Annotated in this window: 51 protein-coding genes and 3 pseudogenes (2 of these 54 only partly in view); 31 read left to right on the top strand and 23 right to left on the bottom strand. The window is 71.3% G+C overall.

Features of this window, described 5'->3' with window-relative positions; all coding sequences use genetic code 11:
- The 3 genes in view from PBV52_RS47415 to PBV52_RS47405 are tightly spaced (at most 32 nt apart) and all read left to right on the top strand, a layout consistent with a single transcriptional unit that may run on beyond the window.
- Positions 1-427: the final stretch of a nicotinate phosphoribosyltransferase gene (locus PBV52_RS47415; protein ID WP_274248078.1), read on the top strand. Its footprint begins 983 nt before the window's first position; the window shows 427 of its 1,410 coding nt (coding positions 984-1,410); its start codon lies off the left edge, out of view; its stop codon occupies positions 425-427.
- Between the two features lie 11 nt (positions 428-438).
- The gene (locus PBV52_RS47410) at positions 439-726 is read left to right on the top strand and encodes a DUF1876 domain-containing protein (RefSeq protein WP_274248077.1); all 288 of its coding nucleotides are present in this window, start codon (positions 439-441) and stop codon (positions 724-726) included.
- A 32-nt stretch (positions 727-758) separates the two neighbouring features.
- A complete protein-coding gene (locus PBV52_RS47405; protein WP_274248075.1) occupies positions 759-1,223 on the top strand; it encodes an Hsp20/alpha crystallin family protein in 465 nt (154 codons plus the stop codon).
- A 141-nt stretch (positions 1,224-1,364) separates the two neighbouring features.
- On the opposite strand, the gene PBV52_RS47400 is transcribed toward PBV52_RS47405, so the two are convergent.
- On the bottom strand, positions 1,365-2,036 hold the full coding sequence (locus tag PBV52_RS47400; RefSeq protein WP_274248073.1) for a CBS domain-containing protein: 672 nt from the start codon (positions 2,034-2,036) through the stop codon (positions 1,365-1,367).
- Positions 2,037-2,153: 117 nt separating this feature from the next.
- Here PBV52_RS47400 and PBV52_RS47395 point away from each other — a divergent pair, with 117 nt between their 5' ends.
- Both PBV52_RS47395 and PBV52_RS47390 read left to right on the top strand, forming a co-directional pair.
- Positions 2,154-3,077 carry a DUF1918 domain-containing protein gene (locus PBV52_RS47395; protein ID WP_274248071.1) on the top strand — a complete coding sequence of 308 codons (924 nt, stop codon included), beginning with the start codon at positions 2,154-2,156 and terminating at the stop codon, positions 3,075-3,077.
- Positions 3,078-3,216: 139 nt separating this feature from the next.
- The gene (locus PBV52_RS47390) at positions 3,217-4,140 is read left to right on the top strand and encodes a nitroreductase family protein (protein WP_274249979.1); all 924 of its coding nucleotides are present in this window, start codon (positions 3,217-3,219) and stop codon (positions 4,138-4,140) included.
- 23 nt (positions 4,141-4,163) lie between these two features.
- Here the strand turns inward: PBV52_RS47390 and PBV52_RS47385 are convergent, their stop codons facing one another.
- Positions 4,164-4,841, bottom strand: coding sequence for a CBS domain-containing protein (locus PBV52_RS47385; RefSeq protein ID WP_274248070.1), 678 nt, complete (start codon positions 4,839-4,841; stop codon positions 4,164-4,166).
- Between the two features lie 197 nt (positions 4,842-5,038).
- On the opposite strand from PBV52_RS47385, the gene PBV52_RS47380 reads away from it, so the two are divergent.
- From PBV52_RS47380 to PBV52_RS47365, 4 genes are all read left to right on the top strand, one after another.
- Positions 5,039-5,941 (top strand): universal stress protein, encoded by a 903-nt coding sequence (locus PBV52_RS47380; protein ID WP_274248068.1) that lies wholly within the window; start codon positions 5,039-5,041, stop codon positions 5,939-5,941.
- A 58-nt stretch (positions 5,942-5,999) separates the two neighbouring features.
- Positions 6,000-8,399 carry a glycoside hydrolase family 65 protein gene (locus tag PBV52_RS47375; protein ID WP_274248066.1) on the top strand — a complete coding sequence of 800 codons (2,400 nt, stop codon included), beginning with the start codon at positions 6,000-6,002 and terminating at the stop codon, positions 8,397-8,399.
- Positions 8,400-8,512: 113 nt separating this feature from the next.
- Complete coding sequence (locus tag PBV52_RS47370) at positions 8,513-9,391, top strand: potassium channel family protein (protein ID WP_274248063.1); 879 nt, start codon at positions 8,513-8,515, stop codon at positions 9,389-9,391.
- Positions 9,392-9,622: 231 nt separating this feature from the next.
- Positions 9,623-10,042 carry a CBS domain-containing protein gene (locus tag PBV52_RS47365; protein ID WP_274248060.1) on the top strand — a complete coding sequence of 140 codons (420 nt, stop codon included), beginning with the start codon at positions 9,623-9,625 and terminating at the stop codon, positions 10,040-10,042.
- A gap of 13 nt (positions 10,043-10,055) precedes the next feature.
- Here PBV52_RS47365 and fdhF read toward each other — a convergent pair whose 3' ends face one another.
- Both fdhF and PBV52_RS47355 read right to left on the bottom strand, forming a co-directional pair.
- Positions 10,056-12,737 (bottom strand): formate dehydrogenase subunit alpha, encoded by a 2,682-nt coding sequence (fdhF, locus tag PBV52_RS47360; protein WP_274248058.1) that lies wholly within the window; start codon positions 12,735-12,737, stop codon positions 10,056-10,058.
- On the bottom strand, positions 12,734-14,419 hold the full coding sequence (locus PBV52_RS47355; RefSeq protein ID WP_274248056.1) for an NAD(P)H-dependent oxidoreductase subunit E: 1,686 nt from the start codon (positions 14,417-14,419) through the stop codon (positions 12,734-12,736). The genes fdhF and PBV52_RS47355 overlap by 4 nt, the downstream gene beginning before the upstream one ends.
- Before the next feature lie 107 nt (positions 14,420-14,526).
- Here PBV52_RS47355 and PBV52_RS47350 point away from each other — a divergent pair.
- Positions 14,527-15,028 (top strand): annotated as a pseudogene (locus PBV52_RS47350) (universal stress protein); the annotation flags it as partial.
- Positions 15,029-15,098: 70 nt separating this feature from the next.
- Here the strand turns inward: PBV52_RS47350 and PBV52_RS47345 are convergent.
- On the bottom strand, positions 15,099-16,460 hold the full coding sequence (locus tag PBV52_RS47345) for a wax ester/triacylglycerol synthase family O-acyltransferase (protein ID WP_274248054.1): 1,362 nt from the start codon (positions 16,458-16,460) through the stop codon (positions 15,099-15,101).
- A gap of 246 nt (positions 16,461-16,706) precedes the next feature.
- On the opposite strand from PBV52_RS47345, the gene PBV52_RS47340 reads away from it, so the two are divergent.
- Complete coding sequence (locus PBV52_RS47340; protein ID WP_274248052.1) at positions 16,707-17,387, top strand: hypothetical protein; 681 nt, start codon at positions 16,707-16,709, stop codon at positions 17,385-17,387.
- Between the two features lie 89 nt (positions 17,388-17,476).
- Positions 17,477-18,160: a hypothetical protein gene (locus PBV52_RS47335; RefSeq protein ID WP_274248051.1), complete on the top strand. Its 684-nt coding sequence runs from the start codon at positions 17,477-17,479 to the stop codon at positions 18,158-18,160.
- Positions 18,161-18,470: 310 nt separating this feature from the next.
- On the opposite strand, the gene PBV52_RS47330 is transcribed toward PBV52_RS47335, so the two are convergent.
- Entirely contained in the window at positions 18,471-18,776 is a 306-nt protein-coding gene (locus tag PBV52_RS47330) for a hypothetical protein (RefSeq protein ID WP_274248049.1), read from the bottom strand.
- A gap of 708 nt (positions 18,777-19,484) precedes the next feature.
- On the opposite strand from PBV52_RS47330, the gene dhaK reads away from it, so the two are divergent.
- Genes dhaK through PBV52_RS47315 form a run of 3 tightly spaced genes read left to right on the top strand, consistent with a single transcriptional unit; the run spans position 19,485 to position 21,565 of the window.
- Entirely contained in the window at positions 19,485-20,477 is a 993-nt protein-coding gene (gene dhaK, locus PBV52_RS47325; protein ID WP_274248047.1) for a dihydroxyacetone kinase subunit DhaK, read from the top strand.
- A gap of 46 nt (positions 20,478-20,523) precedes the next feature.
- Positions 20,524-21,123 carry a dihydroxyacetone kinase subunit DhaL gene (gene dhaL / locus PBV52_RS47320; protein WP_274248045.1) on the top strand — a complete coding sequence of 200 codons (600 nt, stop codon included), beginning with the start codon at positions 20,524-20,526 and terminating at the stop codon, positions 21,121-21,123.
- Positions 21,124-21,145: 22 nt separating this feature from the next.
- Positions 21,146-21,565: a PTS-dependent dihydroxyacetone kinase phosphotransferase subunit DhaM gene (locus tag PBV52_RS47315; RefSeq protein WP_274249978.1), complete on the top strand. Its 420-nt coding sequence runs from the start codon at positions 21,146-21,148 to the stop codon at positions 21,563-21,565.
- A 240-nt stretch (positions 21,566-21,805) separates the two neighbouring features.
- Here the strand turns inward: PBV52_RS47315 and PBV52_RS47310 are convergent, their stop codons facing one another.
- Positions 21,806-22,456: a TetR/AcrR family transcriptional regulator gene (locus tag PBV52_RS47310; protein ID WP_274248044.1), complete on the bottom strand. Its 651-nt coding sequence runs from the start codon at positions 22,454-22,456 to the stop codon at positions 21,806-21,808.
- 152 nt (positions 22,457-22,608) lie between these two features.
- Between PBV52_RS47310 and PBV52_RS47305 the strand changes: the two genes are divergently transcribed.
- A complete protein-coding gene (locus tag PBV52_RS47305) occupies positions 22,609-23,370 on the top strand; it encodes an SDR family NAD(P)-dependent oxidoreductase (protein ID WP_274248042.1) in 762 nt (253 codons plus the stop codon).
- Here the strand turns inward: PBV52_RS47305 and PBV52_RS47300 are convergent.
- Positions 23,324-24,091: a glycoside hydrolase family 75 protein gene (locus PBV52_RS47300; RefSeq protein WP_274248041.1), complete on the bottom strand. Its 768-nt coding sequence runs from the start codon at positions 24,089-24,091 to the stop codon at positions 23,324-23,326. The genes PBV52_RS47305 and PBV52_RS47300 overlap by 47 nt on opposite strands.
- A 406-nt stretch (positions 24,092-24,497) precedes the next feature.
- On the opposite strand from PBV52_RS47300, the gene PBV52_RS47295 reads away from it, so the two are divergent.
- Together PBV52_RS47295 and PBV52_RS47290 are read left to right on the top strand one after the other, a co-directional pair.
- A complete protein-coding gene (locus PBV52_RS47295; RefSeq protein ID WP_274248039.1) occupies positions 24,498-25,475 on the top strand; it encodes a fibronectin type III domain-containing protein in 978 nt (325 codons plus the stop codon).
- Between the two features lie 166 nt (positions 25,476-25,641).
- A complete protein-coding gene (locus tag PBV52_RS47290) occupies positions 25,642-26,172 on the top strand; it encodes a hypothetical protein (RefSeq protein WP_274248037.1) in 531 nt (176 codons plus the stop codon).
- A gap of 66 nt (positions 26,173-26,238) precedes the next feature.
- Here PBV52_RS47290 and PBV52_RS47285 read toward each other — a convergent pair whose 3' ends face one another.
- Both PBV52_RS47285 and PBV52_RS47280 read right to left on the bottom strand, forming a co-directional pair.
- Positions 26,239-26,790, bottom strand: a complete 552-nt coding sequence (locus tag PBV52_RS47285) for a PadR family transcriptional regulator (RefSeq protein WP_274248035.1) — start codon at positions 26,788-26,790, stop codon at positions 26,239-26,241.
- A 53-nt stretch (positions 26,791-26,843) separates the two neighbouring features.
- Complete coding sequence (locus tag PBV52_RS47280) at positions 26,844-28,859, bottom strand: NADPH-dependent 2,4-dienoyl-CoA reductase (protein WP_274248033.1); 2,016 nt, start codon at positions 28,857-28,859, stop codon at positions 26,844-26,846.
- Positions 28,860-28,978: 119 nt separating this feature from the next.
- Between PBV52_RS47280 and PBV52_RS47275 the strand changes: the two genes are divergently transcribed.
- Complete coding sequence (locus tag PBV52_RS47275; RefSeq protein ID WP_274248032.1) at positions 28,979-30,139, top strand: M20 family metallopeptidase; 1,161 nt, start codon at positions 28,979-28,981, stop codon at positions 30,137-30,139.
- Positions 30,140-30,163: 24 nt separating this feature from the next.
- Here the strand turns inward: PBV52_RS47275 and PBV52_RS47270 are convergent, their stop codons facing one another.
- A complete protein-coding gene (locus PBV52_RS47270) occupies positions 30,164-30,538 on the bottom strand; it encodes a hypothetical protein (protein ID WP_274248030.1) in 375 nt (124 codons plus the stop codon).
- Positions 30,539-30,671: 133 nt separating this feature from the next.
- Entirely contained in the window at positions 30,672-31,544 is an 873-nt protein-coding gene (locus PBV52_RS47265) for a hypothetical protein (protein ID WP_274248028.1), read from the bottom strand.
- Positions 31,545-31,813: 269 nt separating this feature from the next.
- On the opposite strand from PBV52_RS47265, the gene PBV52_RS47260 reads away from it, so the two are divergent.
- Positions 31,814-33,892 (top strand): SpoIIE family protein phosphatase, encoded by a 2,079-nt coding sequence (locus tag PBV52_RS47260; RefSeq protein WP_274248026.1) that lies wholly within the window; start codon positions 31,814-31,816, stop codon positions 33,890-33,892.
- 197 nt (positions 33,893-34,089) lie between these two features.
- Here the strand turns inward: PBV52_RS47260 and PBV52_RS47255 are convergent, their stop codons facing one another.
- The gene (locus tag PBV52_RS47255; protein WP_274248024.1) at positions 34,090-34,896 is read right to left on the bottom strand and encodes a putative protein N(5)-glutamine methyltransferase; all 807 of its coding nucleotides are present in this window, start codon (positions 34,894-34,896) and stop codon (positions 34,090-34,092) included.
- Between the two features lie 292 nt (positions 34,897-35,188).
- On the opposite strand from PBV52_RS47255, the gene PBV52_RS47250 reads away from it, so the two are divergent.
- The 3 genes from PBV52_RS47250 (at position 35,189) to PBV52_RS47240 (ending at position 37,234) form a co-directional block, all read left to right on the top strand.
- Complete coding sequence (locus tag PBV52_RS47250; protein ID WP_274248022.1) at positions 35,189-35,794, top strand: sulfite oxidase-like oxidoreductase; 606 nt, start codon at positions 35,189-35,191, stop codon at positions 35,792-35,794.
- A gap of 22 nt (positions 35,795-35,816) precedes the next feature.
- Positions 35,817-36,572 (top strand): ferredoxin reductase, encoded by a 756-nt coding sequence (locus PBV52_RS47245; RefSeq protein WP_274249977.1) that lies wholly within the window; start codon positions 35,817-35,819, stop codon positions 36,570-36,572.
- A gap of 77 nt (positions 36,573-36,649) precedes the next feature.
- Positions 36,650-37,234 carry a hypothetical protein gene (locus PBV52_RS47240; RefSeq protein WP_274248020.1) on the top strand — a complete coding sequence of 195 codons (585 nt, stop codon included), beginning with the start codon at positions 36,650-36,652 and terminating at the stop codon, positions 37,232-37,234.
- Positions 37,235-37,326: 92 nt separating this feature from the next.
- On the opposite strand, the gene PBV52_RS47235 is transcribed toward PBV52_RS47240, so the two are convergent.
- The gene (locus PBV52_RS47235) at positions 37,327-38,706 is read right to left on the bottom strand and encodes an 8-oxoguanine deaminase (protein ID WP_274248018.1); all 1,380 of its coding nucleotides are present in this window, start codon (positions 38,704-38,706) and stop codon (positions 37,327-37,329) included.
- A gap of 103 nt (positions 38,707-38,809) precedes the next feature.
- Here PBV52_RS47235 and PBV52_RS47230 point away from each other — a divergent pair, with 103 nt between their 5' ends.
- The 4 genes from PBV52_RS47230 (at position 38,810) to PBV52_RS47215 (ending at position 42,358) form a co-directional block, all read left to right on the top strand.
- Entirely contained in the window at positions 38,810-39,778 is a 969-nt protein-coding gene (locus PBV52_RS47230) for an acetylxylan esterase (RefSeq protein WP_274248016.1), read from the top strand.
- 10 nt (positions 39,779-39,788) lie between these two features.
- A complete protein-coding gene (locus PBV52_RS47225) occupies positions 39,789-40,193 on the top strand; it encodes a nuclear transport factor 2 family protein (RefSeq protein WP_274248015.1) in 405 nt (134 codons plus the stop codon).
- Between the two features lie 124 nt (positions 40,194-40,317).
- Positions 40,318-41,484 (top strand): serine hydrolase, encoded by a 1,167-nt coding sequence (locus PBV52_RS47220; RefSeq protein ID WP_274248013.1) that lies wholly within the window; start codon positions 40,318-40,320, stop codon positions 41,482-41,484.
- A gap of 130 nt (positions 41,485-41,614) precedes the next feature.
- A complete protein-coding gene (locus PBV52_RS47215) occupies positions 41,615-42,358 on the top strand; it encodes a GntR family transcriptional regulator (RefSeq protein WP_274248011.1) in 744 nt (247 codons plus the stop codon).
- Here the strand turns inward: PBV52_RS47215 and PBV52_RS47210 are convergent.
- Complete coding sequence (locus PBV52_RS47210) at positions 42,336-43,094, bottom strand: class I SAM-dependent methyltransferase (RefSeq protein WP_274248009.1); 759 nt, start codon at positions 43,092-43,094, stop codon at positions 42,336-42,338. The genes PBV52_RS47215 and PBV52_RS47210 overlap by 23 nt on opposite strands.
- A 5-nt stretch (positions 43,095-43,099) precedes the next feature.
- Positions 43,100-43,657 carry a PadR family transcriptional regulator gene (locus PBV52_RS47205; RefSeq protein WP_274248007.1) on the bottom strand — a complete coding sequence of 186 codons (558 nt, stop codon included), beginning with the start codon at positions 43,655-43,657 and terminating at the stop codon, positions 43,100-43,102.
- A gap of 70 nt (positions 43,658-43,727) precedes the next feature.
- On the opposite strand from PBV52_RS47205, the gene PBV52_RS47200 reads away from it, so the two are divergent.
- Positions 43,728-44,126 (top strand): nuclear transport factor 2 family protein, encoded by a 399-nt coding sequence (locus PBV52_RS47200; protein ID WP_274248006.1) that lies wholly within the window; start codon positions 43,728-43,730, stop codon positions 44,124-44,126.
- A gap of 396 nt (positions 44,127-44,522) precedes the next feature.
- Here PBV52_RS47200 and PBV52_RS47195 read toward each other — a convergent pair.
- Positions 44,523-44,687, bottom strand: a pseudogene (locus PBV52_RS47195) (RNA polymerase subunit sigma-24); the annotation flags it as partial.
- 32 nt (positions 44,688-44,719) lie between these two features.
- Between PBV52_RS47195 and PBV52_RS47190 the strand changes: the two are divergent.
- The 3 genes and pseudogenes from PBV52_RS47190 to PBV52_RS47180 form a co-directional block, all read left to right on the top strand.
- Positions 44,720-45,547, top strand: coding sequence for a bifunctional 2-polyprenyl-6-hydroxyphenol methylase/3-demethylubiquinol 3-O-methyltransferase UbiG (locus PBV52_RS47190; RefSeq protein ID WP_274248004.1), 828 nt, complete (start codon positions 44,720-44,722; stop codon positions 45,545-45,547).
- Between the two features lie 244 nt (positions 45,548-45,791).
- The gene (gene rho / locus PBV52_RS47185) at positions 45,792-46,928 is read left to right on the top strand and encodes a transcription termination factor Rho (RefSeq protein WP_274248002.1); all 1,137 of its coding nucleotides are present in this window, start codon (positions 45,792-45,794) and stop codon (positions 46,926-46,928) included.
- Positions 46,929-47,021: 93 nt separating this feature from the next.
- Positions 47,022-47,858 (top strand): annotated as a pseudogene (locus PBV52_RS47180) (D-alanyl-D-alanine carboxypeptidase family protein); the annotation flags it as partial.
- An 80-nt stretch (positions 47,859-47,938) separates the two neighbouring features.
- Here PBV52_RS47180 and PBV52_RS51510 read toward each other — a convergent pair.
- From PBV52_RS51510 to PBV52_RS47150, 6 genes are all read right to left on the bottom strand, one after another.
- Positions 47,939-49,303, bottom strand: a complete 1,365-nt coding sequence (locus PBV52_RS51510; RefSeq protein WP_306801478.1) for a glycosyltransferase family 87 protein — start codon at positions 49,301-49,303, stop codon at positions 47,939-47,941.
- The gene (gene mptB / locus PBV52_RS47170; protein WP_274247999.1) at positions 49,300-50,694 is read right to left on the bottom strand and encodes a polyprenol phosphomannose-dependent alpha 1,6 mannosyltransferase MptB; all 1,395 of its coding nucleotides are present in this window, start codon (positions 50,692-50,694) and stop codon (positions 49,300-49,302) included. The genes PBV52_RS51510 and mptB overlap by 4 nt, the downstream gene beginning before the upstream one ends.
- A 156-nt stretch (positions 50,695-50,850) precedes the next feature.
- Entirely contained in the window at positions 50,851-51,792 is a 942-nt protein-coding gene (locus PBV52_RS47165; protein WP_274247997.1) for a glutaminase, read from the bottom strand.
- A gap of 47 nt (positions 51,793-51,839) precedes the next feature.
- Positions 51,840-53,249, bottom strand: a complete 1,410-nt coding sequence (gene aspA / locus PBV52_RS47160) for an aspartate ammonia-lyase (protein WP_274247995.1) — start codon at positions 53,247-53,249, stop codon at positions 51,840-51,842.
- A 135-nt stretch (positions 53,250-53,384) separates the two neighbouring features.
- Entirely contained in the window at positions 53,385-54,401 is a 1,017-nt protein-coding gene (locus tag PBV52_RS47155) for an asparaginase (RefSeq protein ID WP_274249976.1), read from the bottom strand.
- 50 nt (positions 54,402-54,451) lie between these two features.
- Positions 54,452-55,582 carry the 3' portion of an amino acid permease gene (locus tag PBV52_RS47150; protein WP_274247993.1) on the bottom strand. The gene runs 309 nt beyond the window's last position, so 1,131 of the gene's 1,440 nt are visible here — the last part of the coding sequence; the start codon falls outside the window, past its right edge — the gene reads right to left on this strand; its stop codon occupies positions 54,452-54,454.

Here is a 55,582-nt window from a genome sequence, read left to right as displayed (position 1 = left end):
CTACAAAATGGTGGAGTACGACGGCCGACCAGTGATGAAGCTCTCCTCCGCGAAGGTCACGGCACCTGGCCCCAAACAGGTGTTCCGCCGCCCGGGCTACGCCGACGTGATCGGTCTGGCCGACGAGCAGCCGCCTACCGACGGCAGGCCCCTGCTGGAGACGGTGATGCGGGGCGGGCAGCGCACCGGCGACAGGCCCACGCTCGACCAGTGCCGGGCGAGGTTCGCCGCCGACCTGGATGGACTGCCGTCGGCGGCCCGTCGGATCCGCTGGCCAGGGGCGCCTCGCGCGGCGGTGTCCGAGCGGCTGAGCGCGCTCACCGCCCGGGTCCGACGCCGCATCGAGGAGGGGACGTCGGCCCCCGCCGCACAGCCCCCGGACGTGGAGCGAACCGCATCCGGATCACATCGGTCCATACCGAGGTGAGGAGGAAAGCGATGCCGCACACAGTGGAATGGAAGGTTCATCTCCACCTCTTCGAGGACGACGAGGGGACGACGAAAGCACACGTGGTGCTGGACACCGGCACCACGACGCTCACCGGCCACGGGTCCGCACACCGCAATCCGGCGGACATGAACGTGCCCGAGATCGGCGACGAGCTGGCAGCGAGCAGGGCCATGAACGACCTCGCTCAGCGGCTGCTGAACGTCGCCGAGGGCGACATCGAAGACGTGGGAGCGTCCCGGCCCAGCCCCCGTCAGGTCGCTGGATGGCCCATGTGAGCCCCGGGACCGGAATGCAAGGAGGATCAGCCATGACACATCCCGTACGACGCAGCAGGGGCACGCATCCCATGTGGGACCCCTTCCGTGAGATCGAGGATCTCCGCACCCGCATGGACCACCTCATGCATGCGACCTTCCCCATCGCCGGCTTCCCCGAGTTCGGCACCGCCGAGGCATGGGCGCCGCTGGCCGACGTCGAGGACACCGAGGACGCCTACCTGGTGGAACTGGAGCTTCCCGGTGTGGACAAGGACCAGATCACCGTGGAGGTCGTCGAAGGCGAACTGGATATCCACGGTGAGATCAAGGAAAAGGAACGCACCGGGGTGGTCCGCAGGCACACCCGCCACATCGGACAGTTCGACTACCACACCACCCTGCCGCCGAACGCCGACACCGAGCACGTCAGCGCGGATCTGACCAACGGAGTGCTCACGGTGCGCGTCCCCAAGACCGAGAGGGGGAAGTCGCAGCGCGTCGAGATCACCGGCTGAGCCGGAGGCCTGGCCGCCACCCTGGTTCGTTCGGGGTTCGGCAGGCCGACGCCCGTTTCCATGAAGGGCCGGCGGGTCCGTCGCCGCCGGCCCTCGCACAACCACGGTCCCGCGGGCCCCTCAGCCCGCGTGGACAGCCCCTCAGGTGGCGGGCGAACGTCCGGCGTCGTCCGTCTCGTAGGCGATGTGCTCGGAGAGCGATACCACGCCGTCGACGCTCCGGCACAGCCGCTCGACGATGGGGATCAGGCTCCTGAACTCGACGGAGCCACGGAGGCTGACCTGGCCCTCGTGCACCTCGACGGTCACTTCCGAGGGATCGAGGCCCATCGTCCGGCGCAGCACGTCCTCGGCGATCTCGTCGCGGATGGCGTCGTCACGGCGCAGGAAGATCCGCAGCAGGTCGCCGCGGCTGACGATGCCCAGGAGCCGGTCCGTCTCGTCCACCACGGGCAGCCGCTTGACATGGTGGGTCTCCATCAGACGAGCCGCCTCCACCACGTTCCACTCCGGACGTGCGCAGACCGCCGGAGCTGACATGAGTTCCTCGGCGCGAGCCCCCTCGGCCTTGGCCCGCTCCCACGCCTCCAGGTGCGGAACCGGGGTCCGACCGGAAGGGTCTTCCTGATCTGCGGTTTTGCGCAGCAGGTCGGCCTCGGACACCACGCCGACGGGATGGTCCCGATCGTCCACCACGGGTACGGCGGTGACGTCGTTCTCCGTCAGCAGCCGGACGATCTCTTTGAACGGCATGTCACGCCGTGCCCGGACGACGTCCCGGGTCATGAGCTCCGCGACCGTTCGGTGGTGCATGTTGCCTCCCGGATACGGGCCGCCCGCCTCGCGGATACGGGGCTTTCGGCCCCATGCGGCGGCGTGTCGAGCGTGGCACGTTGGATACAGCACCATTCTGCGGAGAGGGCGGCGATCATGCGAGCTCACCTCGGCGACCAACTCGTCATCGAAAGCCCGGCAACCGGCGCCACTCGGCGCGACGGGGAGATCGTCGGGCTCCACCACGAGGACGGAACACCTCCCTATGACGTGCGCTGGTCGGACACGGACGAAGTAACGCTCGTGTTCCCGGGCCCCGACGCGCACATCCACCATGTCGAGCACGGAGCGCCCGGCACCGCCCACGAGCCTTCCCGGCCGTACACGGGTGAGGCGGAGACCGCGTCCGCAGCGACCCCGCCGCCGGGGACACCCAACCCCGGTGACATCGGCAGGCGCGTGGCCGTCGAACGTCGGCGACAGCGGCTCAGCCGGGGGGAAACCGCCCGCCGCGCACGAATGTCGCCCGAGTATCTGGCATACCTGGAGGAACAGCCCGCCGACCCGAGTGTGGCGACTCTCATCAGGCTGGCCGACGCGCTCGGCATCAGTGTCACCGCCCTGCGTGGGGGAGGCATCGATCTCCCGCCCGGCCAAGGCCACGCGCTGCTGCACCCGCAGCTCCGGGACCTCAGCCCGGGAGAATGCCGCACTCTGCTGTCCACACACGGGGTGGGACGCATCGCGGTGTCGACGTCCGACGGACGCCCGGCGGTCGTCCCGGTCAACTACGAGGTCATCGACGACACGATCGTGTTCCGGACCTCGCCCGACTCCGTGCCCTCGGCTGGCGTGGGAACGGATGTCGCCTTCGAGGTCGACCACGTCGACGAGGCTATGAGCCAGGGCTGGAGCGTGCTCGCGGTCGGCCCGGCAAGCGTTGTAACGGAGCCCGATGCGGTGCGCCGGCTCTCCGAACACGCCCACACCTCGCCATGGGCGGGCGGCGAACGCGCGATGTGGGTGTCGATCCGGCCTGCGAGCCTCACAGGCCGTCGCATCACACCGGCCGATCGGTAGGCGGCCAGGGGCAGTGGCCTGGTCCCGGCGTGCCGCCGACTCGCGAGGGGAGGCTCCGGTGAGCCGACAAGTGACCCAACACCCACCATCCGACGAGCGGGTGGCGGCCCTGGTCCACGACGCTGCGGCCGCCCCGTCGATGCACAACGCGCAGCCCTGGCGCTTCCGTTACTTCAAGGGCACGGGCACGTTCGAGCTGCGTGCCGACTTCGACCGCGCCATGCCGCACTCCGACCCCGACACCCGCGCCCTTCATCTCGGCTGCGGCGCTGCCCTGTTGAACCTGAGGGTGGCCGTGGTCCACGAGGGCCGGCACCCGGAAACCCGGCTGCTGCCCGACCCCACCGACCGGGCTCTGCTCGCGAGCGTGCAGTTGACCGGCCCCGCAGGCGACGAGAGCGACCTCGGCGCGCTGTACCCGGCGATCCATCAACGGCACAGCAGCCGCTACCCGTTCGAGGAGACGAAGATCCCCGATGCCCTGCGGGAAGCGCTCAGCGCGGCCGCTCGCGATGAGGGAGCAACCCTGTCGTTCCCCACTTCATGGCATCTGCAGGATGTGCTGGAACTGGTCCAGGAAGCCGAGGCACGCAACATCACCGACCCCGGCAGCGCACAGGACCTGGCGCAGTGGACCCAGATCGATGCCTCCTCTGTGAACACCGCCGACGACGGGGTCCCGCAGTACGCCTTCGGTCCGCGCAAGCGCGGGGGCAGGGCCCCCATGCGCGATTTCGCCGGCCCCCGGCAGGTGGCGGGACGGGACGCCGCGGACTTCGAGCAGAACCCTCAACTGGCCCTCCTCAGCACGGCCCACGACCACCCGGAGGACTGGCTCCTCGCCGGCCAGGCCATGGAACGCGTCCTGCTGCTGGCCACCCTCAGGGGGCTGTCCAGTTCCTTCGTCACCCAGCCCCTCGAATGGACGGACCTGCGCTGGCCGCTACGCGACCCGGTGACCGGGACGGGCTACCAGCAGTTGCTGCTGCGTCTGGGGTACGGGCCCAAAGGCCCCAGCACGCCGCGCCGCCCCGTGACGGAAATACTCGACATCCAGCCCTGACCCAGCCCAACCACGTGCTCAGGTCACGGCGCGGTCTCCGGCCGGTCCGGGGCGGTGTCCGCCCCGCTGAGCCGCGATTCGACATCCACCACGCCCTCCACGGCGCGGACGAGGCGCTCGGCGACCCAGACCAGCGAGGTGTCCTGGACGCGTCCGCGAAGGGTGACCACCCCGTCGTCCACGGACACGTGGATGGTGTGACTGAGCGCGGGGAACAGGTAGGACACCACGGTACGGCGGACTTCCTCCTCGATGTCCTCGTCCGACCGCAGGAAGACCTTCAGCAGGTCGGCACGGCTGACGATGCCCTGCAGCCGGTCCTCGTCGTCGACCACGGGCAACCGTTTGAGGTGCTTCACGGCCATGATCCGGGCTGCCTGGGCCAGGGTGACATCGGGGTGGACCGTGACCGCCGGAGTACTCATGAGTTCCTCAGCGGTCACCGCACCCGCCTTGGCGAGATCGGACAGACGCTGGATCTGCTCGGAGCGGGGTAGGTCGCGGTCCCGGAACTCCTCCTTGGGCAGCAGGTCGGCCTCGGAGACCACACCGATGACCCGCCCGTCGCCCTCCAGGACCGGTACGGCACTGACCTTCCACTGCCCCATCGCCCGCACGATCTCCTTGAACTGCGCGTCGCGTCCGACGGCCACCACGGGCAGGGTCATCACATCTCTCACGATGTGCGGAGTGTCAGGCATGTCCTGGTTCCTTCAGAGGCGCGCCGGAGGGGTGGTTCGGCTCTACGCCTCCAGCATCACCGCGACCCGCCGTACCGCAATCCGGCCGAGCGCCGCCCGATGCGATAGCCGGTCTGTATGTCGCGGTGGACCGCGGCCGGTGCGACGGTAGTGACAGGGGGTCTCTCAGCAGCCGGACGGACAAGGCGGTGGCGGCGATGGAACTCCCCCTGGTCGTGGGCATCGACGGATCGGACCCCAGTCTGCTGGCGATCGACTGGGCAGTGGACGAGGCGGCACGCCATGGGCTGCCGCTGCGCTTGCTCTACGCCTCCCTCTGGGAGCGTTACGAGGGAAGCCGCCCGTCCCTCAGCGCCGATCGTCCTGCTGAGGAGGTCATGGTGGAGCACATCATCGCCTCCTGCACGGAACGTGCCCGGCTTCGCAATCCTGACGTGAAGCCGTCGGGCGAGGTACTGCCCGACGATGCCGTGTCCGTGCTGCTGGGGGCAGGGCACGAAGCATTCGCCCTGGTCACGGGCTCCCGCGGGCGTGGCGAGATCGCCGGGCGGCTGCTGGGGTCGGTCAGCCTCGCGGTGGCGGCTCGCGCGGTGTGCCCGGTCATCGTGGTCCGTGGCTCGGAGCAGAACCTTCGAGGATCCTTCGGCCGGGTCGTGGTGGGCGTCGGCGACTCGACCGACGGCGAGGGCGCCGTGCGGTTCGCCGCCCACGAGGCCAAGGCACGCGGCTGTGCCCTGACGGCCGTACGGGCATGGCGCAGCCCGGCTCACGAGCACGCAAACCATCCTCCCCCAGACTCCGTCCGGGGGGACCGCCAGATCGCGGACGAACCCATGGGGGCGCATGAGGAGCAGGCCTCCAACCGCCTCACCGACGCGCTCCGTGAAACCGTACGGGAGCACCCCGACGTCGAAGTACACCGTCGGCCGGTCGAAGGCCCCGCCCACCGTGTCCTGTTGGAGGCATCGACCGAGGCCGATCTGATCGTCGTCGGTGCTCTGCGCCGGCACGGTCACTTCGGTCTGCAACTCGGCAGGGTCGCCCACGCCTTGCTGCACCACTCCGAGTGCCCGGTCGCCGTCGTCCCTCAGCGGCTCTGAGGTTTCCCCGCGCGGGCCAGGGCTCCCACGGCTTCTGAGGGAGAAGGAAGGGCGGCGGATGTCGGAGTGGACGTGGGAGTGGGACGGCTACGACCCCGATGCCGAGCGCTTGCGTGAATCGCTCTGCACGCTCGGCAACGGCTACTTCGCCACGCGGGGCGCTCTGCCCGAGTGCCGGGCGGGCCTGGTGCACTGCCCGGGGACCTACGCGGCCGGGTGCTACGACCGCCTGGAGTCGACCGTGGCGGGGCGACAGGTGGTGAACGAGGACCTGGTCAACCTCCCGAACTGGCTGCTCCTTCGGTTCCGTCTGCGCCGCGCCGAAGGAGCGTGGGGCCCGTGGTTCTCCCCGGACAGGCACACCCTTCTGGAGCACCGGCACATCCTGGACCTGCGCCGCGCCACGCTCACCCGCCGGTTCCGCCACCGGGATGACAAGGTGGGTGTTCTCGACGTCGAGCAGACCCGCCTGGTTCACATGGGGGACCCGCACTTGGCGGCTCTGCAGACGGTCTTCACCGCCGAGGACTGGTCGGGAGAGATCGAGCTCGAGTCCTGCCTCGACGGCGAGGTGATCAACAGCAACGTGCACCGCTACCGCGCACTCAACCGCCGCCATGTGACCCGGGTGCGGACAGGGGCGCAGGAACCCCACACGGTCTGGCTGAGCTGCCGGACCAGCACCTCGGACATCGGTGTCGCCATGGCCGCCCGGACCGTCGTCGTCGGCGGGCCCGCAGCCTCGTCGGAGCTTCGGCCGGCCCGCCGCCGCGCCGTCCACCGCCTGGTGGTCCCGATCGCTCCCGGCCGGCCCGTCGCCGTGGAGAAGACCGTGGCACTGCACACCTCACGCGACACGGCGATCAGCGACCCGCTCGGCGAAGCGGTCGACCGGGCGTCCACCGCGGCGGGTTTCCCGGCCCTGCTGGACTCCCACATCGCTGCTTGGGAGCGGCTGTGGCGGCGCGCGGACATCCAGGTACCGGGCCAGGCCGGTCGTATCCTGCGCTTCCACCTCTTTCACGTCCTGCAGACGCTGTCACCACACACCGCGGATCTCGACGTGGGCGTCCCGGCGCGTGGGCTGCACGGCGAGGCGTACCGAGGTCATGTCTTCTGGGACGAGCTGTTCGTCCTGCCGTATCTCAACCTGCACTTCCCGGAAGTCTCCCGGGCCCTGCTGAACTACCGCCACCGGCGCCTTGCGCGGGCCTGCCGGGCGGCCGCCGCAGTCGGCCGGGCCGGGGCTATGTACCCATGGCAGAGCGGCAGCGACGGTCGTGAGGAGACCCAACAGTGGCATCTCAACCCCCGCTCGGGGCGCTGGCTGCCGGACCACTCCCGGCTCCAGCACCACGTGGGCTCGGCGATCGCCTACAACGTGTGGCAGTACTGCGAGGCCACCGGCGACACCGAGTTCCTGCACACCAAGGGCGCGGAGATGCTGCTGCAGATCGCTCGCTTCTGGGCGGACCTCGCGGAGTTCGACCCCGGCACGGGCCGCTACCGCATCCGCGGGGTCGTCGGGCCCGACGAGTACCACGACGCCTACCCTGGTGCCGCGCTGCCGGGACTGGACAACAACACGTACACCAACGTCACCGCCGCCTGGGTCCTCATCCGTGCCCTGGACCTGCTGCGCCGCCTCCCCGCCTGGCGCCGCGAGGAACTGTTCGAGCGCGTCCGGCTGGACGGCGACGAACTCCCGAGGTGGGAGGAGATCTCCCGGCGGCTGCGAGTGCCGTTCCACCAGGGCGTCATCAGCCAGTTCGAGGGCTACGACGACCTCGCCGAGCTCGACTGGGACGCCTACCGGGCGCGCCACACCAGCATCCGGCGGCTGGACCGGATCCTGGAGGCCGAGGGCGACACAGTCAACGGCTACAAGGCGTCCAAGCAGGCCGACGTCCTCATGCTCGGCCACCTGTTCTCGCCCGCCGAGCTGCGGACCCTGTTCCGGCACCTCGGGTACGACCTGGACGACGAGGTCTGGCGCCGAACCGTCGACTACTACCTGCGGCGCACCAGCCACGGCTCCACACTCAGCGGGCTCGTCCACGGCCTGGTCCTCGCCAGGGCCAGGCGAGCAGAGGCGTGGAGTTACGTCCAGGAGGCTCTGGAGGCCGACATCGCCGATATCCAGGGCGGCACGACCGGCGAAGGCATCCACCTCGGGGCGATGGCCGGAACTCTCGACCTGGTCCAGCGCGGACTGACGGGCCTGGGGACGAGCGAGGACGCCCTGTGGCTGGACCCGGTGCCCCTTCCAGCGCTCTCCGAGTACGGATTCTCGCTGCGCTACCGCGGTCACTGGGATGTCGGCCTACGGCGCCGGAGCGGACAGCTGGAGATTCGTGTGCCCGCCTCGGAGGAATCACCGATCCGCGTGGTGCTGGCCGACCGCGCCGTCACCGTCGCGCCCGGGGAGACCTGCACGCTCGTGCTGCCGGCGAGTTGATCCGCGCGGATGGGCGTGCCGGGCCCCGCGTCTGCCGCACGATCCGTCAGTTTGGGGCCTGGGCTCCGATAACGGGGGTTCCGCACCGGGTGACAGCGCTGTGGGAGGTGTGCATGAAGTGGTTGGTCTCGCTGGTCGGTGCCGGGCTCGTCATGGTCAGTTTGCGGGACCTGTTCCACACGCTCTGGCACCCCACCCGCCACGGCGGCCTGAGCCGCCTCGTGATGACGGCTCTGTGGCGACTGACCCGGCGCGTCCGTGCGGGCAGGCGGGTGGTCGGGCTCGTCGGACCACTCGCCATGGTGACGGTGGTGGCCATGTGGGCCGGAACCGTCGTCATCGGCTGGGCCATCGTCTACTGGCCGCACATGCCGGACGCGTTCGCCTTCTCACCCGGTTCCGAGGCGGCACAGGAGCCGGCACTGCTCGACTCCTTGTATCTCTCGCTCGTCACCGTGGCCACCCTGGGCCTGGGAGACATCGCACCCGGTGAGGCCTGGCTGCGCCTGGTCTCACCGCTGGAAGCCCTCGTCGGCTTCGCCCTCCTGACGGCCACGGTCTCCTGGGTGCTGGAGATCTACCCGGCGCTGACCCGCAGGAGGGTCCTCGCCATCCGGCTGGCGCTGCTGCGCGACTCGGACCCGACGACAGCGCAGCTCGACTCCACTGCGGGAGCCCTGCTACTGGACAGCCTGGCCACCGAAATCGTACGCGTCCGCATCGACTTCACCCAGTACGCCGAGGCGTACTACTTCCATGACGGCGAGGACCACTCGTCACTGGCGGCCATGGTCGGCTACGCCGCCGCCCTCGCCGAGCGCGGACAGGCAGCGCGACGACCCGAGGTACGACTGGCCGGTGACCTGCTCGCCGGTGCCCTGGCAGACCTCGCCGCCATCCTTGACCAGCGCTTCCTCCACACGGGAGGACCACCGGCGGAGGTGTTCGCCGCGTACGCCACCGACCATGGTCGCGGGCGCGCGCAGCCTTGAGCGAAGGTGCACTCCGAGGCGGAGGCAATCCGTCATCCGGGGCGTTGACCGGGAGGCGCTCGGCGACCCATGAGCATGGAGCCCGCCACCGCTCGGGTGACGTGCCCGCCTGTTCCCGGCATGCGCACGGGATGCGAACAACCCACACTGGACTCGAGTAGTACCGGCCGGGGCGGGCCAGGCTCCCTGGGCTCTCCCCGCGCGGACGGCGACGTTTCGAAGGAGACGACCATGCCCACTGCCCGGGAGATCATGCACACCGGTGCCACCTGCATCCGGGAGAACGAGACGCTTCAGGACGCGGCACGCAGGATGAAGGAGCTGAACGTCGGCGCCCTCCCGATCTGCGGCGAGGACGACAGGCTCCACGGGATCATCACCGACCGCGACATCGTGGTGAAGTGCCTCGCCAAGGGCAAGGACCCCCGGACCGTGCCCGCGGGCCAGCTCGAGCAGGGCAAGCCGGTCACGATCGACGCCGGAGCCGATGCCGACCAGGTCCTCCGGGCAATGGAGGAGCACAGGATCAGGCGGTTGCCCGTCATTGACGACCATCGCCTCGTCGGCATGATCAGCGAGGCGGACCTCGCACGTCACCTGCCCGAGGACAGGGTGGGCCACTTCGTCGAGGTCGTCTGCGCGGTCCCCTGACCGGCGGACGCGATCACCCCACCGTCACGCGTACCGCGGTGACCTTGTACTCAGGACAGGATGTGACGGTGTCCGCGTGGTCGGATGTCAGGCGGTTCACTCCGCTCGCGGGGAAGTGGAACGAGCAGAACGCCTGCCCGGTAGCTGTCTGTTCGCTGATCCTGGCGATGAGCCGGGCCCGGCCATGCCGACTCTCCACTCCGACCTGCGCACCGTCCCGGACGCCGTATCGGGCGGCGTCGTCGGGGTGCAGGTCGAGGAAGTCGACCGGGTCGAGCGCGAGATTGCCGCCGCGGCGGGTCATGCTGCCGGAGTTGTAGTGCGCCCAGCGCCGCCCGGTGACCAGGACCAACGGATAGTCGTCGTCGGGGGTTTCCCCGGGTGGGAGATAGGGCGCCGAGGCCAGGTGGGCCCGCCCGTCCGGCGTGGCGAACCGTTCCGCGTAGAGCTTGGCCTGCCCCGGTCGGCCGGGGTCCGGGCAAGGCCACGGCACGGCGCCCTCACGGTCCAGCCGCTCGTGGGAGAGACCCGCGAAGACGGGTGCGACCCGACCGCACTCGGCCAGCGCGTCGGCCGGAGCGGAGCAGTCCAGGTCAGCTCCCATGAGCGCGGCGAGGGCGCGTACGACGTCGAAGTCGCTGCGCGCCTCACCCGGCGGGGGCACGGCAGGGCGGACCCGCTGAAACCGGCGGTCGAAGTTGACGAAGGTGCCGTCCTTCTCCAGCCAGGACGCGACCGGCAGCACGACGTCGGCGTGGCGGGCGGTCTCGGACAGGAACAGTTCGTTGCACACCACGAGCGGACACGCGTCCAGGGCTTCGGCCACCCGGTTCGCGTCGGGGTCGGTGGCGCAGACGTCCTCACCGATCACCCACAGAGCCCGCAGCTCCCCGGCCCGTGCCGCGGCGAACATGTCCGGGATCCGCATGCCGGGCCGTTCGGGGACCTGTACACCCCACACCGCCTCGGCCCGCGACCGCACTGCGGGGTCGGTCACCTTTCCATAGCCGGGCAGGAGGTCGGGCAGCGCCCCCATGTCGGATGCACCCTGGACGTTGTTCTGGCCGCGCAGGGGGTTGACGCCGTGCCCACGGTCGCTGCCCACGGCACCCCGCAGGATCGCCAGGTTGGCCAGTGACCGTACCCCGTCCGTGCCGTGCAGGTGCTCGGTGACGCCCAGGCCGTAGACGATCGCGGGCCGCCCGGCACGGCCGTACAGCCGGGCCGCGGCAACCAGGTCCGCGGCGGGCACCCCGGTGACGTCCGCGACCCGGTCGGGCGGGTAGTCGTCCAGCAGCTCGACGAGCTCCGGCAGGCCGGTGGCCCGCTCGCGCAGGAACTCCTCGTCGGTCAGCCCCTCGGCGAGCAGGACGTGGGCCAGACCGTGGAAGAGCGCCACGTTCGTACCGGGGCGGGGCCGCAGGTGTACGTCGGCATGCAGAGCGAGGCCCACGGCGCGGGGATCGGCGACGACCAGCTTGGCCCCGCGCAGCACCCGCCGGAGCAGGCGTGCGCCGACCACCGGATGGGCTTCGACCGGATTGGCCCCGACCACCAGCAGGCAGTCGGACCGCTCGACGTCGTCGAAGCTGTCGGTGCCGCCGGACAGCCCGAAGGAGGCGGTCAGGCCGGCAGCGGACGGGGAGTGGCACAGACGGGAGCAGTTGTCGACGTTGTTCGTGCCGATGACGACCCGCATGAACTTCTGGACGAGGTAGTTCTCCTCGTTGGTGGCACGGGCCGAGGAGATCGCCGCCACGGTGTCCGGGCCGCCGGTGTCAGCGGCCTCTCTCAGGCCCCGCGCCACATGGCCGAGCGCTTCGTCCCAGCCGACGGATTCCAGGCGGCCGTGGCGGCGCAGCAGGGGCCGGGTCAGGCGTTCGGAAGAGGTGAGATAGCCATGGGCGAAGCGGCCCTTGACGCAGGCGTGGCCCTGGTTGACCGGGCCGTCCCGGGCCGGCAGGACCGCCGTGACCTCGGCGTCGGACGTGATGACGTCCAGGGCGCAGCCGACACCGCAGTATCCGCACGTCGTGCGGGTGGCGGCCGGCCGATGGGCGGACGTGAGTCCGCGCCCCGGGCCGGGCTCGGTGATCGCGCCGGTGGGGCAGGTGTCCACGCAGCCGCCGCAGGCCACGCAGTCCGACTCGGCCCAGGGCCCGCCGGTGCCGGGGGCGACGACGGTGTCGCCGCCCCGGCCGGTCAGGGTCAGGGCGAAGGTGCCCTGTACGTCGGAGCACATGCGGACGCACCGGCCGCAGGCGATACACAGGTCCCGGTCCAGGTGGACGTAGGGGTGGGTGTGGTCCCCACCCCGCCCTCCCCCGCCCTGGGCCGTCTCGGCGCTGATGCCCAACGACCGGCAAACCCGGGCGAGTTCGCTGGGGTTATCAGCGCTCAGCGCGCGGGGCGGCAGGGCTGATGCGATGAGCTCCACCGCGTCCCGGCGCAGCTGCCGGAGTTCGTCGGTGCCGGTTTCGACGCGCGCACCTGCCACGGCCGGGGTCACGCAGGCCGCCACGATCTGGCCCTCGGCCCGCACGAGACAGGTACGGCAGGAGCCGGCGGGACTGAGCCGGTCGTCGGAGCACAGGGCGGGTAGCTCGGCGTCGGCCGCCCTCACTGCCGAGAGCAGGGAGGCCCCCTCGGGAACGGAGACGTCCGCCCCGTCGACCTCGACCTCGACCTCGATCATGGTCCCCATCCCCGCAGGCGGTCACCGTAGACGCGGGCGAGACTGTGCACCGCATGCGGAATGCGCCGTCCGAAGGCGCACAGGCTCGCCTCGGCCAGAACACGCCCGAGCCGTTGCCATTCCCGTCCGGGCGGACCCCCGGCGGACGCCAGCTCCAGGCCGCGGCGCGAGCCCACGCGGCAGGGCGAGCAGGCACCACAGCTCTCGGCCGCGGCGAACTGCCAGATGTGCCGCAGCAGTTCCTCCGGGGACACATGCTGGTCGAAGGCGACCAGTCCGGCGTGACCGAGCGCGGCGCCCCGGGCCGCGAGGGCGGTGGTGGTCAGCGGGACATCCAGCCCGTCCACGGAGAGGAAGCCACCCAGCGGTCCGCCGACCTGCACGGCGCTCAACTCGGCGCCCGCCTTCAGTCCGCCGCCCAGCTCATTGACGATCCGCACCAGCGGGGTGCCCAGCTCGACTTCGTACGCCCCCGGTCGGGCGAACCGCTCGGACAGGCAGACCAGCTTCGTCCCGGTCTCACCCGGAACCCCGCGCCGCGCGTACGCCTCCCCGCCACGGGAGACGATCCATGGGACGGAGGCAAGGGTCTCGACGTTGTTCACCACCGTCGGCGCGTCCCACAGCCCGCGCTGGGTCGGGTAGGGCGGACGCGGCCGGGCACAACCCCTGTCCCCCTCCAGGCTCGCGATCAGGGCCGTCTCCTCACCCGCGACATATGACCCGGCGCCCTCCGCCACCTCCACATCCAGGGTGGTGTCCGTGCCGTGAACGGACGGCCCGAAGTGCCCGTCGGCGTATGCCCGCTCGGCTGCTTCCCTCATCCGCGCCAGCGCGCGGGGATACTCCGAGCGCACCAGGATCACACCGCGTTCTGCCCCGCACGCGAAGCAGGCCAGGGCCAGGCCCTCCAACACCCGCTCCGGCTCCGCCTCCATGAGTAGCCGGTCGGCGTAGGAACCAGGGTCGCCCTCGTCGCCGTTGGCCACCACCACGGTGCCGGGGGCCCGGCCGGCCGCCGCCCACTTCGCAGCCACCCGGAACCCCGCTCCGCCACGGCCCCGCAGCCCGGATGCGGCCACCTCCAGCTGGACCGCGTCCGCGGAACCGGTCGTCACCATCCGCGGCCACACCTGCCACGTGGGCTCCCCGGCCACCACTCCGCCCAGGAGCACGGGGTCGCCCGTGTCGTCGGCCGCCGGAATCTCCGGCGCCCGCGCGGGCTCACGTCCCGCGAGCTGACCGGCCAGCGTCGGGCCTGTGCAGGGCGTGTCCCCGTCGAGCGCGGCGGGACCCGCGTAGCAGTAGCCCAGACAGCGAACGGTCTGCAGTGATGTCTCTCCGTCCGGTGAGACCGCGTCCGCGTCGACACCCAGTTCGCGTTCCACCTCGAGGAGATGTCGTCCGGCCTGCGCGGCGAAGCACGCCGTCGCCGCACAGATCCGGACATGACGGCGGCCGTGCGGAGCGGCAAGGTCCGCGTAGTAACTGGCTGGTCCCAGGGCGGCGGCAGCGGGCAGACCGACCTCGACGGCTGCCGCCGGAGCCCAGACCTCGGGGTTGTCCGCTGTACCGGCCCTGACCTCGGCCAGCGACTCGATCAGCCGGCCTCCCGGCCGCCCACGCCGATCGTCCAAGGCCCGGAACGCGTCGAAACGGTCCACGGGACCAACGGGAGCCATGCCCTCATCGTGGCGGCGGCCGCACGAGGCCGCAATTCCGGCATTGCGCTTGCGTGCGGCAGCGGCAGCGGCAGCGGCAGCGGCAGCGGCAGCGGCAGCGGCGCCAGATGGCCCCCGTGGACGGCTCGGCATCGGGTCTTGCTGCTGTGGAGGCGGCTGCGCGGTTGCGCGGGGCGTGGTTGCGGGTGATCCATGCGTTCACGTGGCCCGCGATGCATCCGCCCTTGGGTCCGTCGCCGCTGGGCCCGCCGGAGGGCGGAGTCCAGAACATGGTCGAACGTGTGGTGTCGGAGGCGGTGGAGCGGGCCCGGACGGTGGCGCCCGAGGTCGACGTCAGTCATCTCGTGGTGACCGGGGAGCCGTTGACGCCCTGGAGTCGCAGTCGCGTGCCGCGGCGCACGCCCGGTGTCCGGTGCTCGTGGTGCGCGAGCAGCAGAGCGATGGTCCGATCGTGCTGGGCGTCGACGGCTCCGCCGCGGGTGACAGGGCAGTGGACTTCGCCTCCGTCGGGGCCCCACTTCGGGAGCGCCGCTGGTTGCGCTCCATGCCTGGACGACATGGAGTGCGCCGCTGCCCGCACCCCAGGACACGTCGATGCCGTACGCGAACGGATCGCGCCGGCCCGCCGGCCGAGAGTGAGCACTTGGAGAAGCGGGCGATTCGGTAGAGCGTCCGCAGCTCAGAACCGGTCCAGCACCTCCGCCATCCCGGCGGCGAAGACGTCCAGGTCCGGGACGGTGTCCGCGTCGCCGACCAATGAGAAGTTGAGCTGGCCGTCGTAGGAGATCACTCCGACGCTGAGTGGCACGTTCCCCTGCACCACGCCCAGTTGGAACAGCTCCCGGAGTCGGGCGCCCGCGAGGCTCACGGGCATGGCTGGGCCGGGAAAGTTGCTCGTGAACAGATTGACCAGCCGCTGGTGGAACATGGTCCGCACCAGCAGCGACTGGGCGAGCCGGCCCATGGGTTGATAAGCAGGCAGCTGTTTGCGTGACGCAGTGGCAGCCGCGATTTGTTGCAGCCCTCGGAGTGGGTCGCTCTCGCTCACGGGTAGCGGCACCAGCATGATGCCCACGCGGTTTCCCCAGGGCCGTCCGTCCGCCGCCGGGGTACGCAGGGATGCCGCCACCGATGCCGTGATGCTCAGCCCGGGCGTCAGCTCGCCCCGGGCCTGGAGCAGCCCGCGCGCTCCGGCGGCCACCGCCGTGAGCACGACGTCGTTGATCGTCGCCCGGTGGAGGTGTGCCGTGGCCCTGATGTCCTCCAAGCCCGCTCGGAGGAGGAGAAGACGCCGGTGCCTGCCGACCGGGCGGTTCATCGAAAGCCGAGGGGCTGGGCCCTCGTGCCGGAGTCGGCGTGCCCCCGCCGACAGGGATCGAAGGCGAGTGGTCGCACGAGCGGGAGATCCGAGTGTGCGCGCTGCGCCTGTCAGGGATGCGTGGTACCGGCGGAGGCTGTCCGAGCACAGTTCCCCCATGCCGGGAGGTGACTGAGGTGACCACGGGCAGGGGTCGGAGGACACCGCATCGCGGGTCGGATCGAGCAGCGCGCCCATGAGCATGAGGGCGGCGAGGCCGTCGGCGACCGCGTGGTGCAGGCGGACGAGTATCGCGACGGTGCCGTCGGCGAGCCCGGGCAGCAGCCACAGCTCCCAAAGGGGACGCGAGCGGTCCAGTGGCGGCTCGTTCAACTCCGCGCACAGAACGAGCAGGGTCGCCTCGTCGCCGGGGTGAGGAATCGCCCGCGTTCGCACGTGGTGACGGATGTCGAATCGCGGGTCATCGACCCACAGGGGCGGCCCCAGGCCGACGGACGGCCGGTACAGCACCTGGCGCAGGCGAGGAGCAAGGCTCAGACGAGCCTCGATGCGTTCGCGAACCGCACCCGAACGCAGCTGCCCGTGCCCGTCCGTGAGCGGCGCCCCTTCCACGAAGGCGAGCGCGGCAACGTGCATGGGCACTCCGCGCGTCTCGATGCGCAGGTTGCTCACATCCAGCGGACTCAGCCGCTCGATCCGCCCCTCCGTGGTCCCATTCGGCACGTCCCACCACATCCCTGGCGACGCCACCGCCACGCCTCTGGTCATCGCGGTCGACACCGCGCCCGTCCCGGAAAGCGACGGTCCGGCGAGGCGGTTTGCAGCTCACTTCTATTGTGCGAGACCCGTCGTACGAGTCCAAGGCAGCCTTCCTGCGTCAGCGCCCCTGCCACCGGCCCTTCCGGCTCACCGCCGCGCCGGGGACCCGCGCGCCGACGACACTGGAGGTGCCGGCGGGAGGAGGTTCTGATGGACACGCACACCGGTACCCGACCACTGCTGCTGGACAGCGCCCTGCCGGACTTCCGCTTCACACGTCTGGAGTGCACGACCGTCGCCGTCGGGCCGTCGCCGACGTACCAAGCAGCGCGCGACCTCGATCTCCTCACGATCCACTCGCCACTGTTCGACCTGATCGCCCGGGCACGCGGCCTGCCCGACCGGCTGTGTGGCAACCCCGCTCCGCGGCCGGCGTCGATGCGGCTGGCCGATCTCTTCGACACGGTCACGAAGGACCGGCACGACCAAGAGCAGGCGGAGGGCGAGCAACAGCAACCGTGGGTCGGACTTGGCGAGGATCCTGGGCGGGAGTTGGTCTTCGGCGCCATCGGCAAGGTGTGGCAGCCGTCCATCCGATGGCGTCGGGTCGAGCCCGGCGACTTCCCGGAGTTCGCGGAGCCCGGCTGGGCGAAGATCGCCGCGGCAATGGTGGTCCACCCCTACGGCACCGGGCGGTCCCTGCTGACCTACGAGGCGCGCACGGCCTGCACCGACCAGGCCGCCATCAGACGCTTCGCCCGTTACTGGACACTCGTCTCGCCCGGTGTCGGCATCGTCATGCGCGCGGCGCTACGGGCGATCAAGACTGCGGCGGAGGAAGAGGCCAGGTCCGCGACCGGTGCGCGCAGCACCTCGCCGGACGGGACCTGACGACGGGTGTCGGGGCCGTCTGCCGACGTGCTCGGTGACGCTTCCGCGTTCCTGTGGTACGAGCGGGACGGAGCTGAGACGCTGAAAACATGAGCGAGCACCGGCCCACGGCTGGGCGACGTTCCTTCGGCGTGGCGGCCGGAGCGCTGACCCTGTACGGCATCTTCCTGAGACCGCGGATGCTGACCTGGGGCGCGACGGATGAAGAAGCCGGCCGCAGCTACCCAGGCGACGAGCTCATCCCAAACCCCGACGGATCGTCGACCATGGCCACGACCCTGTCGGCGCCGCCCGAAGGGGTCTGGCCCTGGCTGCAGCAGATGGGCTGCAACCGCGGCGGCTGGTACAGCTGGGACCGCCTGGACAACAGTGGACACCCGAGCGCGGAACGTATCGTCCCGGAGTGGCAGCGCCTCGACAAGGGACAGCACCTGGACTCCGTGCCGAGCGGGGAGGTCTGGTTCACCGTCGCGGTCCTGGAACCGGAGCGGACACTGGTCCTGCGCTCGCGGACGGCGCTGCCCTCCGGACGCCCCTTCGACAGGCTGGACCTGGACGAGCCACCGCCGCGTGCGTACGCCGACTCGATCTGGGGCTTCCACCTTCAGCCGGAGCCCGGCGGGAGGACCCGGCTGGTGGTCCGCGCGCGGGGCCGCAGCCGCCCGCGGCCCCTCACCCGACCCCTGGACGTGCTGTTCTGGGAACCCGCCCACCTGATCATGCAGGCTCGTCAGTTCCACAACCTGCGCACGCGCGTCAGTGCGACGGCGTGAACCCGGGGAGGACGCCAACCCGTGCTGCCCGCGCCGTAATCCGAGGCAGGGAGCGGCCATGGCCACAGGGCATCCCGGCGACGGCGTGACCTGTGGATCGGGGGATGGAGGACACGAGACAACGAACGCCGCATCGCCCCCGCCATCACCCGCCGCAGCGGCCAGGCCACCATGCGCACCGCGCCGAGGAACTCGGTGGAACTCACCCCCTCCCCCGCGATCCCTAAGACACCTTCCTGGAATGGTGCGTGCCGGTGCCCGGCGGCACCGATTCCGCTGACCACTGCAATGACCGGAATGTTTGGCCGCATTACGCCGCGTCGAGTACCACCGTCTGCTGGGCGGGGAACCCGAGTGCGCAGTTCCGGCTGCGGCACGGCCAGAAGACACGGGCCACGCCAGGAACGCGGGCGATGAGGAGCCACGCGAGCGCGAACGAGCCCGCGATGCCGCCGACGACGAAGGCGAGGATCTTCACCTCGGCCAGTACGGGGACGGGACGCAGGGCGACGGCGAATCCGATCAAGGCCAGCTCCTGGACGATGAATGATCCATAGGCACTGCGGCTGACGACCGGGCCGGTCCGTCGCAGCGGCCGGTCGAGGCGCCGCTGCACCACCCCAAGCGGCCACGCCTAGCCGAAGACGACGAGAATGCTCGAAGGCGGCGAACCCCAGCGACGGTCCGTTCCAGCCTCCCGCAACGTCCTCGCCCGCCCAGGGCCCTCAGGCCGAGCATGCCGACCGCCGGCACCGCCACGGCCAGCAGTGCTGCGGTGCGGCAGCGCCGGTGCATCCGGTCGGTAACGGCCGCGAGCCACCCGTCCCGGAAGCCGAGGATGCCCACCGCGAACACCGCGAACACCGCGATGCCGCCGGGCCACTCCCACGGTTGCGCCGGCAGACTCACCCGCGTCTACCGGCGCGCAGTGTCGCAATCGCATCCCCGGCCAGGTCGGGGCCGAGACGGACACGGTCCTGGCGTCCACCACATCAAGCCGGCCGTGGCGGCCTCCCGAATGGCCAGGCTCTTGGACCCTGCGGGCGATGCACGAGGCCAGGGGCACGCCCCCGGAACGCCCGCCCACGTGACCTTCGCTGCGGCAAGGGCGATACTGCCGACATCGGGGCTCCGGCGACGACACGCAGCACGACCACAGACACCTGACGACCCGTCATCAAAGTCAGCATTAAGTCAGCATCAGTACCGCCGGAACCCGTCCTCGACCGCCACGGACCGCCAAGATCGAAAACCGGCCCCAACCGTGCTGACCTGGTTAAACGCAGGTCATGAGCCCAGCTGCTAATCTCACCAGGAGGTATCAATGAGGATGCTGATCAACGTCGCAGAGAGGGTCGTCGCGGACGCGCTGCGCGGCATGGCGGCTGCCCATCCCGAGTTGGTCGTCGACGTGGAGAACCGCGTGATCGTACGGCGGGACGCACCCGTCGAGGGAAAAGTCGCCCTCGTCTCCGGTGGCGGGTCGGGGCACGAGCCGCTGCACGGTGGATTCGTGGGTCCGGGGATGTTGTCGGCGGCCTGTCCGGGTGAGGTGTTCACCTCGCCGGTGCCCGACCAGATGGTGCGTGCCGCGGCCGCCGTGGACAGCGGGGCGGGTGTGCTGTTCATCGTGAAGAACTACACGGGTGACGTCCTCAACTTCGACATGGCCGCGGAACTCGCCGAGGACGAGGGCATCCAGGTCGCGAAGGTGCTCGTCAACGACGACGTGGCGGTCACCGACAGCCTCTACACGGCCGGCCGGCGCGGCACGGGCGCGACACTGTTCGTGGAGAAGATCGCCGGTGCCGCCGCGGACGAGGGGCAGCCGCTGGAGCGGGTGGAGGCGATCGGGCGGCAGGTCAACGAGATCTCCCGCAGCTTCGGCGTCGCCCTCAGCGCCTGCACCACCCCCGCCAAGGGCAGCCCCACCTTCGATCTGCCGCCGGGCGAGCTGGAGTTGGGCATCGGCATCCACGGCGAGCCGGGCCGGGAGCGGCGGGCGATGATGACGTCGGGTGAGATCGCCGACTTCGCCGTGGGCGCCATCCTGGACGACATGACCCCGCGCAATCCTGTCCTCGTCCTGGTCAACGGCATGGGCGGGACACCGCTGTTGGAGCTGTACGGCTTCAATGCCGAGGTCCAGCGGGTGCTCGCCGAGCGCGGTGTGAACGTCGCCCACACCCTCGTCGGGAACTACGTCACCTCGCTCGACATGGCCGGCGCCTCCGTCACCCTGTGCCAGGTGGACGAGGAGCTGCTGCGGCTGTGGAACGCGCCGGTGAAGACGCCGGGGCTGCGGTGGGGAATGTGATCCGGAGCCGGATGCTCGCAACGCACCTGTCACGCAAGGAGATCCAGTGCTCGACGCCGAATTCTTCCGCCGTTGGATGACGGCGACCGCCGCTGCCGTCGACCGTGAGGCGGAACGGCTCACCGCCCTCGACTCGCCCATCGGGGACGCGGACCACGGCAGCAATCTGCTGCGCGGGTTCACCGCCGTCGCCGCGGCGGTGGAGAAGGAGGCCCCGCAGACGCCCGGTGCGATCCTGATGCTCGCCGGGCGGCAACTCATCTCGACCGTCGGCGGAGCGTCGGGACCGCTCTACGGGACCCTGCTGCGCCGGACCGGCAAAGCCCTCGGGGACGCCGGCGAGGTGAGCGAGGATCAGTTCGCCCAGGCGCTGCGGGACGGGGTGGACGCGGTCATGGCGCTCGGTGGGGCGGCGCCGGGCGACAAGACCATGATCGATGCGCTGGTGCCGGCCGTGGACGCGCTCGGCGACGGCTTCGCCGCGGCACGGGCCGCCGCCGAGGAGGGCGCCCTGGCGACGACGCCGTTGCAGGCCCGCAAGGGGCGAGCGAGTTATCTCGGGGAGCGCAGCATCGGACACCAGGATCCCGGGGCCACGTCCTCGGCGCTGCTGATCGCGGGGCTGGTGGAGGCGAACGGTGAGTGACGAGAAGGTGAGTCACGAGAAGGTGAGTGACGACAAGAGCGAGCGGCTCGTCGGCATCGTGCTGGTCTCGCACAGCGCTCAGGTGGCCGCTTCGGTGGCCGAGTTGGCGCAGGGCCTCGCGGGCGGCGCAACGGCGGTGCCGGTGGCCGCGGCGGGCGGTACCGAGGCCGGCGACCTCGGCACCAGCGCCGAGCTGATCGCCGCGGCGGCCGCCTCCGTGGACCGCGGCGCCGGGGTCGCGGTCCTCACCGACCTGGGCAGCGCGGTCCTCACCGTCAAGGCCCTGCTCGCGGAGGGCGACGAACTCCCCGCCAACACACGCCTGGTGGACGCCCCGTTCGTCGAGGGCACGGTGGCCGCGGTCGTCACGGCGGCCACGGGCGCCGACCTCGCGGCGGTGGAGGCGGCGGCCGCGGAGGCGTACACCTACCGGAAGGTGTAGGACGACCTACGGCAGCCCGCCACACCGCAGGCCACACCGCAGGCCCTCGGGCGAGGCGGTCTGCGGCAGCCGTGGCGCCACGGGCCCCTCGGCCGCGTCCCGGGTTATGGTTCGCGCGCCGAGGGCCCTGGCTTCCGCCTCGAAGTGACGGCAGCCGCTTCCGGAGGTCTTGGCAGCCGCCGCACAAAATCTTCGTGCTGTTCCACGCCCCATGACCACCGCTCCCCAGAGCCCGCCTCCCTACCCGACCCCCTGCGCCGCAACCCCCAGCGCCAACCGCAGTGTCGCCGCCAGTTCGGTCTGTGCCGTCGCCCGGTCGAGGCGGGTGTCGGCGGTGTGCCAGGCGTAGTGTTCGACCGCCGCGCGCAGTGCCGCGTTGAGGGTCGCCGCCTGGATCGTCGGGCGCAGATCGTCGGCGGGCAGGCCGGCGCGTTCGGCGAGGGCGCGGGCGAACGCCGGTTCGGCCTCGTCGTACGTCTGGAGCCAGATCGCGCGCAGGCCGGGCTCGGTACGGGTGAGTCGCACCAGGGCCCCTACGGTCGCGCGGTCGGGCCCGGCCAGCAGGCGGCCCTCGACCGCGAGTTCCTCGTCGAGGAGTTCCTCGAGCGGCTGCCCGGGACGCCACCGCCGCAGGCAGTCGGCGATCAGGTCGATACCGGCCGAGAACAGCGGCCGTACGCAGCTCTCCTTGCTCGGGAAGTAGCGCCACACGGTGCGCGCGGAGACGCCGACCGCCGCTCCGATCTGCTCGCCCGTGGTCGCCGCCACGCCCTGGGTGACGAACAGGTCCACCGCCGCTCGCGCAATCTCCAGCCGGATCTCGGCCTTGCGCTCCTCGGTGAGGGGTGGTCGTCCCGTAGGTCGCCTCGTACGTCCACGGGTTGCGGTCATGTTCTCCTCCGGCCGGCGCTGATCGCTCTCCCGGAATTCTCTCCGAAAACTCTCCCCGAGGACTTTATGTCACTCAGAGACATTAAGTCGTAGGGTGGGGCCCTCGGGCGCGTTCGACAGGCCGCCCTCGGATTCACGGATGGGAGTAACTCATGACCGGCGGACTGAACGGGCGCAGCGTCATCGTCACCGGAGCGGGCTCGGGCATCGGGCGCGCGGCCGCCCTGGCCTTCGCCAAGGAGGGTGCCCGGGTCGTGGCGGCGGACCTGAACGCCGAGGGTGCACAGACGGTCGTCAAGGAGATCGAGCAGGCGGGCGGCGGTGCGGTCGCCGTCGTCGGCGACCTGAGCGAGCAGGCCGTCGTCGACCGGGTCGTCGAGACCGCCGTCGAGCGCTTCGGCGGCGTGGACGTCCTGGTGAACAACGCCGGGATCATGGACCGCATGTCGGCGCCGGCGGACGTCACCGACGCCGAGTGGGAGCGGGTCATACGAGTCAACCTCACCGCCCCCTTCCTGCTCACCCGGGCGGTCCTGCCGCACATGCTCCAGGCGGGCAGAGGCACCATCGTCAACACGGCCTCCGAGGCCGGCCTGCGCGGCAGCGCCGCGGGCGCCGCCTACACGGCGTCCAAGCACGGCGTGGTGGGGCTCACCAAGTCCCTTGCTGTCATGTACCGCAAGCAGGGAATCCGCGCGAACGCGATCGCCCCGGGCGGCACTCAGACCGGCATCGTCGTGGACGCCGCGCGGGACGCGCACGGACCGGCGGCCCTCGGCCCGCACTTCGTCAACATCGGCAAGCTGGCCCAGCCCGAGGAGCAGGCCGCCGCCATCGTGTTCCTCGCCTCGGACGCGGCGAGCAACATCAACGGCGTGGTCCTGCCGGTCGACGACGGCTGGTCGGCGGTCTGACACCTTCTCCCCCACCGTGCGCGAATCGCCTGCCGTGCACGAACTCCCTCGCCAGCCGCTCCCCGGCCGTCACGGTGGCCGCGTGGTCCTCGATGGGCGTCACCCGCGCGTCCTTGAAGACGATGTAGGTGACCCCGGAGGCCGTGCCGCCGCTGTGCGGGTCGGGCGAGATACCGAGGGCCTCGGCGGCGGCGTACGACGCCTCACCGATCATGTCGTTCGGGCCGACGTCACCGACGACCGCGTACCGCACCCGGCCCTGGTACACGACCGCGGCGACCGAGCCGCCGCGGATGCCGTGGTCAAGTGGGTTCCAGAGGCGGCTCGGAGCGGGCACGACGATGTACGGGAGGTTTTCGGCGCTCAAGTAGCGGCCGTCGGACTGCTGGTAGGCCGTCGCGGCGGAGAAGTACGGATCGGTACGGCGGTTGCAGTGGCGGGTGCGCTGCCCGTCGCAGTCGATGTCCATGTCGGCCTTCCAGAACACGGCGTCCCGCGCCCCGCAGACCCGGATCGACGCGGGCACACCACTGTCGCTGCGGTAGCGCCCCTGGGAGACCGCGGCACACTCACGCACCTTCGACAGCAGATCAGTGGCGCTGACGTCGGCCTCGCGGCGGGCCGTTGACCCTTCCTGCGCGGGCGGCGGGATCGGGGGCGGCAGCGTCGGGGCGAGCAGGGCGGCGCTCGCCGCGGCCAGCGTCAGCGAGTGGAAACGCACGATAGGGGACCCTCTCGTCGAGGAACACTGACGGACACTCAGCCCATCCGATGCTGTGTCGATCATGCTGCCACCAGCGGGGCCGTACAGCGTGCACCCCGACGACACGACTACCCGACGATCTCCCCGAACTTCCGGCAGGAGCCGGGGGCGTGAGCCCGCGAAACGGACCCCGGCCCCCGGCCACCCGCGCCCCGGCGCGGGATCAGCGACGACAGCGGCCCGCGTCGGCAGGCGTGAACTCCCCTCCCCTCATGGAGAGTTCAGCCCCGAGGGGCTTCAGCATACGTAACGTCCCTGGCGGTTCATCAACGACCGCCCTCTTGAGGTGATCGCGTCAGCGGCGACATAGTGGAGCCCTATTGGTCCGGACCATTGCTGCCAGTTGGCCCCGGGAGGCAGAGTCGTGCGACGCGTTCCCGTCCTCGTGCTCGCGCTCTGCGCAGTGCTCGTCCTGCTCTCGTCCTGCGCGTGGAGCGGGGCGGAAGAGGAGGGCGGCCGGCTGCCCGCGGCGCCCACGGGTGTCACGGCCGCCGCGGGCAGCGCGACCAGCGTGCACGTCATGTGGAACGCGGTCTCCGCGAACCGCGACATCCGTGTCTACGAGGTGTATCGGGGACCCACGAAGGTCAAGGAAGTGCCGGGCTCCGCACACATGGTGGACGTCACCATGCTCAGGCCGTCCACCGTGTACGCCTTCACCGTGCGAGCCCGTGACACCGACGGGCGGCTCGGGCCGCCGAGCAAGGAGGTCCGGGCGACGACTCCCGCGGCCGTCGCCGCCGACCACTCCGCCCCGACTCGTCCGGGGCGGGCCGAGGGCCGTGCGGTCGGCAGCCGGGCAGCCCAACTGTCGTGGTCGCAGGCGACGGACGACCGGGACGTGGTGTCGTACGACATCTATCAGGGCGACACGAAGATCCACAGTGTGGGCGGAAACCAGACGGCGACCGTGGTCACCGGACTTCGGCCCGGCACCCGCTACTCCTTCACCGTCCGGGCCCGGGACGCAGCCGACAACCTCTCGCCCGCCACGGCGGCGGTCCGCGTCACCACGCCCGGCACCGACGACGGACGCGGCACGGCGCCGACCGCCTTCCGGGCGACGACCCATCTCGCGGACGGGGCGTACTACCTCGACCTGAGCTGGGTACCGCCACGCACGGACGGCGTGATCGCGGAGTACCAGGTCGAGCTCGACGGCCGTCCGGCCACGTCGCTGGTGTACGGCGGGAGCGCGCCGCGCGAGCGGGCCACGTACAGCTTCTATCTGGGCCGGGAGGCCGGAGTCGGTCACCGGGTGCGGATCCGGGGGAGGCTACCGGACGGCACCTGGGGCGGCTTCTCGGCGCAGCGGACGGTGACGACGGGCGGGCGGGACTGACGTCCGGTCCGGCGCCCCCGGATGCAGCAGTCCGTCACCTGTCCGGCGGCGGTCCGCATGCGGGACGGATCCGGGGCGCGTTGGCTGCCCCTGAGGCAGCACGGGCGTTCCCGACCCTCGGCGGCGCAACGGACGTACCGCCAACCGTGCCGCCGGAGGGCATCACATGCGCAACTCATCGCTCTTCCTCCGCTCGGGCCTGACCGTGGCAGCCGCCTCCGCTCTTCCCTTCACCCTGGCCGCCGGTCCGGCCGCCGCGGTCTCGGGGATCTCCGTGAGCACCACCGGGTCCACGGTCTCCGTCACGACCAGTGCGTGCACCAACGTCAACGGCAGCTGGGGCACCGCCTCGCTGCTCAACAGCCGCCAGGCGAACTTCGCCCAAGGGCGCCAGGTCTCCCTGTCGGGGACGGCGACGCTGCAGTCGGCGGCCTGGTCGGGTGTGAGCCCGGGCACGTACACCGTCATCGTCGTGTGCTCCAACGGCTCCACGGCGGGCACCCAGTCGGTCATCGTCACCGCCCCCAGGGTCTCCGCCACGGCCTCGCCGTCGCGCGGTGTCATGGGCGGCATGGGCGGTGGCAGCAAGGACTACGGCACCCTGACGCTGGTGGCGGGCGGCGCCCTGGTGGGCACGGGTGTCCTGGCCACGGCGGCCTGGGTCCTGCGCCGCCGTTCGAAGCCGTACCGGCTCTGAACGCCGTTCCTGTTCCGGAGGCCGTACCCGTTCCGAACGCCGTACCGGCTCAGAAGCGCCCTCGGCTCACGCCGTCTCTCGGCCCGGCAGCTCCGCGAACTCCTCCAGAGCGCGTGTGAGCCACTGCGTCCAGAAGGTCTCCAGATCGATGCCGGCGCGCAGCACCAGGTGCCGCAGCCGGTCCTGCGAACTGTCCTTGCCGGGCGGGAAGTCGCGCTTCTCGATCTCCTCGTACTCGGCCAACTGCCGCCGGTGCAGATCGAGATGGCGCCGCAGATCGGCCTCGATGCCCTCGGTCCCCACCACGGCCGCGGCACGCATGCGCAGCAGCAGCGTGTCGCGGTGCGGCCTCGGGTCCTGGGACGCGGCGGTCCAGCGGGCCAGTTCGGCGCGGCCCGCGGGCAGGACCTCGTAGCTCTTCTTCTGCCCGCGGGCCGGCTGCTCGCTCGGCAGGGTGCGGATGAAGCCCTCGGCCTCCAGTTTTCCCAGCTCGCGATAGATCTGCTGATGCGTCGCCGACCAGAAGTACCCGATCGACTTGTCGAACCGGCGGGTCAGCTCCAGCCCCGATGACGGCTTTTCGACCAGGGCGGTGAGGATCGCGTGCGGGAGTGACATGGGTTCATCCTAGGGACGCAAGGAGGTCATCCTACGAATGCGGCCACTCGCCCCTACAGGCTCGCCGCCAGCTCCGTGCCCTGCTTGATGGCCCGCTTGGCGTCCAGTTCGGCGGCCACGTCGGCACCGCCGATGAGGTGCACGCTGCGGCCCGCGGCGAGCAGCTCCTCGTACAGGCCGCGACGCGGCTCCTGCCCGGTGCACAGGACGATGGTGTCCACGGCCAGAACCGTGCTCTCCTCGCCGACGGTGACATGCAGTCCGGCGTCGTCGATACGGTCGTAGCGCACGCCCGGGACCATGGTGACGCCCCGGTGCTTGAGCTCGGTGCGGTGGATCCAGCCGGTGGTCTTGCCGAGGCCCGCGCCGACCTTGGTGGCCTTGCGCTGGAGCAGGTGGACGGTGCGCGGCGGGGCCGGGCGCTCGGGGGCGGCGAGGCCGCCGGGGCCCGTGTAGTCCATGTCGACGCCCCACTGGCGGAAGTACGTCGCCGGGTCCTCGCTCGCCTTGTCGCCGCCGTCCGTGAGGAACTCGGCGACGTCGAAGCCGATGCCGCCCGCGCCGAGGACGGCGACGCGCTCGCCGACGGGGGCGCCGTCGCGCAGGACGTCGAGGTAGCCCACGACGCTCGGGTGGTCGATGCCGGGGATGTCCGGAGTACGCGGGGTGACCCCGGTGGCGACCACCACCTCGTCGTACCCGGCGAGGTCCTCGGCCGCCACCCAGGTGTTCAGCCGTACGTCCACGCGCTGCCAGTCGAGCTGGTGGCGGAAGTAGCGCAGCGTCTCGTCGAACTCCTGCTTGCCGGGGACCTTGCGGGCGACGTTCAGCTGGCCGCCGATCTCGCTCGCGGCGTCGAACAGCGTGACCTCGTGGCCGCGTTCGGCCGCGCTCACGGCACAGGCAAGGCCGGCGGGTCCGGCGCCCACGACGGCGACCCGCTTGCGCAGCCGGGTCGGGGCGAGCGTCAGCTCGGTCTCGTGGCAGGCGCGCGGGTTGACCAGGCAAGACGTGATCTTGCCGCTGAAGGTGTGGTCGAGACAGGCCTGGTTGCAGCCGATGCAGGTGTTGATCGCCTCCGGCTTCCCGGCGGCGGCCTTGGCGACGAAGTCGGGGTCGGCGAGCATCGGGCGGGCCATCGAAACCATGTCCGCGCGGCCGTCGGCGAGCAACTCCTCGGCCAGCTCGGGGGTGTTGATGCGGTTGGTGGTGACGAGCGGGACCGACACCTCGCCCATCAGCCGCTTCGTGACCCAGGTGTAGGCGCCGCGCGGCACCGAGGTGGCGATGGTCGGGATGCGCGCCTCGTGCCAGCCGATACCGGTGTTGATGATCGTCGCCCCGGCGGCCTCTACGGCCTTGGCGAGCGTGATCACCTCGTCGAGCGTGGAGCCGCCCGGGACGAGGTCCAGCATGGACAGCCGGTAGACGATGATGAAGTCCTCGCCGACGGCCTCGCGCACGCGCCGGACGATCTCGACCGGGAAGCGCATGCGGTTCTCGTACGAGCCGCCCCAGCGGTCGGTGCGCCGGTTGGTCTGCTGGGCGATGAACTCGTTGATGAGGTAGCCCTCGGAGCCCATGATCTCCACGCCGTCGTACCCGGCCTGCCGGGCCAGGCGGGCGGCGCGCGCGTAGTCGTCGATGGTCCGCTCGACCTCGGCGTCGGTGAGCTCGCGGGGCGGGAAGGGGCTGATCGGCGCCTGGAGCGGGCTCGGGGCGACCAGGTCCTGGTGGTAGGCGTACCGGCCGAAGTGCAGGATCTGCATCGCGATCCGGCCGCCCTCGCGGTGCACGGCGTCGGTGATGACCCGGTGCTGCTCGGCCTCCGCCTCGGTGGTGAGCTTGGCGCCGCCCTCGTAGGGGCGCCCCTCGTCGTTGGGTGCGATGCCGCCGGTGACGATCAGGCCCACTCCCCCGCGCGCTCGCTCCGCGTAGAAGGCGGCCATGCGCTCGAAGCCGCGCTCGGCCTCCTCCAGGCCCACGTGCATGGAGCCCATGAGGACGCGGTTGGGCAGCGTGGTGAAGCCCAGGTCGAGCGGGCTCAGCAGGTGCGGGTAACGGCTCATCGGGCCCCTCCGTGCGCGGTGTCGTACCTCTGTAGTTGTAGAGGACCGCGAGAGGTTTATGCAACTAGTTGCACAACCGGGGAGGGGTGACACGGACCACGCTCGGGCACAGTGACCCCATGACCGCGCACGCCGATGTGATCGACCTCGCCCAGCGGCTGGTCCGCTGCCCCAGCCGCGCCGGAATCGACGGCTACGGCCCCGTCCTCGGCGTTCTGGAGGACTGGCTCGCGGGGCGTGAGCTGCCGTATCGCCGCCTTGACGACGGCAAGGGCGGCACCGTCGGCCTGCTGGTCGAGGTCGCGGGCGGGCGGCCCGGCCCGTGGTGGGCGCTCGACGCCTGCGTCGACACCGCGCCCTACGGCGACGAGGCCGCCTGGTCGTTCGCACCGGACTCCGGCGAGGTCGTCGACGGCTGGCTGCGCGGCAGGGGCGCCGCGGACTCCAAGCTCGCGGCGGCGATGTTCTGCGGTATCGCGGCCGAGCTGCACGGCCGTGCCGACGCCCTGCACGGCGGGCTCGCGGTACTCCTCGACGCCGACGAGCACACGGGCGGCTTCGGCGGCGCCCGCGCCTACCTGGCCGACCCGGAGGCGGTGCGTCCGGCCGGGGTGATGATCGGCTACCCGGGACTCGACGAGGTCGTGGTCGGCGGGCGGGGCCTGTGGCGGGCCGTGATCGCGGTGCACGCGGCCTCGGGCCACTCGGGGTCCCGCCGCACCGCACCGGGTGCCGTATCGCGCGCGGCGCATCTCGTACGCCTCCTGGAGGAAGCCGAACTCCCGGGCGTCGATGGGGAGTTCCCGCTGCCACCGAGACTGACGGTGACCTCCTGCCACGGCGGTCAGGGCTTCTCGGTCGTGCCCGACCGGTGCGAGCTGGGCGTCGACATCCGCACCACGCCGGCCTTCGACGCCGACGCCGCCGAGCGGCTGGTGCGTGCGGCGGTGGGCGAGCTGGACGTGCGGGTGCCCGCACCGCGGCCGACCACGATCACCCCGGTCGCCGCCTGGCCGCCGTACCGGCTGGCGAAGGACCAGCAGCCCGCCGCCGCGCTGCTGGACGCCGCCGCTCGGGAGGGCCTCGCCGTGCGGCCGAAGACCGCCGGTCCGTCGAACATCGGCAATCTGCTGGCGGGTGAGGGCATCCCGGCCACGGCGGGCTTCGGCGTGCGCTACGAGGGGCTGCACGGCGTGGACGAGCGGGCCTGTCTCGAAGACCTGCCCGCCGTCCACGCCGTCCACCGGCGTGCCGTGCTCAGCCTGCTGGGCTCGCCCTGACCGAGCCCCTCACGGCTGCGCTCATCATGAGCTGCGGCTATCCAGCACCACATGCAGCTCCCTCTCCTGGTCTCCCGAGGCCGAGGACAGGTCGTGCACGGTGAACAGGGAGTCCAGTGCCGTACGGAGCTGTTCGATGGCCCAGTAGCCGCCCTGCGCGTCGGCCTCTACGGACGACGAGAGCCTGGCGGGAGGCGGGCACGCGTGCGTGTCCGTGACCTCGAACGTGCCGAGCCACACCATGGGCCGGGTCTCATGGAGCTGCTGCGGGACATCCTCGGGGCGCCGGTCGGACTCGAAGCACGTGCACAGCGTGTCGAAGACGATCCGGGCGTCCTCCTTGCTGCATCCGCTGATCTCGACGGAGACGGGTTCCTCGTGCAGTCGTTCACGGTCCATCGTGATCGCTCCTCTCGTGGCCGCGCCGCGGTACCACGGGTTGCCGCGGAAGCGGACCCCAATCCCAAGAAAAGCACCACAGGGCGCAGAGCACTACCGGCGGAGCCGCACCGTCCGCAGTCCGCGGGCGCCCTCAGCCGCGCGTGAACCGGTACGTCTTGCTGTCGGTGAGCACACAGAAGCCCGGCGAGATGACGATCACGCGCAGGGTTCCGGTGCGGCGGTCGTAGTCGATGCCCTCCGTCTCGAACTCGCCCGAGCAGGAGCTGCGCATCGGGAGCTGACGCAGCGCCGTGACGTGGCCGGTCACGTCGGAGGCGCCCGGCTCGGCGGAGAGGTCGATCCGGAGCAGCGGCTTGGTCATGCCGAAGAGGGTGCCCGCCGGGTCGTCGGAGGAGCACAGCAGGGTCGTGGCGCCGAGGAAGTCACAGCCCTGGATGTCGCGTACGGCGTGGTCCAGCCGGATGCTGGACGTCCAGGGGAGGTTCGCCGACGGTGACGTGCCGGGGTTGACGCCCGGTGTCGGGTGGACCAGCAGGCGGGTCATGGTGCCCCACTCGCCGGAGACCATCCACTGGCCGGCGGGTGAGACGGCGACGAAGGAGTTGTTCAGCGCCTCCCCGGCGCCCAGCGTGTGCACGTACTCCGACCAGGTCCCGTCCGGCGCCTGCACCCGGAACATCTTCGCGCTGCCCGAGTCCGCCTGGTACGGCTCGATGTAGTAGCCGTTGGAGGAGGCGTCGGGGTCACCCACATGGTTCCAGCCGCGGCTGCTGACCGAAACGGGGATCGTGCCGATGCCCGTGTAGCGGTTGGGGCTGTTCGCCGGAACCTCCACGGAGGTCAGGCCCTGGCTCTCGGTCAGCGGGTCGGCGCGGTCCGAGCCCACCTCCGTCCAGGTGTCGGCGGCCTGCGCGGGCGCCGCCGTGGACAGCACGGCGGCAAAGGTGAGGGCGACGAGGCCGGTGAGGACGGCGTGACAACGTTGCCGGGCGCGCAGGGCCATGGAAGCAACTCCTTGGGGGCGGGTGCGTGTCGGCGGACAGTTTCGCGGGCCCGTGTGGTCATGTACAGACCAAGGGTGCGAACGTGTGCTGTCTGATCGGCCACAGTCCCGTGCCCTCGTGATGACTCCGGCGGACGTTCACCGTCGTGTTGAGGGATGGTGGAGGTGGACGACCAAAGGGAGCCCGGAGACGGTTGAACGCGGTAGAACAAGGGGAGTCGGCACGGGGGAACGACGTGCCGCGTGAATGGGCGAAGGCGGTGCGTGGGATGTCTGCAGCCGAACGTCCCGTGACCGAGGGCGACGAGCCGGTGCGCGGGCCGGTAGGGCCGAGCGGGCTGCTCGACGTGCTGGGCGTGGCCTCGGTGGTGCTGGACACCGAGGGGCGCATCGTGCTGTGGAGCCCCCAGGCCGAGGAACTGTTCGGCTATCCGGCGCAGGAGGCGCTGGGCGAGTACGCCGCCCGGATCATGGTCCACGAACAGCACCTGGATCTGGTCATCAAGCTGTTCTCCGACGTCATGGAGACCGGCGAGGGCTGGGCCGGGGCCTTCCCGATCCGGCGCAAGGACGGCACCACACGACTGGTCGAGTTCCGCAACATGCGGCTGCTGGACGACCGGGGGGACGTCTACGCGCTGGGCCTGTGCGCCGACCAGTCGACGGTCCGCCAGGTGGAGCGGGACGTCGCGTTGTCGACCCGGACGATCGCGCAGGCTCCGGTCGGCCTGGCCGTCCTCGACACCGATCTGCGGTACGTCTCGGTCAACGAGGCGCTGGCCATGCTCAACGGCATCCCCGCCGAGGACCACATCGGCCATACGCCGCGCGAGCTGCTGCCGGACATCGATGCCGACGCCATCGAGGCGGCGCTGCGTGAAGTGCTGGGGACCGGTGAACCGCTGATCAACCAGCGCATCGTGGGCCGGACTCCGGCCGATCCGGACCGGGAGCACTTCTGGTCCATCTCGCTCTACCGGCTGGAGGACACGGCGGGGACCGTGCTCGGCGTGGCCGGCATGGCCGTGGACATCACCGAACAGCATCAGGCCGCCGTCGAGGCCGAGACGGCACGGCGGCGCCTGGCGCTCATCGCCGACGCCTCCGCGCGGATCGGCACCACGCTGGACCTGGACCGTACGGCGCGCGAGCTGGCCGACGTCGCCGTGCCGGAGCTCGCCGACGTGGCGGCCGTGGATCTGCTGGAAGCCGTGGTCGAGGGCAGGCGCAGCAGTCTCGGGCCCGCGGAATCGGCGGTGATCCGCGCCCTGGCCGTCAAGGCGGAGGACGACACGGAGGCTCTCGACGCCGCCGACCGGCCGGGCCAGGTCGCCCGCTACGGACCCGACCGCCTGGTCACCGAGTGCGTGCGCACCGCGAGTCCGGTCATGGTGGCGCACGTCGAGGAGAAGGACCTGCCGCGCATCGCCCGCTCCCCCGAGGCCGCCGGCCAGCTGGGCCGCGCGGGCGTGCACTCCTATCTTGCGGTGCCGCTGATCGCGCGCGGCGAGGTGCTCGGCGCCCTGGACCTCAAGCGCACCCGCAATCCGCTGCCGTTCAGCGAGGACGACCTGCTGCTCGCCCGTGAGCTGGCGGCCCGCGCGGCCGTGCAGATCGACAACGCCCGCTGGTACCAGAACGCCCGCGACATCGCCCTCACCCTGCAGCGCAGCCTGCTGCCCAGCCATCCGCCGCTGACCGGTGGCCTGGAGGTCGCCTCCCGCTACCAGCCCGCGGGCGCCAGCGCCGAGGTCGGCGGCGACTGGTTCGACGTGATTCCGCTGGAGGGCGGCAAGACCGCGCTCGTCGTCGGGGACGTGATGGGCAGCGGCATCGACGCCGCCACGACCATGGGCCGGCTGCGCACCGCCACGCACACCCTGGCCTCCCTCGACCTCGAACCGACCCTGCTCCTGGAACACCTCGACAAGATCACCGAGGGCCTCGACCACTCCATCGCCACCTGCGTCTACGCCGTCCACGACCCACAGCTGCGGCAGTGCCGGATCGCCAACGCCGGGCACCTGCCGCCCGTCCGCGTCCGCCACGGCCACCCGCCGGAACTCCTCGAACTGCCCACCGGAGCACCGCTGGGCGTCGGCGGCGTCGCCTTCTCCACGACGACCGTCGCCCTCGAACCCGGCGACCAGCTGGTCTTCTACACCGACGGCCTCGTCGAGACCCGGCAACACCCGCTCGACGAACGCCTCGACGCGCTCCTCGCGCTCCTCGACGACCCCGACCGCCCCCTGGAGGAGTGCTGCGACCTCCTCCTGCGCACCCTGCACCAGCCCGACAACTCCGACGACGTGGCACTGCTCATCGCGCGCGTGCTGCCCCCGAGTTGACGGCTGCGGCACCGACGCCGAGGAGACGGGAGGGACACGCGCTCCCCCATGTCACCGTCGAGAGTGAGACGGCGCCGAGTGGAAGTGGGCCGTCGGCTCGGACACCGTCGTCCGTCACGACGGGACCAGAGCTCCGGCGCCGCCGACCTCAAGACCGGCGAGGACGTCTTCCTCGTCGGCACGCGGTCCGACGACGGCTAGTTGAGGCCGACCACGACAGTCGCGTACAGCTCCTCGGAGGCGACCAGACGCGCCGACAGTCCACTGCCGGTGAAGGCCTCCAGGGCCGTCGGCGCCTGGCGCTCGCTCGTCTCGACCAGCACACAGCCGCCGGGGGCCAGCCACCGGGGCGCCTCGGCGGCGACGCGGCGCAGGACGTCCAGCCCGTCCGGACCGCCGTCCAGCGCGACCCGCGGCTCGTGGTCACGCGCCTCCGCGGGCAGGAGGGCGACCTCGCCGGTGGGTACGTACGGCACGTTCGCCGCGAGGATGCCGACGCGGCCGCGCAAGCTGTCGGGCAGCGCCTCGAAGAGGTCGCCCGCGTGCACCTGACCGTCGAAGGCGGCCACGTTACGGCGGGCGCAGCGCACCGCCGCCGGGTCGATGTCGGCGGCGTGCAGCTCGACCTTGCCGAGCGCGGCGGCCAGTGCCGCGCCGACCGCGCCCGAGCCGCAGCACAGGTCCACGACGACGGAGGCGTCGGGGGCGTGGGCGAGGGCCTGTTCGACCAGGAACTCGGTACGGCGGCGGGGGACGAAGACGCCGGGTTCGACGGCGATGCGCAGGCCGCGGAACTCGGCCCAGCCGAGGACGAGTTCGAGGGGCAGGCCGGTGACGCGACGCTCCACCATCGCGGCCAGCTCGTCCGGGGTGCGGGCGGCGGCCAGGATCAACCGTGCCTCGTCCTCGGCGAAGACACAGCCGGCGGCTCGGAGTGCGGTCACGACCGCGTCACGCGAGAGCGACGAGGGGTACGAGGGCGAGGAAGAGGAGAGAGGGGGCATGGAAGCCGAGGACCTTTCGGAAGCCGAAGGGTACTCTCGCGGTCGCCTACTGGCGGTGATCCGCGCCGATCCGAGGTGAGAGCACCCGACCTGACACAGCAGTAATGGGTCTCACCTCCTGGGCTCCGCAGGGCCGGGACTGTCCCGACCGATCGGCAACCTTACCCCAACGATCACGGAAGCTACGGCGCATCGACGATGATGAGCCAGGGCCTATACGGTTGAATGACAAACGTACTGATCACGCTCGACCCACGGGCCGTGCCCACGGCGGCCTGGAGGCACCACCCGTATGAACGTCACCAGAGGCTTCACAGGGCGCCCACGCGTCCCGAACGCCGCGCTGCCGCCCGGCCAGTACGACGCGGGCGACGACTGGCCCGTCCTGTCCGCAGAGGTCACGCCCGAGCTGACGCCCGCCGAATGGTCCTTCCGGGTCGACGGCCTGGTGGAGGAGGAGCGCAGTTGGAGCTGGGAGCAGGCACATGAACTGCCGGCGTCGGTGTACGAGGGCGACATCCACTGCGTGACGAGCTGGTCGAAGTTCGGGGTCCGCTTCGGTGGCGTGTCGCTGGACGCCTTCCTCAATGTGGTCCGGCCCCATGTGTCCGCCACCCATGCCGTCGCCTATTCGCACACGGGGTACACCACCAACCTGCCCCTCGCCGACCTGACCGGCGGGCGGGCGTGGATCGCCTGGGAGTTCGACGGGGAGCCACTCGCCCCGGAGCACGGTGGCCCGGCACGGCTGCTGGTGCCGCACCTGTACTTTTGGAAGAGCGCCAAGTGGATCGCAGGCCTGCGGATCCTCGACCGCGACGAGCCGGGCTTCTGGGAGCAGAACGGCTACCACGCCCGCGGCAACCCCTGGCAGGAGCAGCGGTACTCCGGTGACTGAGGTGACTGCGACTGAGGTGACTGTGACTGAGACGTTCACTCCCCCGACCCGTTTCGCCGTGCCCGGGCGGATCGCCGTCAGCAACCGGGCCGCCGCGGTGTGGCAGACCGCCACGATCACCGAGATCCGCCCCGAGACCCCGCACGCCGCCACCTTCCGCCTCGCGGTGCCCGCCTGGGCGGGCCACCTGCCCGGCCAGCACCTGATGCTGCGGCTGACCGCCGAGGACGGCTATGTGGCCCAGCGCCATTACTCGATCGCGTCCGCGCCGGACGACGCCGGGCACATCGAGCTGACCCTGGACCATGTCGAGGGCGGTGAGGTCTCCGGGTGGTTCCACACCGTTGCCAAGCCCGGCGACACGGTCGAGGTGCGCGGCCCGCTCAGCGGCTTCTTCGCCTGGCCCGGGGACCGGCCCGCGCTGCTGGTCGGCGCCGGCTCCGGCGTCGTACCGCTGATGCCGATGCTGCGACACCACAAGGCGCGGGGTCTGGACGTGCCGTTGCGGCTGCTGGTGTCGGCGCGCAGCCCCGAGGAGCTGATCTACGCGCGGGAGTACGGCGCGGAGACGACGCCCGTGTTCACACGGAGCGCGCCGGAGGGTGTGGCCGTGGGACGTATGGCCGCCGCACATGTGGCGCCGCTCCTGGCCGAGCAGCCACACGGTGGGTGGGAGGCCTATGTGTGCGGCTCCAACGGATTCGCCGAGCATGCCTCCCGGCTGCTCGTCGCGGCAGGTCAGCCGGTGCACCGTATCCGGATCGAGCGCTTCGGCTGATCGGCGCTCCGGCACCGGCCGCGGGTCCCGCCGGGATCGCCAGGAACGATGTCCGGTGTACGGGGTACCTGGACGCCATGCGATACCGGGTGCGTGGCCGGCGCCTGCGGCACAGTCCGCTGCGGCGCCGGTCGGATGTCGTCGAGGCGTGGGCGTTGCTCACCGTGGCGGTCCTGCTGCTCGTCGCCGCTCCCCTGGTGGGGGTACTCACCGCCTGGTGGGCCCATGACGACGCCCGGGCGACCGCCCGGGAGCAGCGTGCCGAGCGCCGTCAGATCCGGGCCGAGGTCATCGGCAGGACCTCCGACGCGCTCCCCATGACACAGGGCGGACGGCAGCCGTCCGCGAGGACGACGGTCCGCTGGACGGAGCCGGAAGGCGATCCGCGTACGGCCACGGCACGCGTTCCGGCGGGCACACGGAACGGCGACATGGTCGACGTGTGGCTGGACTCCCGGGGCCGGAGTGTGGCCCCGCCCGCGGACGACACGGCGGTCTGGCAGCACACCGTCACCATCGGCGTCTGCGCGACGGGCGGCGCGGTCGCCGTGATCCTCTTCGGCCACACGGTCGTACGCCATGCCGCGATGCGTCGTCGCCTGGCCGAATGGGATCAGGAGTGGGCCCGGACGGAGCCGGAGTGGACGGGCCGCCGGGCGTGACCCATCGCGTCCCGCTGGTCTGTCTCTTGGGCGCGCTTCGCGTGGACGACCTGGGCGCGCTTCGTGCCTACGAAGCTGCTCACCCTGCCGCATCACTCACCCTGCTGCATCCGGCGAGCGATCCGGTCGTGCGCCCCCAGTGCGTCCGCCAGCCCGGTCAAGCGGGGCTCGCCCCGGTCGACCAGGATCCGGCCGGCGACCACCGTGGTCCACGCCCGGGCCGGCCCGCAGCGCAGCCAGGCCTCCACGGGGTCACTGAGCGCACCGGCAAGCGAGACCGCGTGCAGATCCCAGACGACCAGGTCCGCGCAGGCCCCGGGCCGCAGATGGCCGAGTTCGTCGTCCCGGCCCAGACAGCGCGCCGAGCCTCTGGTGGCGATGTCGAGGGCGTCGCGGGCGGTCATCGCGCCGGGTCCGCCGCGATAGCGGCCCAGCAGCAGGGCCGCCCGGGTCTCCATCCAGAGGGAGGCGTGGTCCGTGGAGGCGGAGCCGTCGCAGCCGATGCCGACGGGCAGGCCCAGTTCGCGCATCTCCTTCACGCGCGCGGTGCCGCCGCCGATGAGCATGTTGGAGCTGGGGCAGTGCGCCACGCCGACGCCCGCGGCCGCGAGGCGGCGCAGCTCGGCGTCGTTCGGGTAGATGCAGTGCGCGACCCAGCTGCGGTCGCTCATCCATCCCGTCTCCTCGAAGTACTCGACGGGACGGCAGCCGTACTTCTCAAGGCAGTACGTGTCCTCGTCGTGGTCCTCGGCGAGGTGCGTGTGCAGCCGTACGTCGTGGCGCTCGGCGAGTTCGGCCGTCGCCGTCATGAGGGACTTGGTCACCGAGAACGGTGAGCAGGGCGCGAGTGCGACCCGCACCAGCGCGCCCGGTTCGGGGTCGTGGTACGTGCTGATGAGGCGCTCGCTGTCGGCCAGCACCTCGTCCTCGGTCTGGGTGACGCTCCTCGGCGGCAGTCCCCCGTCCTCGACGGAGCGGGTCATCGAGCCCCGGGTGGCGTGGAAGCGGAAGCCGATGTCGCGGGCGGCGCGGATCTCGGCGTCGACGAGACGCGGACGCGGATGGACGTAGAGGTGGTCGGACGACATGGTGCAGCCGCCCATCAGCAGTTCGGCCATGCCGACGTAGGCCGACACGTACGCGGCCTCCTCGTCGAGGCCCGCCCAGAGCGGGTAGAGGGTGGTCAGCCAGTCGAACAGGGAGCCGTTCACGGCGGGCGCGTAGGAGCGGGTGAGGTTCTGGTAGATGTGATGGTGCGTGTTGACCAGGCCCGGGGTGACGAGCCGTCCGGCCGCCGAGACGGTGGTGCGGGCCTCGGGCTCGCTCCCGGCGGTACCGACGCCGGTGACCCGACCACCGGTGACGGCCAGCCAGCCGCCCGGGATCTCCCGCTCCCCGTCCACGACCAGCAGTTCGGCATCCCTGACCAGCAGGTCCGCAGCCTGCACCGGAGCATCGACGGCAGACGTCATGGCGCCATCGTAGGCGCTCGGCTCGGGAAAGATCTGGCGAGTCCTCCGATCACCCACGTACGGTGTGATCATCCGCACTCACTCTTGGCAAAGGCGGTCTTCCATGGCCCTGTTCGACCTTCCGCTCGACGAACTGCGCGAGTACCGCAGCAAGTCCGTCGAACCCGAGGACTTCGACGCGTTCTGGTCCAAGACCCTCGATGAGGCTCGCGAGCACCCGCTGGACGCCCGCTTCGAGCCGGTCGAAACAGGGCTTTCCACAGTGCAGGTGTACGACGTGACGTTCGCCGGGTTCGGCGGTCACCCGGTGAAGGGCTGGCTGCGCCTGCCCGCCGGGGCCGGCGAGCCGTTGCCGCTGGTCGTGGAGTTCATCGGCTACGGCGGCGGGCGCGGCCTGCCGCACGAGAACCTGCTGTGGGCGTCCACGGGCCGGGCGCACTTCATGATGGACACGCGCGGTCAGGGCAGCGCGTGGGGCGCCGGCGGCGGGACGCCGGACCCGGTGGGGGCCGCGCCGGCCTACCCCGGTTTCATGACCCGTGGCATCGACGCGCCCGAGAACTACTACTACCGCCGGGTATTCACGGACGCGGTGCGTGCGGTCGAGGCCGCCCGCTCGCATCCGCTGGCCGACGCCTCGCGCACGATCGCGATCGGTTCGAGCCAGGGCGGCGGCATCACGATCGCGGTCGGTGGCCTGGTGCCGGATCTGACGGCGATCGCGCCGGACGTGCCGTTCCTGTGCGACTACCCGCGCGCGGCGACCCTCACGGACCGCCACCCGTACCGCGAGATCGGCCTCTACCTCAAGACGCACCGGGGCCGCACCGACGACGTCCTGCGCACCCTGTCCTACTTCGACGGCGTCCACTTCTCGGCCCGCGGCCAGTCGCCCGCCCTGTTCTCGGCGGCCCTGGAGGACCAGACCTGCCCGCCCTCCACCGTGTTCGCGGCCTACAACGCCTGGGCCCACGGCGAGAAGGCCATCGAGGTGTACGACTTCAACGACCACGAGGGCGGCGGCCCGTTCCACGAGGCGGCCAAGTTGGACTGGCTGCGCTCGCACGCCTGAGAGGCCGTGCATGAAGACGCGTGAGGCGGCGGAGCGGTTCGTCCGGGTCTGGCAGCGGGCCTGGGCCGAGCACGACGTGGACGCGCTGCTGGAGTTGTATGCCAAGGACTGCGTCCACCGTTCGATGCCGTTCCGCGCGCCGCACCGGGGGCGCGCCGAACTGGCCGCCTATCTGCGCTGGTCGTTCGCCGGCGAGCGGGTGACCGACGTGCGTTTCTCCGCGCCGGTCGTCGGCGAGGACGGCGTGGCCGTTGCCGAGTTCCGGGTCCTCGCCGAGGAGGAGGGCGCGCCGTCCACGCTCGCGGGCTGCGTCTTCGTGCGGTTCGACGCCGCCGGGCTGGCCGTCGAGACCCGCGACTACTGGCACACGGTCGAAGGGCACCGGGAGCCGGAAGGCGCGCTGTTCTTCGGGTGAGGTGAGGTCGGCGTGTTCGCCGCCTTCCGTCCAGTCCGACCAGTCGGTACGTTCAGGGAACCCGGGTCGCACTGTCGCGGCCCGGGTTTCCGGCGGACGACCAGTGGACGACCAGGGGTGGGCCATGACGGAGCACGAGGCACAGGTGCACGGGCACTGCGATCCGCGGTTCGCGGCGGTACGGACTGCGTTCGAGGCGAATTTCCGGGAGCGCGGCGAGCTGGGCGCCGCGGTCGCCGTCACCGTCGGCGGCGAGACCGTCGTGGACCTGTGGGGCGGGTGGGCCGACGCGGCGCGCAGCCGCTCCTGGGAGCGCGACACGCTGGTCAACGTGTGGTCCACGTCCAAGGGGCCGACGGCGTTGTGCGCGCACATCCTCGCCGACCGGGGACTGATCGACCTCGACGCACCGGTGGCCACGTATTGGCCGGAGTTCGCCGCCGCGGGCAAGGAACAGATCCTCGTACGGCATCTGCTCTCGCACCGGGCCGGTCTGTCCGGGCTGCGTGAGCCGCACTCGCTTCAGCAGCTCTGCGACTGGGAGTTGACGACGCAGCGGCTCGCGGCGATGGAGCCGTGGTGGGCGCCGGGGACGCGATCGGGGTACCACGCGTTCACCTACGGTTTCCTGGTCGGGGAGGTCGTGCGGCGTGTGTCGGGACTGCTGCCCGGGGCCTTTCTGGAGCGGGAGGTGACCGGGCCGCTCGGGATCGACTTCGCGATCGGCTTGCCGGAGAAGGACTCCGGGCGGGTGGCCGAGCTGGTGCAGCCGCCGGTGGCGACGACCAGTGAACAGGCCGCGATCTTCAGCCAGTTGGCGCCCGCCGCCCTCGCCGCGCTGACCAACCCCGCCGTGGGGGCGCCCGACGCCAACTCTCCCGAGTGGCGGGCCGCCGAGATCCCCGCGGCGAACGGGCACGGCACCGCCCGGGCGGTCGCCGCGCTGTACGGCATCTTCGCGGGCCGCGGGTCGTACGACGGCCATCGCGTCCTGTCCCCCGAGGCGGCCGAGCGGGTGCGCGAGGGGCAGGGCAGCTGCCGCGATCTGGTGCTCGGGGCCGGGTTCGAGAGCGCGACCGAGGTCGGGCTCGGGCTGTGGCTGAGCGGGCCGAACGGCTCGTACGGGCCCAATCCGCGGGCTTTCGGACACGACGGCTTCGGCGGCTCCTGCGGTCTGGCCGATCCGGAGGCCGGGGTGTCGCTGGGCTATGTGATGAACCGGATGGGGCCTCATATCGCCGACGACCCACGGAAGATGGCCCTGCTCGACGCCCTCTACGGGGCCCTGTGACGGCCGGTCCGCACGGGTCGTTTCGGCCGAAGTGACAGACCACCCTTCCCTGGTGGTTTAGACCAATGCTTAGATCTGGTGGCGCAACGAACCCGCACGGCTACGACACGTCACCAACAGGAGGCGCGGCATGGCCCGCACCACCCCGCACGACCGCTCGCTCCCCGAAGCGCAGCCGCTGTACCGGAGGATCGCCACCCAGCTGGTCGGCGAGCTGCGCGACGGAACCATCCCACCCGGCGAACGGCTGCCGGGGGAACGGCAGTTGGCGGAGCACTTCGAGGTCAGCCGGGAGACCGTACGGCAGGCGCTGGAGGTGCTGCGCCGCAGCGGTCTGGTCGCCACCGACCGGCGGGGCAGCCATGCCACCCTGCCCGGTCCGCCGGTCGAGACCCCGGCTTCCCTCACCTTCCCGGTCGGCGCACGGACCACGAGCCCGGATGCCGTGGACCGGGCCACGGTCACCTGGGAGACTCCCCCGCCGGAGCACGCCGAGGCCCTGGGGCTCGCCCCGCACCGGCCGACCCTGGTGCACCGCTACGAGTCCGCGGGCGCCGACGGACGCGGCCGGCGTACGGCCGTGACGTCCTTCTCCGCGGTCGCGCTGGCCGAGGTGGCCGAGCTCGCCCGCTATCGCGACCGCGCCGACGGCACCGGGTCGGCCCAACTGCGCCGCGCCTACGACTGGATGCGCAAGGCGGGCCTCACCCTGCACCACCGGGACGCCATCACCCGCCTCCCGGGCGCGCCTTCGGTGCGGGTCACCCGGCGTGTGCACGATCAGTACGCCCGCCCGCTGGAGATCACGGACCTCGTCGTGGACGCCCAACAGGACGCCTTGGTCTACGAGTTCACGCTGCCGGCGGCGGGCTGAGCGGGCGCCGGGCCACGACCATCCGCACGCGCGGACTCCCGTCCCGCCGTCGCCCGAACTCGGGCAGGGCCTGCAGCTCCACCTGGAAGCCGGCGCGTGCGAGCTCGCTCCGCGCCTCCCCGAGCCGGAAGGCCCGGTAGTACATGACGAAGGGCGGGCGCCACACGGCATTGCGCACCCGCATCGCCGCGTCGAAGCCGAGCAGCATCCAGTAGACGAGGGACGCGGGACGCGGCGGGGCCACGACGGGGAAGACGAAGCACCCGCCGGGCCGCAGGACGGAGTGGACCTGGGCGAACAGCCCCGGCAGCTCACTGGGCAGGAAATGGCCGAACGCCCCGAAGCTCACCACGAGGTCGAAGGCGGGGGCGAACGGCAGGGCACGGGCGTCCGCGCGGACCCAGGCGACGCGCGGCGCCCCGGCCTCCCCGACCTGGACCTGCCGCCGGGCGACGGCCACGTCGAGCATGCCGGCGCTGAAGTCGACGCCGGTGACACTGTGCCGGCACACCTCGGCCAGCACCCCGACACCGGCGCCCGTCCCGCAGCACAGGTCGAGGCCGTCGTCGTACGGGCCGGTTCGCGCGAGGGCCGACGTGACGGCGGTGAGCACCGAGTCCGGCGTACGGAACGGTGTGTGGTCGAACTTCGGGGCGAGGAGGTCGTATCCGCGCTCGACCGACGACAGCGCCTGGACGGCGAGTTCGCGCAGGGAGGGGCCTTCGGGGCTGAACATCCGCGTCACCCCGCGGCGACGCGCTGCTCGAGGACGGCGAGAACGCGCTCGCACCAGCGCAGGTTCTCCTCCTCGAAGGAGATTCCGCCCAGCAGCGTCAGGTACGGCCCGATGCGGTCGGACTCGCTCAGGTACTCCTCCTCGGTCCGCCCGTCGAGCAGGCGTCCGCGGACGCGTTCGTAGCGGTCGAGTTTGCCGCGCGCCCACGTCATGCGCTCCTCGATCAGGGCGCGGGTGCTCTCGGGGTCCTCCATGGCCTGGAGCTTGATCAGGAGTTCGTCGCGGATGGCGGTGGGCCGTCGGGGCGGCTCGGCGGCGAAGGTGCGCAGGTCGTCCCGGCCGGCCGCGGTGAGCGTGAACATCCGCTTGTTCGGCCGCCGTTCCTGCTGCACGAACCGGGCCTCGACGAGGCCGTCCCGCTCCAGGCGTTCCAGCTCCCGGTAGAGCTGCTGCGGGGTCGCCGGCCAGAAGTTGGCGAACGAGACGTCGAAGACCTTGGACAGCTCGTAGCCCGAGGCCTCGCCCTCCAGGAGGGCGGCGAGGACGGCGTACTTGAGGGACATATGGACACGTTAACAGCAGGTGACTATTCTCATCCGCATCTACTCAACTAATTGACTATGAGGTGATCCGATGCGCGCGTTCCGTGAGGCGGTCGAGGCCGGCGACTTCGATGCCGTGGAGGCCCTGCTGGCGGAGGACGTCGTCTTCACCAGCCCGGTCGTGTTCAAGCCGTACCCCGGCAAGGCGATCACCGCGGCGATCCTGCGCGGTGTGGTGCGGGTCTTCGAGGACTTCCGCTATGTGCGGGAGATCAACGATCCGGGCGGCCGTGATCACGCGCTGGTCTTCACCGCCCGGGTGGGCGACCGGGAGATCACCGGCTGCGACTTCCTCCGGGTGAACGAGGCCGGCCTGATCGACGAGTTCATGGTCATGGTCCGTCCGCTGTCGGGTGCACAGGCGCTGGCCGAGGCGATGGGGGCGCAGTTCGAGCAGATCGCGAAGGAGGCGGAGACGCGCTCGGCGTGACAGCCACGCCGTGAACGCGGCCCGTTGGCCCGCCGTCGGGATCGAAAGGGCGGTCGGTGCCATGACGGCGGCCGAGCCGTCACGCACGGCGCGCGCCGCCACCAGCACACCGGCCGTCCAGGCGAATCCGCACAGCAGCGAGGACAGACCGAACAGCAAGGTGAACCCGGCCGGACAGAGCAGGCCGAGGGCGTATGAGCGGCGGGAGTCGGAGGCGATCACCGGTCAGCCTCCCAGGCGGAGTCCGGCGAGCCAGACGCCGGTGTGCCGGGTGCGTCGCCGGGAACGCGTGGGGTTCGGCGTGCCCGCAACAGCGCAGCGAGGGCCTGGTGCAGCTTGCGAGTGCGGCGCGTGGGGGCGGAAGTGGCCATCGGGGCCCTCCGGTGTCGTACGGGCTCTCTCACCCCTGGTCGGCTCGGGGACGAGGAAGGCGCGAGCGATCTCCGGTGCCGTCGGGCCCGCGAGCGAACGCAGGGTCAGCGCGACTCCGGCCTCGATGGGCAGCGCGGGATGACAGCAGGTGAAGATCAGCCACAGCCGGTCGTCCTGCACGCCGCTGTCGCCACCGGCGGTGTTCGCGATTGGATGTCCCCATGACCACCGACGAGCACGCGCGGATGATGTCGGCGAACCAGGCGAACTGGGACGCCCGCACCCCCGTCCACCTCGCCAGCCGGTTCTACGGCCTCGACCAGGACCTCGACCCCGCCCGCTGGTTCGCCTCCTTCGAATGGGACGACCTCGGGGAGCTGGCCGGCCGCGATGTGCTCCATCTGCAGTGCCACCTCGGCACCGAGACGATCGCCTTCGCGCAGCGCGGGGCGCGGGCCGTAGGCCTGGACTTCTCCGAGGCGTCCGTGGCCGCCGCGAACGGCATCGCCGAGAAGGCGGGGCTCGACGTCACCTACGTACAGGCCAATGTGTACGACGCCGTGGAGGCCCTGGGGCGGCGGCAGTTCGACGTGGTGTACACGGGCAAGGGGGCCCTGTGCTATCTGCCCGACCTCGACCGCTGGGCTGGGGTGCTGGCCCAACTCCTGCGTCCTGGTGGGCTGTTGTACATCGTCGAGTTCCACCCGCTGCTCAACTCCCTCGGCCCGAAGCCCGGTCCGGGCGAAGGTCCTGAGCTGCTGCTGCGCCACGACTACCTGGGCGGCGACGGCGCCGTGCGCCGGGACGCGACCCACACGTACACGGACGGCCCGGCCGTCGAGGGCGCCACCGACAGCTATGAGTGGATGCACGGAATAGGAGAGGTCCTCGGCGCGTTGACCGGAGCGGGACTGACCGTCCGGCGGCTGCGTGAAAGCGAGGAGCTGCCCTGGCAACGCTGGCCGCAGATGGTGCGCACACCGTCCGGTTGGTGGCGGCTGCCCGAGCCGCGCATTCCCCTGTTGTACGGCTTGCTCGCCACACGCTGAACCACCGTGGTACTGTCCCGTTAGCACTTGTGTACGCCCCGTCGTGGGCGCTGGTGCTGGTTCTCCTTCAGTTCGCCGGTCGTCGTACCGGCTTCACCTCACCACCTCGTGACCACTGGTTCCGTCGTATCCGAGGTGCTGTTTCCCGCCGCCCGAAGGCGCCCTGTCCGCCTTCCCGATGTCTGCGGCTCACCCCTTCCTTCCGCATGTCCCATGCCTTCCGTCCGTGAAAGGACCGACCACCATGACCACCACACTCGAACACCCCCCAGTCCAGCAGCAGCCCCCGGTCCGTGCCGTCACCGGCGTCCTCGACATCGACGCGAGCGGGAAGGGCCACCTGCGCGCCGAGGACCTGCTGCCCTCTCCCTCCGACCTTCAGGTCTCCCCCGCTCTGATCCGCCGCCACGGCCTGCGCAAGGGCGACCTCGTCGACGGCGTGCGCGGCACCCAGCGCGCCCTCACCGAAGTCGCCCGCGTCAACGGCCGCACCCCCGGCAAGAACCGCCGCAGCTTCGGCGAGCTGACGCCCCTTCACCCGCGTGAGCGGATCCGTCTCGAACACCCGGCGTCCGGCCTGACCGGACGGGTCGCCGATCTGATCGCGCCCGTCGGCAAGGGCCAGCGCGGGCTGATCGTGGCGCCGCCCAAGACCGGCAAGACCGTCCTGCTCCAGCAGATCGCGGCGGCCGTCGCCGGCAACCACCCGGAGTGCCGGCTGATGGTGGTGCTCCTCGACGAGCGCCCCGAGGAGGTCACCGACATGCAGCGCTCGGTGCGGGGCGAGGTGTACGCCTCGACCTTCGACCGGGCGCCCAAGCAGCACCTCGCGCTCGCCGAGCTCGTCATCGAGCGGGCCAAGCGGCTCGTCGAGGCCGGCGAGGACGTCGTCATCCTGTTCGACTCCCTGACCCGGCTGTGCCGGGCGCACAACAACGCGGCCGCGTCCGGTGGCCGCACCCTGAGCGGCGGCGTCGACGCGGCCGCGCTGCAGGGGCCGAAGCGGTTCTTCGGCGCTGCGCGCCTCGCCGAGGAGGGCGGTTCGCTCACCATCCTCGCCACGGCCCTCGTGGAGACCGGCTCCCGGGCCGACGACTTCTTCTTCGAGGAGCTCAAGAGCACCGGCAACATGGAGCTGCGCCTGAGCCGGGACCTCGCCTCCCGCCGTATCTTCCCCGCGGTCGACATCAACCCGTCCGGCACCCGCCGCGAGGAACTCCTCCTGCCCCCGGCCGAGTTGGCCACCGTGCGCGGCCTGCGCCGGGCGCTGCAGACCCGGGACGGCCAGGCCAACCTGGAAACCCTCCTGGAGCGCATGCGCGAGACACCCGACAACGCCACGTTCCTGCGGCGGATCCAGCCGACGCTGCCGGGCGAGTGACGCGACGCGCAAGCATCGCCCGTCCGGGTGCCGGCGCGCCCCTCCCGGCCCGGGCAGCGCGGTGTACGACGGCCGCCTTCCTACGTTGACGGTATGACGATCGGATTTCCTTCCCGGGTGCTCGTGTTCACCTGCGCCCTGTGCGCGGCCGGCCTGCTGGCGCTCGCGCCCGCCACCGCGGTCGCCCGCCCCGGGCACGACCCCGACCCGCCCGGCGGGCCGACGGCGGCGAAGCCGCGTCCCGCGCTGCTGTACCGGTCCGGCACCCACGTGCGGCCGGATTCCGCGGTGCCCCGCACTCCGCGCGTCTCCGCGCTGTCGTGGCTGGTGGCCGACGCCGACACCGGCGAGGTGCTCGCCGCGCACAACGCGCACCGGAAGCTGCCGCCCGCCAGCACCCTGAAGTCGCTGTTCGCCCTCACCGTGCTGCCGACCCTGCCCGCCGGCGTCCCGCACACGGTGCGTGAGGAGGAGCTGGCGGGAATCGGGCCCGGCAGCAGTCTGGTGGGGCTCGCCGAGGGACGTACGTACCGTGTCGCCGATCTGTGGCGCGGGGTGTTCCTCAGCTCCGGCAACGACGCCGTGCGGGTGCTGGCCGGGCTGAACGGCGGCTGGCGCGCCACGGCCGCCCAGATGCAGGCCAAGGCGATCGCGCTGGGCGCCCTCGACACGCGCGTGCTGTCGCCGGACGGGTACGACACTCCCGGCCAGGTGTCGTCGGCGTACGACCTGGCGGTGTTCGGCCGGGCCGGGCTGCGCAACGCGGAGTTCGCGCGGTACTGCGGCACGGCCGAGGCGCGGTTCCCGGGCGGGGGCGGCTGGACGTACGAGATCCGCAACACCAATCGGCTGTTGACCGGCGCGGACGGGGTGGACCCGTATCCGGGGCTGATCGGTGTCAAGAACGGCTACACCAGCAAGGCGGGCAACACGCTCATCGCCGCCGCCCGCCGGGGGGATCGCACCCTCGTCGTCACGGTGATGAACCCCCGGGCGGGCGGGTTCGCCGTCTACGAGGAGGCCGGTGAGTTGCTCGACTGGGGGTTCGACGCGGCCGGGCGGGTCGAGCCGGTGGGGTCGCTGGACGCCTTGCGGGTCAAGTCGAGGCCGGGGCCCGCGAAGGTGCCCGTGGTGGCGGACGTGGCATCGCGGGGCGGGCCTGCCGGGGCGGGCTGGGCGGAGGCGTGGGCGATCGCGGGCGCCGCCGGGATGGGGGCCGGTGCCACGTCGCTGGTGCTCCGCGGCAAGGGTGTCGAGCGCGCCGAGCCGGAGTGACCGACCGGCAGCCACAGCAGCAGGCCGAGCGTGATCCAGGTGTAGGTGTTGCTGCCGAGGAAGCCGTCGACGCCGGAAGCGTCGTCGAACCACAGCCACACCACGCTGGTGCACAGCATCGCGTACAGGGCGCCCGCGATCCGCGGGTGCCCGGCGCGGACGAGGACGGCGAAGGAGGGCAGGAGCCACACCAGGTGGTGGACCCAGGTGATCGGGCTGACCAGGCAGGCGGTCAGCCCGGTGAGGGCGAACGCGGCCGTCCAGTCCCCCGCGGCGACCGCCCGGCGTGACCGCGCCACCCAGACGCCCAGGACCAGCAGGGCCACCACCGCCCAGACCGCGCGCTCGGACACGCCGAGGCGGGCCAGGATGCCCTGCAGCGACTGGTTGGAGACGTAGTCGAGGCGGCCCACCCGGGTGGTGTCCCACATCGCGTGGGTCCAGTAGAAGCGGGAGGCGTCGGGGGCCACCCAGGCCGCGAGCGCCGTCGCCGCTGCGGCAACGGCGCTCGCCACGGCGGCGGTTCGCGGGCGCCGAGCCACCAGCAGCAGGCCGATGAACGCGGCAGGCGTCAGCTTGATCGCGGCCGCGAGGCCGATGCCCACACCGGCCCAGCGGCCCCGCCCCGTGGCCAGCAGCCGGCAGTCGAGGAGCACGAGGGCCAGCAGCAGGACGTTCACCTGGCCGAAGCTGAAGGTGTCCCTCAGGGGTTCGAACAGGGCCAGCGCGCAGGCGGCCAGCGCACAGCCGTACCAGCCGTAGCGCCGCCAGGCCCGTCCGGCCAGTACGCGCAGGACAAAGGCCAGCGCCGCCAGGTTGAGCAGCAGCGCCACCACGATCGCCGCGGGCAGATCGAGCAGCGCCATGGGCAGCATGGCGACGGCGGCGAACGGCGGGTACGTGAAGCCGTACGTCGTGCCGGGCACCTGGTAGTCGTAGATACGGCCGCCGTGGTGGATCCAGCTGTCCACGGTGCCGTAGTAGACGCGCAGGTCGAACCAGTCGCGCAGCAACGGCACGGTCGCGGTGAAGACGGTCACGGCGGCGGCGAGCAGGAGCACCAGCACGGCCCGGCCGCGGTCGGTGCGCGGCAGCCTCATGCGGTGCGCTCCAGCGCCGGGGCCTGCGCCGCGAGATGCGCCTGCCACAGGACGACCACGGCGAGCGCGCCGCCGGAGACCGCCAGCACCAGCTGGCCGACGTCCGCGGCGCCGCCGCTGGGCAGGACGGCGAGCGCGAGCACTCCCGTCAGGGCCGCCACCCGGTGCCGTACCGACGTGCTGGGCGCGGCGGCGGCGATGAGGAACAGGCCCCACAGGGCGTACCAGGGGCGGATCGCCGGTCCGAAGGCGGCCACGGCCGCCAGGCTCAGGCCCAGCGCGTACACCGGGCGCGGACGCCAGCGCCACCATATGAGGACCACGAGGACCGCGGTGAGCACCAGCCCGAAGACGTGCCACACCGGAACGGCCAGCGGCGCCAGATCGCTGCCGGCCTCTTCCAGCAGCGAGGCGGTGACGCGGCCGAGCAGGCTGGTCAGCGCCCAGTTCTGCGGGGAGACGGGGGTGTCCAGGGCGCCTATCCAGCCGTAACCCGTGCCCGCGACGGCCGTTGCGGCGACCGTGGTGGCGGCGGACGCGGCCGCCGTGGTGAGGACGGCCTTCGCCGGGCGGTGGCCCGCTCGCATCTGGAGCAGCACGACCGCGGCGAGGCCGAGTGCGGCAGGAGCCTTGACCAGAGCGGCGAGCGTGACGAGTACGGCGCCCACGACCGGCCACCGGCCGAGGGCCGCGACCAGACCCACGCCGAGCAGGCCGAGCATGATGGCGTCGTTGTGGGCGCCCGCGACCAGGTGCAGCAGCACGAGCGGGTTCAGGGCGCCCAGCCACAGTGCGGCGGACGGGTCGGCCCCGCTGTGCCGGGCGAGGCGCGGCAGCGCGGCCGCCATCAGCGCCACGCCGAGCAGCGCTATGAGCCTCATGCCGAGGAGACCGGCGGGGAGTTCGCCGCGCGTCAGACCGGACAGCGCGGAGGCGACGCCGAGGAACACCGGGCCGTAGGGGGCCGCCGTGTGCCGCCACAGCGGGGCGACCTCGTCCGCAAGCGGGCCGCCGAGGTGGGCGGGCCCGTGCGCGTACACGTCGATGTGCGCGTCGACCATGGCACCTTGGGCCAGGTAGCTGTACACGTCCCGGCTGAACAGCGGCGGCGCGATCAGCAGCGGGGTGGCCCAGAGGGCCAGAACCAGCAGCAGGGCGCGCGGGGTCGGCGGGTCTGCGCTGCGGACGAGGCGGCCGAGCAGCAGCCAGGCCGCTATCAGCAGGACGACACCGAAGTACACGCCGACCAGGCCGAGGGCCGCGTGCGCGGAGCTCGGGGCCAGGAGTTCCCGGACCGGCAGCGCGCCGGCCGTCTCACCGCCCAGGGCGAGGAAGGCGGTGCCTGCCAGACCGAGTATCTGGCAGTGGCGGAGATCGAGGGGGAAAGCCATGGCCAACACTCGGTCAGCGTGTCAACGCCGGGTGGCTTTCAGTTGACGCGGGGCCCTCCGGGGGAAAGCCGGAGTATGACCGGCCGGTGATCGATTGTGGCCCTGGGGTGGAGGCTGCACATGGCGTTGCCGTTCTCCGCGTCGAGCAGTTCCGCCTCAGAACACCGACAAGCCCGTCAGTGTCGTGAATCTGTCCAGGGCCGCCACTCCTGCCACCGAGTTCCCCCGCTCGTCCAGCCCCGGACTCCACACGCACAGCGTGCAGCGGCCCGGTACCACCGCGATGATGCCGCCGCCCACTCCGCTCTTGCCGGGGAGGCCCACTCGGTACGCGAAGTCGCCTGCCGCATCGTAGGTGCCGCAGGTCAGCATGACCGCGTTGACCTGTTTGGCCTGGCTGCGGGTGAGCAGGCGGGTGCCGTCGGCGCGGACGCCGTGGCGGGCCAGGAAGCTGGTGGCCAGGGCGAGATCGGCGCAGGACGCCTTGATCGAGCATTGCCGGAAGTACTGGTCGAGCAGGACCGGCACGGGGTTGTCGATGTTGCCGTACGACGCCATGAAGTGGGAGAGGGCGGCGTTGCGGTCGCCGTGGGTGGATTCGGAGGCGGCGACGTCCTTGTCGAAGTCCAGGGTCGGGTTGCCGCTCTCGGCGCGGAGGAAGGCGAGGAGTTCGCCCGCCGCGTCTCCGGTACGGGTCTGGAGGCGGTCGGTGACGACCAGCGCGCCCGCGTTGATGAACGGGTTGCGCGGGATGCCGCTCTCGTACTCCAGCTGGACCAGGGAGTTGAAGGGGTTGCCTGAGGGCTCGCGGCCCACGTGCTCCCAGAGTTCGTCGCCCTCGCGGGCCAGGTCGAGCGCGAGGGTGAAGACCTTGGTGATGGACTGCGTGGAGAACGGCTCCTGCCAGTCCCCCACGCCGTACACCGAGCCGTCGAGTTCCGCTACGGCCATGCCGAAGCTGCGCGGGTCGCAGGCCGCGAGCGCCGGGATGTAGTCGGCGGGCCGGCCGCGGCCGGGGGTCCGCTCGATCTCCTCCGCGATGCGCTCCAGGATCGGCTGGAAGGTCAGTGACGACGTTGACGCTGCCATGATCACCATTGTGCCTCCCTGCCGGTCCCGGTGCGCATCCGCGGGTTCGGGCCTGATCAGGCCAGGGCCTGGCCGCTGCCCGCGACGATCTCGGGCCGCAGCAGGTCGGCGAGGGTCTCGGCGGGCAACAGGCCCTTCTCCAGGACGAGTTCGGCCACGCCACGGCCGCTGACGAGGGCCTCCTTGGCGATGTCGGTGGCGGCCGTGTATCCGATGTGCGGGTTCAGGGCGGTCACCAGGCCGATGGAGTTCTCCACGGTCCGGCGCAGGGCCTCGGTGTTGGCGGTGATGCCGTCCACGCAGCGCTCGGCGAGGGTCACGCAGGCGCTCTGCAGGTGCGTGATGGACTCCGACAGGGAGTGCAGGATGATCGGCTCGAACGCGTTGAGCTGGAGCTGTCCGGCCTCGGCGGCCATGGTGATGGCGACGTCGTTGCCGATCACCTCGAAGGCCACCTGGTTGACGACCTCGGGGATCACCGGGTTGACCTTGCCCGGCATGATCGACGAACCGGCCTGCACCGGCGGCAGGTTGATCTCACCGAGCCCCGCACGCGGCCCGGACGACAGCAGCCGCAGGTCGTTGCAGCTCTTGCTGAGCTTGACGGCGATGCGCTTGAGCACGCCGGACATCTGCACGAACGCCCCGCAGTCCTGGGTCGCCTCGACCAGGTTGGCTGCCGTGACCAGCGGCAGCCCGGTGATCTCGGCGAGATGGCGACGGGCCGACTCCGCGTATCCGGCGGGAGCGTTGAGGCCGGTACCGATGGCCGTGGCACCCAGGTTGATCTCATGGATCAACTCGACTGCCTCGGCAAGACGGGACCGGTCCTCGTCAATCATGACGGCGTATGCGGAGAACTCCTGCCCGAGCGTCATCGGCACGGCGTCCTGGAGCTGGGTGCGGCCCATTTTCAGTACATCGCGGAACTCGACGGCCTTGCCGGCGAAGGAGTCCTGGAGGACGAACATCGCCTTGAGCAGACCGCGCACCGCGAACACCGTCGCGATCTTCACGGCGGTCGGGTACACGTCGTTCGTCGACTGACCGAGGTTCACGTCCTCGTTGGGGTGCAGGTGCTGGTACTCGCCCTTGGCGTGACCCAGCAACTCCAACGCCCGGTTGGCGACGACCTCGTTGGCGTTCATGTTGGTCGAGGTGCCCGCGCCGCCCTGGATGACATCGACGACGAACTGCTCGTGCAGCTTGCCGGCGCGGATCTCCCGGCACGCGGCGACGATCGCGGCGGCCTTCTCAGGATCCAGCAGCCCGAGCTCCTCGTTCGCGAGGGCAGCGGCCTCCTTGACCGCGGCGAGAGCGTCGATCAGGTGCGGGTACGCGGAGATCGACATCCCGGTGATCGGGAAGTTCTCCGTGGCACGCAGGGTGTGGACACCCCAGTAGGCGTCGGCGGGGATGTCACGGTCGCCGAGCAGATCGTGCTCGCTGCGGGTGGCGGCGTTCATGAGGGTGAGGGTTCTCTTTCTGAGATACGGAGGTGACAGCGCCCTGAAAGGGGCGCGGGGCGATATCGATGTGCGGCTACCGCCGCGTGGGCGCGACCAGCCACACACGGCCTGCAGTCATGTCCGCCCGGATCACTAGGCGCAAGCCGAAACAACAACCGGCTCCAGCGAACGAACGGGCCGCACACACCCGACCGCCTGACCGCCTCCAAGAAGCGCCTCGCCCTGGAACTCGGTGAGCAGATCCTGATCGACCCCGGCCCGAGCAAGCGCCGCAGCAGCAACCGGCACCCGCGCCCGATTCGCCCCGTCCGCGATCTTGACGGCAACGGCCCGCCCATCCGGCAGGGCAGCAACCTGCACGCCCTCGAACCCGTCCTTGGCCAGCAGCCCCGGCACGGCCCGCATCAACGCGGCAACGTCCCGGCCCGTGCCGGAGGCCATCTCGGCGTGCTCGCGCATGGCGTCAGCAACACGCGCCTCGGGAGTGCCGGAGGCCGCCGTGGTGATCCGGGCGGCGGCCCGGGCAAGGCCGTGCAGCGAAACGGAGAACAACGGCGCCCCACACCCGTCGACGGTAGTGCGAGCGATCCGCTGCCCCGTGAGGTCCTCGACGATCTCGGCGATCGCCTGCTGAATGGGGTGCCCGGGGTCGAGGTAGTCCTCCAGTGACCAGCCATTGAGCCGACAGGCGTACAGCATGGCCGCGTGCTTGCCGGAGCAGTTCTGGGCGAGCCGGGAGGGCAGGCGGCCCTCCCGCACCCAGGCGTCCCGCACGACCGGGTCGTACGGCATGTCCGGGACGTTGCGCAGGTGGTCCTCGGTGAGCGCGGCGAGTTCGAGGATGCGCCGGGTTCCGGCGAGGTGGCGTTCCTCGCCGGAGTGGCTGGCCGCGGTGAGCGAGAGCAGCTCGCCGTCGAGCGGGAGCCCGGCCCGCACCATGGCGACGGCCTGGACGGGCTTGAGCGCGGAGCGCGGGTAGAAGGCGGCCTCGATGTCACCGAGCTGGAACTGGACCTCGCCGTCGGCGCCGAGGACGACGACGGAGCCGTAGTGGATGCCTTCGGTCATTCCGCCGCGTATGAGGTGGGCGACGGGGGCGTGGAGAGGTTCGCGGACAAGGGGTGCGTCCGCTATGGAACTGCTGTACATCACTGCCTGGTGGTGGTGGGTCGATGAGGGGTCGTCGACCGACACGGGTGTCACGCGTCGGCCTTGCTTGCGGTGCGCGCGACACGGCTGCGAATGCCGTACCAGCCCGCGACCAGCGCCGCGACGATCAGGGGCAGGCACAGCACGGTGGTGCGGCCGGCGCCTCCGTCGGCGTACATGAGGACCAGGACGGAGGCGAGGAAGGCCAGCGTCACGAGTTCGGTCCAGGGGGAGCCCGGCAGTCGGTAGCTCGGGCGGGTGAGCTCGCCCTTCTGGGTCTTCTGCCAGAAGAGCAGGTGACAGAGCATGATCATGCCCCACGTGGCGAGGATGCCGATGGCCGCGAAGTTCAGCACGATCTCGAACGCGTCGGCGGGGACGACGAAGTTGAGGCCGACGCCGAGGACACAGATACCGCTGGTGAGCAGGATGCCGCCGTACGGGACCTGGCTGCGGCTCATCACAGAGGTGAACTTGGGGGCGGAGCCGGCCATCGCCATGGAGCGCAGGATGCGGCCGGTGGAGTACAGGCCGGAGTTGAGCGAGGACATGGCCGCGGTCATCACGACCAGGTTCATGACGCCGCCGGCAGCCGGGATGCCGATGTTGGACAGCACGGTGACGAAGGGGCTCTCACCCGCCTTGTACGAGGACCAGGGCAGCAGCATCGAGAGAAGGACGACGGAGCCGACGTAGAACAGGCCGACGCGCCACATGATCGAGTTGATCGCCTTGGGCATGATCTTCTCGGGGTTCTCGGTCTCGCCGGCGGCGACGCCGACCAGCTCGACGGAGGCGTAGGCGAAGACGACGCCCTGGATGATCAGCAGCATGGGCAGCAGGCCGTTGGGGAAGACGCCGCCGTGGTCGGTGATCAGGGACGGGCCGGGGGTGGTGCCGTCCACGGGGTGCTGGGTGACCAGCAGGAAGATGCCGATGCACATGAAGACGACGAGCGCGCCGACCTTGACGATCGCGAACCAGAACTCCAGTTCGCCGAAGATCTTCACCGAGATCAGGTTCACGGTGAGGACGACCGCCAGGGCTATCAGCGCGATCACCCACTGCGGGATGTCGGAGAACATGCCCCAGTAGTGGGTGTACGTGGCCACCGCGGTGATGTCGGCGATGCCGGTGGTCGCCCAGTTCAGGAAGTACATCCAGCCCGCGGTGTAGGCGCC

The sequence above is a fragment of the Streptomyces sp. T12 genome (assembly GCF_028736035.1).
Lineage (GTDB): Bacteria > Actinomycetota > Actinomycetes > Streptomycetales > Streptomycetaceae > Streptomyces.
The sequence above is the reverse complement of the archived record's forward strand: the minus strand, read 5'-3'. Positions and strand labels throughout refer to the sequence as shown.

What these genes read in the sequence shown, in the direction of transcription:
- PBV52_RS47220 (WP_274248013.1), top strand. Translation starts at nt 40,318, where the DNA reads ATGACGGAGCACGAGGCACAGGTGCACGGGCACTGCGATCCGCGGTTC.
- PBV52_RS47190 (WP_274248004.1), top strand. Translation starts at nt 44,720, where the DNA reads ATGACCACCGACGAGCACGCGCGGATGATGTCGGCGAACCAGGCGAAC.
- PBV52_RS51510 (WP_306801478.1), bottom strand. Translation starts at nt 49,303, where the DNA reads ATGAGGCTGCCGCGCACCGACCGCGGCCGGGCCGTGCTGGTGCTCCTG.
- PBV52_RS47155 (WP_274249976.1), bottom strand. Translation starts at nt 54,401, where the DNA reads ATGTACAGCAGTTCCATAGCGGACGCACCCCTTGTCCGCGAACCTCTC.
- fdhF (WP_274248058.1), bottom strand. Translation starts at nt 12,737, where the DNA reads ATGATCGAGGTCGAGGTCGAGGTCGACGGGGCGGACGTCTCCGTTCCC.
- PBV52_RS47280 (WP_274248033.1), bottom strand. Translation starts at nt 28,859, where the DNA reads ATGAGCCGTTACCCGCACCTGCTGAGCCCGCTCGACCTGGGCTTCACC.
- rho (WP_274248002.1), top strand. Translation starts at nt 45,792, where the DNA reads ATGACCACCACACTCGAACACCCCCCAGTCCAGCAGCAGCCCCCGGTC.
- PBV52_RS47260 (WP_274248026.1), top strand. Translation starts at nt 31,814, where the DNA reads ATGTCTGCAGCCGAACGTCCCGTGACCGAGGGCGACGAGCCGGTGCGC.
- PBV52_RS47395 (WP_274248071.1), top strand. Translation starts at nt 2,154, where the DNA reads ATGCGAGCTCACCTCGGCGACCAACTCGTCATCGAAAGCCCGGCAACC.
- PBV52_RS47410 (WP_274248077.1), top strand. Translation starts at nt 439, where the DNA reads ATGCCGCACACAGTGGAATGGAAGGTTCATCTCCACCTCTTCGAGGAC.
- PBV52_RS47305 (WP_274248042.1), top strand. Translation starts at nt 22,609, where the DNA reads ATGACCGGCGGACTGAACGGGCGCAGCGTCATCGTCACCGGAGCGGGC.
- PBV52_RS47310 (WP_274248044.1), bottom strand. Translation starts at nt 22,456, where the DNA reads ATGACCGCAACCCGTGGACGTACGAGGCGACCTACGGGACGACCACCC.
- dhaK (WP_274248047.1), top strand. Translation starts at nt 19,485, where the DNA reads ATGAGGATGCTGATCAACGTCGCAGAGAGGGTCGTCGCGGACGCGCTG.
- PBV52_RS47215 (WP_274248011.1), top strand. Translation starts at nt 41,615, where the DNA reads ATGGCCCGCACCACCCCGCACGACCGCTCGCTCCCCGAAGCGCAGCCG.
- PBV52_RS47335 (WP_274248051.1), top strand. Translation starts at nt 17,477, where the DNA reads ATGAGCGAGCACCGGCCCACGGCTGGGCGACGTTCCTTCGGCGTGGCG.
- PBV52_RS47230 (WP_274248016.1), top strand. Translation starts at nt 38,810, where the DNA reads ATGGCCCTGTTCGACCTTCCGCTCGACGAACTGCGCGAGTACCGCAGC.
- PBV52_RS47290 (WP_274248037.1), top strand. Translation starts at nt 25,642, where the DNA reads ATGCGCAACTCATCGCTCTTCCTCCGCTCGGGCCTGACCGTGGCAGCC.
- PBV52_RS47250 (WP_274248022.1), top strand. Translation starts at nt 35,189, where the DNA reads ATGAACGTCACCAGAGGCTTCACAGGGCGCCCACGCGTCCCGAACGCC.
- PBV52_RS47385 (WP_274248070.1), bottom strand. Translation starts at nt 4,841, where the DNA reads ATGCCTGACACTCCGCACATCGTGAGAGATGTGATGACCCTGCCCGTG.
- PBV52_RS47265 (WP_274248028.1), bottom strand. Translation starts at nt 31,544, where the DNA reads ATGGCCCTGCGCGCCCGGCAACGTTGTCACGCCGTCCTCACCGGCCTC.
- PBV52_RS47225 (WP_274248015.1), top strand. Translation starts at nt 39,789, where the DNA reads ATGAAGACGCGTGAGGCGGCGGAGCGGTTCGTCCGGGTCTGGCAGCGG.
- PBV52_RS47370 (WP_274248063.1), top strand. Translation starts at nt 8,513, where the DNA reads ATGAAGTGGTTGGTCTCGCTGGTCGGTGCCGGGCTCGTCATGGTCAGT.
- PBV52_RS47240 (WP_274248020.1), top strand. Translation starts at nt 36,650, where the DNA reads ATGCGATACCGGGTGCGTGGCCGGCGCCTGCGGCACAGTCCGCTGCGG.
- mptB (WP_274247999.1), bottom strand. Translation starts at nt 50,694, where the DNA reads ATGGCTTTCCCCCTCGATCTCCGCCACTGCCAGATACTCGGTCTGGCA.
- PBV52_RS47365 (WP_274248060.1), top strand. Translation starts at nt 9,623, where the DNA reads ATGCCCACTGCCCGGGAGATCATGCACACCGGTGCCACCTGCATCCGG.
- PBV52_RS47235 (WP_274248018.1), bottom strand. Translation starts at nt 38,706, where the DNA reads ATGACGTCTGCCGTCGATGCTCCGGTGCAGGCTGCGGACCTGCTGGTC.
- PBV52_RS47390 (WP_274249979.1), top strand. Translation starts at nt 3,217, where the DNA reads ATGCACAACGCGCAGCCCTGGCGCTTCCGTTACTTCAAGGGCACGGGC.
- PBV52_RS47255 (WP_274248024.1), bottom strand. Translation starts at nt 34,896, where the DNA reads ATGCCCCCTCTCTCCTCTTCCTCGCCCTCGTACCCCTCGTCGCTCTCG.
- aspA (WP_274247995.1), bottom strand. Translation starts at nt 53,249, where the DNA reads ATGAACGCCGCCACCCGCAGCGAGCACGATCTGCTCGGCGACCGTGAC.
- PBV52_RS47380 (WP_274248068.1), top strand. Translation starts at nt 5,039, where the DNA reads ATGGAACTCCCCCTGGTCGTGGGCATCGACGGATCGGACCCCAGTCTG.
- PBV52_RS47165 (WP_274247997.1), bottom strand. Translation starts at nt 51,792, where the DNA reads ATGGTGATCATGGCAGCGTCAACGTCGTCACTGACCTTCCAGCCGATC.
- PBV52_RS47375 (WP_274248066.1), top strand. Translation starts at nt 6,000, where the DNA reads ATGTCGGAGTGGACGTGGGAGTGGGACGGCTACGACCCCGATGCCGAG.
- PBV52_RS47340 (WP_274248052.1), top strand. Translation starts at nt 16,707, where the DNA reads ATGGACACGCACACCGGTACCCGACCACTGCTGCTGGACAGCGCCCTG.
- PBV52_RS47275 (WP_274248032.1), top strand. Translation starts at nt 28,979, where the DNA reads ATGACCGCGCACGCCGATGTGATCGACCTCGCCCAGCGGCTGGTCCGC.
- PBV52_RS47270 (WP_274248030.1), bottom strand. Translation starts at nt 30,538, where the DNA reads ATGGACCGTGAACGACTGCACGAGGAACCCGTCTCCGTCGAGATCAGC.
- PBV52_RS47355 (WP_274248056.1), bottom strand. Translation starts at nt 14,419, where the DNA reads ATGGCTCCCGTTGGTCCCGTGGACCGTTTCGACGCGTTCCGGGCCTTG.
- PBV52_RS47400 (WP_274248073.1), bottom strand. Translation starts at nt 2,036, where the DNA reads ATGCACCACCGAACGGTCGCGGAGCTCATGACCCGGGACGTCGTCCGG.
- PBV52_RS47405 (WP_274248075.1), top strand. Translation starts at nt 759, where the DNA reads ATGACACATCCCGTACGACGCAGCAGGGGCACGCATCCCATGTGGGAC.
- PBV52_RS47210 (WP_274248009.1), bottom strand. Translation starts at nt 43,094, where the DNA reads ATGTTCAGCCCCGAAGGCCCCTCCCTGCGCGAACTCGCCGTCCAGGCG.
- PBV52_RS47285 (WP_274248035.1), bottom strand. Translation starts at nt 26,790, where the DNA reads ATGTCACTCCCGCACGCGATCCTCACCGCCCTGGTCGAAAAGCCGTCA.
- PBV52_RS47200 (WP_274248006.1), top strand. Translation starts at nt 43,728, where the DNA reads ATGCGCGCGTTCCGTGAGGCGGTCGAGGCCGGCGACTTCGATGCCGTG.
- PBV52_RS47205 (WP_274248007.1), bottom strand. Translation starts at nt 43,657, where the DNA reads ATGTCCCTCAAGTACGCCGTCCTCGCCGCCCTCCTGGAGGGCGAGGCC.